This is a genomic window from Micromonospora sp. NPDC005252, assembly GCF_042872475.1.
Taxonomy (GTDB): Bacteria; Actinomycetota; Actinomycetes; order Mycobacteriales; family Micromonosporaceae; genus Micromonospora.
Map to the genome: position 1 here is coordinate 860540 of NZ_JBIAKN010000001.1, position 55735 is coordinate 916274.

Annotated in this window: 55 protein-coding genes (2 of these 55 cut by a window edge); 34 read left to right on the forward strand and 21 right to left on the reverse strand. The window is 72.9% G+C overall.

Annotated elements, in window-relative coordinates; all coding sequences use genetic code 11:
• On the reverse strand, positions 1-754 hold the 5' portion of the coding sequence (locus tag ACFYPH_RS04180) for a LysR family transcriptional regulator (protein WP_354855853.1). The gene continues 206 nt to the left of window position 1, outside the view; the window shows 754 of its 960 coding nt (coding positions 1-754); it begins with the start codon at positions 752-754; the stop codon falls past the left edge of the window.
• A gap of 52 nt (positions 755-806) precedes the next feature.
• Here ACFYPH_RS04180 and ACFYPH_RS04185 point away from each other — a divergent pair, with 52 nt between their 5' ends.
• Together ACFYPH_RS04185 and ACFYPH_RS04190 are read left to right on the forward strand one after the other, a co-directional pair.
• Positions 807-1730, forward strand: a complete 924-nt coding sequence (locus tag ACFYPH_RS04185; RefSeq protein WP_354855852.1) for a serine hydrolase — start codon at positions 807-809, stop codon at positions 1728-1730.
• Positions 1731-1884: 154 nt separating this feature from the next.
• Positions 1885-2862 carry an MBL fold metallo-hydrolase gene (locus ACFYPH_RS04190; protein ID WP_387178797.1) on the forward strand — a complete coding sequence of 326 codons (978 nt, stop codon included), beginning with the start codon at positions 1885-1887 and terminating at the stop codon, positions 2860-2862.
• Positions 2863-2894: 32 nt separating this feature from the next.
• On the opposite strand, the gene ACFYPH_RS04195 is transcribed toward ACFYPH_RS04190, so the two are convergent.
• Positions 2895-3434 carry a DUF1697 domain-containing protein gene (locus tag ACFYPH_RS04195; RefSeq protein ID WP_387178800.1) on the reverse strand — a complete coding sequence of 180 codons (540 nt, stop codon included), beginning with the start codon at positions 3432-3434 and terminating at the stop codon, positions 2895-2897.
• Between the two features lie 134 nt (positions 3435-3568).
• On the opposite strand from ACFYPH_RS04195, the gene ACFYPH_RS04200 reads away from it, so the two are divergent.
• Positions 3569-4330 carry a hypothetical protein gene (locus ACFYPH_RS04200; protein WP_387178803.1) on the forward strand — a complete coding sequence of 254 codons (762 nt, stop codon included), beginning with the start codon at positions 3569-3571 and terminating at the stop codon, positions 4328-4330.
• On the opposite strand, the gene ACFYPH_RS04205 is transcribed toward ACFYPH_RS04200, so the two are convergent.
• Genes ACFYPH_RS04205 through ACFYPH_RS04220 form a run of 4 tightly spaced genes read right to left on the reverse strand, consistent with a single transcriptional unit; the run spans position 4331 to position 7356 of the window.
• Entirely contained in the window at positions 4331-4894 is a 564-nt protein-coding gene (locus ACFYPH_RS04205) for a heme-binding protein (protein WP_354855848.1), read from the reverse strand.
• A 31-nt stretch (positions 4895-4925) separates the two neighbouring features.
• On the reverse strand, positions 4926-5663 hold the full coding sequence (locus ACFYPH_RS04210; protein ID WP_387178806.1) for a hypothetical protein: 738 nt from the start codon (positions 5661-5663) through the stop codon (positions 4926-4928).
• A gap of 2 nt (positions 5664-5665) precedes the next feature.
• Positions 5666-6463 carry an ABC transporter permease gene (locus ACFYPH_RS04215; protein WP_387178809.1) on the reverse strand — a complete coding sequence of 266 codons (798 nt, stop codon included), beginning with the start codon at positions 6461-6463 and terminating at the stop codon, positions 5666-5668.
• A complete protein-coding gene (locus tag ACFYPH_RS04220) occupies positions 6460-7356 on the reverse strand; it encodes an ATP-binding cassette domain-containing protein (protein WP_355063179.1) in 897 nt (298 codons plus the stop codon). The genes ACFYPH_RS04215 and ACFYPH_RS04220 overlap by 4 nt, the downstream gene beginning before the upstream one ends.
• Before the next feature lie 132 nt (positions 7357-7488).
• On the opposite strand from ACFYPH_RS04220, the gene ACFYPH_RS04225 reads away from it, so the two are divergent.
• The 3 genes from ACFYPH_RS04225 to ACFYPH_RS04235 all read left to right on the forward strand — a co-directional run bounded on the left by ACFYPH_RS04225 (position 7489) and on the right by ACFYPH_RS04235 (position 10079).
• Positions 7489-8760 carry a histidine kinase gene (locus ACFYPH_RS04225; RefSeq protein ID WP_354855844.1) on the forward strand — a complete coding sequence of 424 codons (1272 nt, stop codon included), beginning with the start codon at positions 7489-7491 and terminating at the stop codon, positions 8758-8760.
• Positions 8739-9461 carry a response regulator gene (locus tag ACFYPH_RS04230; RefSeq protein WP_387179360.1) on the forward strand — a complete coding sequence of 241 codons (723 nt, stop codon included), beginning with the start codon at positions 8739-8741 and terminating at the stop codon, positions 9459-9461. Before ACFYPH_RS04225 ends, ACFYPH_RS04230 begins: the two co-directional genes overlap by 22 nt.
• A 126-nt stretch (positions 9462-9587) precedes the next feature.
• Complete coding sequence (locus tag ACFYPH_RS04235; RefSeq protein WP_354855842.1) at positions 9588-10079, forward strand: hypothetical protein; 492 nt, start codon at positions 9588-9590, stop codon at positions 10077-10079.
• 100 nt (positions 10080-10179) lie between these two features.
• Here ACFYPH_RS04235 and ACFYPH_RS04240 read toward each other — a convergent pair whose 3' ends face one another.
• Positions 10180-10968, reverse strand: a complete 789-nt coding sequence (locus ACFYPH_RS04240) for a D-Ala-D-Ala carboxypeptidase family metallohydrolase (RefSeq protein ID WP_387178813.1) — start codon at positions 10966-10968, stop codon at positions 10180-10182.
• A gap of 305 nt (positions 10969-11273) precedes the next feature.
• Between ACFYPH_RS04240 and ACFYPH_RS04245 the strand changes: the two genes are divergently transcribed.
• Both ACFYPH_RS04245 and ACFYPH_RS04250 read left to right on the forward strand, forming a co-directional pair.
• A complete protein-coding gene (locus tag ACFYPH_RS04245; RefSeq protein WP_354855840.1) occupies positions 11274-11912 on the forward strand; it encodes a DUF6642 family protein in 639 nt (212 codons plus the stop codon).
• A gap of 80 nt (positions 11913-11992) precedes the next feature.
• Entirely contained in the window at positions 11993-12457 is a 465-nt protein-coding gene (locus ACFYPH_RS04250) for a PPOX class F420-dependent oxidoreductase (protein WP_354855839.1), read from the forward strand.
• Between the two features lie 224 nt (positions 12458-12681).
• On the opposite strand, the gene ACFYPH_RS04255 is transcribed toward ACFYPH_RS04250, so the two are convergent.
• Positions 12682-13323, reverse strand: coding sequence for an NAD(P)-dependent oxidoreductase (locus tag ACFYPH_RS04255; RefSeq protein ID WP_387178817.1), 642 nt, complete (start codon positions 13321-13323; stop codon positions 12682-12684).
• Between the two features lie 134 nt (positions 13324-13457).
• Here ACFYPH_RS04255 and ACFYPH_RS04260 point away from each other — a divergent pair, with 134 nt between their 5' ends.
• Positions 13458-14504, forward strand: coding sequence for a hypothetical protein (locus tag ACFYPH_RS04260; protein ID WP_354855837.1), 1047 nt, complete (start codon positions 13458-13460; stop codon positions 14502-14504).
• Between the two features lie 40 nt (positions 14505-14544).
• On the opposite strand, the gene ACFYPH_RS04265 is transcribed toward ACFYPH_RS04260, so the two are convergent.
• Positions 14545-15777, reverse strand: coding sequence for a serine hydrolase domain-containing protein (locus ACFYPH_RS04265; protein WP_387178820.1), 1233 nt, complete (start codon positions 15775-15777; stop codon positions 14545-14547).
• Between the two features lie 94 nt (positions 15778-15871).
• Between ACFYPH_RS04265 and ACFYPH_RS04270 the strand changes: the two genes are divergently transcribed.
• The 3 genes from ACFYPH_RS04270 (at position 15872) to ACFYPH_RS04280 (ending at position 18049) form a co-directional block, all read left to right on the forward strand.
• Positions 15872-16465, forward strand: a complete 594-nt coding sequence (locus ACFYPH_RS04270; RefSeq protein ID WP_354855835.1) for a pentapeptide repeat-containing protein — start codon at positions 15872-15874, stop codon at positions 16463-16465.
• A 189-nt stretch (positions 16466-16654) separates the two neighbouring features.
• Entirely contained in the window at positions 16655-17620 is a 966-nt protein-coding gene (locus ACFYPH_RS04275; protein ID WP_387178823.1) for a hypothetical protein, read from the forward strand.
• Between the two features lie 99 nt (positions 17621-17719).
• Positions 17720-18049 (forward strand): hypothetical protein, encoded by a 330-nt coding sequence (locus tag ACFYPH_RS04280; protein ID WP_387178826.1) that lies wholly within the window; start codon positions 17720-17722, stop codon positions 18047-18049.
• Between the two features lie 35 nt (positions 18050-18084).
• Here the strand turns inward: ACFYPH_RS04280 and dacB are convergent, their stop codons facing one another.
• Complete coding sequence (gene dacB / locus ACFYPH_RS04285) at positions 18085-19668, reverse strand: D-alanyl-D-alanine carboxypeptidase/D-alanyl-D-alanine-endopeptidase (protein WP_387178829.1); 1584 nt, start codon at positions 19666-19668, stop codon at positions 18085-18087.
• A gap of 51 nt (positions 19669-19719) precedes the next feature.
• Complete coding sequence (locus ACFYPH_RS04290) at positions 19720-20451, reverse strand: aquaporin (protein ID WP_354855831.1); 732 nt, start codon at positions 20449-20451, stop codon at positions 19720-19722.
• A 109-nt stretch (positions 20452-20560) separates the two neighbouring features.
• Between ACFYPH_RS04290 and ACFYPH_RS04295 the strand changes: the two genes are divergently transcribed.
• Together ACFYPH_RS04295 and ACFYPH_RS04300 are read left to right on the forward strand one after the other, a co-directional pair.
• Positions 20561-21634, forward strand: coding sequence for an NAD(P)-binding domain-containing protein (locus ACFYPH_RS04295; RefSeq protein ID WP_387178833.1), 1074 nt, complete (start codon positions 20561-20563; stop codon positions 21632-21634).
• A 195-nt stretch (positions 21635-21829) separates the two neighbouring features.
• A complete protein-coding gene (locus tag ACFYPH_RS04300) occupies positions 21830-22111 on the forward strand; it encodes an adhesin (RefSeq protein ID WP_354855829.1) in 282 nt (93 codons plus the stop codon).
• 39 nt (positions 22112-22150) lie between these two features.
• On the opposite strand, the gene ACFYPH_RS04305 is transcribed toward ACFYPH_RS04300, so the two are convergent.
• Positions 22151-23221 carry a hypothetical protein gene (locus ACFYPH_RS04305; RefSeq protein WP_354855828.1) on the reverse strand — a complete coding sequence of 357 codons (1071 nt, stop codon included), beginning with the start codon at positions 23219-23221 and terminating at the stop codon, positions 22151-22153.
• A gap of 91 nt (positions 23222-23312) precedes the next feature.
• Here ACFYPH_RS04305 and ACFYPH_RS04310 point away from each other — a divergent pair, with 91 nt between their 5' ends.
• The 4 genes from ACFYPH_RS04310 (at position 23313) to ACFYPH_RS04325 (ending at position 28303) form a co-directional block, all read left to right on the forward strand.
• A complete protein-coding gene (locus ACFYPH_RS04310; protein ID WP_387178836.1) occupies positions 23313-24206 on the forward strand; it encodes a sulfotransferase domain-containing protein in 894 nt (297 codons plus the stop codon).
• Between the two features lie 242 nt (positions 24207-24448).
• Positions 24449-24841 carry a cupin domain-containing protein gene (locus tag ACFYPH_RS04315; protein ID WP_354855826.1) on the forward strand — a complete coding sequence of 131 codons (393 nt, stop codon included), beginning with the start codon at positions 24449-24451 and terminating at the stop codon, positions 24839-24841.
• A 42-nt stretch (positions 24842-24883) separates the two neighbouring features.
• Positions 24884-26680, forward strand: coding sequence for a glycoside hydrolase family 15 protein (locus tag ACFYPH_RS04320; protein ID WP_355063197.1), 1797 nt, complete (start codon positions 24884-24886; stop codon positions 26678-26680).
• Positions 26681-26926: 246 nt separating this feature from the next.
• Complete coding sequence (locus ACFYPH_RS04325) at positions 26927-28303, forward strand: pectate lyase (RefSeq protein ID WP_355063199.1); 1377 nt, start codon at positions 26927-26929, stop codon at positions 28301-28303.
• 39 nt (positions 28304-28342) lie between these two features.
• Here ACFYPH_RS04325 and ACFYPH_RS04330 read toward each other — a convergent pair whose 3' ends face one another.
• Both ACFYPH_RS04330 and ACFYPH_RS04335 read right to left on the reverse strand, forming a co-directional pair.
• Positions 28343-29533: a threonine synthase gene (locus tag ACFYPH_RS04330; RefSeq protein ID WP_355063201.1), complete on the reverse strand. Its 1191-nt coding sequence runs from the start codon at positions 29531-29533 to the stop codon at positions 28343-28345.
• A 14-nt stretch (positions 29534-29547) separates the two neighbouring features.
• Positions 29548-30597, reverse strand: coding sequence for a DNA polymerase ligase N-terminal domain-containing protein (locus tag ACFYPH_RS04335; protein ID WP_387178842.1), 1050 nt, complete (start codon positions 30595-30597; stop codon positions 29548-29550).
• Between the two features lie 94 nt (positions 30598-30691).
• Between ACFYPH_RS04335 and ACFYPH_RS04340 the strand changes: the two genes are divergently transcribed.
• The 3 genes from ACFYPH_RS04340 (at position 30692) to ACFYPH_RS04350 (ending at position 32720) form a co-directional block, all read left to right on the forward strand.
• Complete coding sequence (locus tag ACFYPH_RS04340; protein WP_387178845.1) at positions 30692-31477, forward strand: aldo/keto reductase; 786 nt, start codon at positions 30692-30694, stop codon at positions 31475-31477.
• A gap of 125 nt (positions 31478-31602) precedes the next feature.
• Complete coding sequence (locus tag ACFYPH_RS04345; RefSeq protein ID WP_354863251.1) at positions 31603-31755, forward strand: hypothetical protein; 153 nt, start codon at positions 31603-31605, stop codon at positions 31753-31755.
• Positions 31755-32720 (forward strand): N-acetylmuramoyl-L-alanine amidase, encoded by a 966-nt coding sequence (locus tag ACFYPH_RS04350; RefSeq protein WP_387178848.1) that lies wholly within the window; start codon positions 31755-31757, stop codon positions 32718-32720. The genes ACFYPH_RS04345 and ACFYPH_RS04350 overlap by 1 nt, the downstream gene beginning before the upstream one ends.
• A gap of 165 nt (positions 32721-32885) precedes the next feature.
• Here the strand turns inward: ACFYPH_RS04350 and ACFYPH_RS04355 are convergent, their stop codons facing one another.
• Positions 32886-34028: a cellulose binding domain-containing protein gene (locus ACFYPH_RS04355; protein ID WP_354855122.1), complete on the reverse strand. Its 1143-nt coding sequence runs from the start codon at positions 34026-34028 to the stop codon at positions 32886-32888.
• A 300-nt stretch (positions 34029-34328) separates the two neighbouring features.
• On the opposite strand from ACFYPH_RS04355, the gene ACFYPH_RS04360 reads away from it, so the two are divergent.
• Positions 34329-35435: an FAD-dependent monooxygenase gene (locus tag ACFYPH_RS04360; protein WP_354855123.1), complete on the forward strand. Its 1107-nt coding sequence runs from the start codon at positions 34329-34331 to the stop codon at positions 35433-35435.
• Between the two features lie 130 nt (positions 35436-35565).
• Positions 35566-37323, forward strand: coding sequence for a cytochrome c oxidase subunit I (gene ctaD / locus ACFYPH_RS04365; protein WP_354855124.1), 1758 nt, complete (start codon positions 35566-35568; stop codon positions 37321-37323).
• 409 nt (positions 37324-37732) lie between these two features.
• Here the strand turns inward: ctaD and ACFYPH_RS04370 are convergent, their stop codons facing one another.
• The 4 genes from ACFYPH_RS04370 to ACFYPH_RS04385 are packed head-to-tail and all read right to left on the reverse strand — an operon-like array spanning position 37733 to position 43615.
• Positions 37733-38980 (reverse strand): MFS transporter, encoded by a 1248-nt coding sequence (locus tag ACFYPH_RS04370; RefSeq protein WP_354855125.1) that lies wholly within the window; start codon positions 38978-38980, stop codon positions 37733-37735.
• 40 nt (positions 38981-39020) lie between these two features.
• Entirely contained in the window at positions 39021-39602 is a 582-nt protein-coding gene (locus ACFYPH_RS04375; protein WP_354855126.1) for a nicotinamidase, read from the reverse strand.
• A gap of 31 nt (positions 39603-39633) precedes the next feature.
• On the reverse strand, positions 39634-40920 hold the full coding sequence (locus ACFYPH_RS04380) for a nicotinate phosphoribosyltransferase (protein WP_387178854.1): 1287 nt from the start codon (positions 40918-40920) through the stop codon (positions 39634-39636).
• A gap of 16 nt (positions 40921-40936) precedes the next feature.
• Positions 40937-43615, reverse strand: coding sequence for a LuxR C-terminal-related transcriptional regulator (locus ACFYPH_RS04385; protein ID WP_355066917.1), 2679 nt, complete (start codon positions 43613-43615; stop codon positions 40937-40939).
• A 238-nt stretch (positions 43616-43853) separates the two neighbouring features.
• On the opposite strand from ACFYPH_RS04385, the gene ACFYPH_RS04390 reads away from it, so the two are divergent.
• From ACFYPH_RS04390 to rdgB, 11 genes are all read left to right on the forward strand, one after another.
• The gene (locus ACFYPH_RS04390) at positions 43854-45362 is read left to right on the forward strand and encodes a hypothetical protein (RefSeq protein ID WP_387178858.1); all 1509 of its coding nucleotides are present in this window, start codon (positions 43854-43856) and stop codon (positions 45360-45362) included.
• A gap of 148 nt (positions 45363-45510) precedes the next feature.
• A complete protein-coding gene (gene clpS, locus ACFYPH_RS04395; RefSeq protein WP_234581506.1) occupies positions 45511-45801 on the forward strand; it encodes an ATP-dependent Clp protease adapter ClpS in 291 nt (96 codons plus the stop codon).
• A 2-nt stretch (positions 45802-45803) separates the two neighbouring features.
• The gene (locus tag ACFYPH_RS04400) at positions 45804-46304 is read left to right on the forward strand and encodes a DUF2017 domain-containing protein (protein ID WP_354855215.1); all 501 of its coding nucleotides are present in this window, start codon (positions 45804-45806) and stop codon (positions 46302-46304) included.
• A 46-nt stretch (positions 46305-46350) separates the two neighbouring features.
• Positions 46351-46839 (forward strand): M67 family metallopeptidase, encoded by a 489-nt coding sequence (locus ACFYPH_RS04405; protein WP_354855130.1) that lies wholly within the window; start codon positions 46351-46353, stop codon positions 46837-46839.
• A gap of 66 nt (positions 46840-46905) precedes the next feature.
• A complete protein-coding gene (locus tag ACFYPH_RS04410) occupies positions 46906-47277 on the forward strand; it encodes a MoaD family protein (RefSeq protein ID WP_387178862.1) in 372 nt (123 codons plus the stop codon).
• 11 nt (positions 47278-47288) lie between these two features.
• Positions 47289-48254, forward strand: coding sequence for a cysteine synthase (locus tag ACFYPH_RS04415; protein ID WP_354855132.1), 966 nt, complete (start codon positions 47289-47291; stop codon positions 48252-48254).
• A gap of 225 nt (positions 48255-48479) precedes the next feature.
• Positions 48480-49223 (forward strand): MBL fold metallo-hydrolase, encoded by a 744-nt coding sequence (locus ACFYPH_RS04420; RefSeq protein WP_354855133.1) that lies wholly within the window; start codon positions 48480-48482, stop codon positions 49221-49223.
• An 89-nt stretch (positions 49224-49312) separates the two neighbouring features.
• A complete protein-coding gene (locus ACFYPH_RS04425) occupies positions 49313-50458 on the forward strand; it encodes a glycosyltransferase family 4 protein (protein WP_387178866.1) in 1146 nt (381 codons plus the stop codon).
• On the forward strand, positions 50455-51624 hold the full coding sequence (locus ACFYPH_RS04430; protein ID WP_387178869.1) for a glycosyltransferase: 1170 nt from the start codon (positions 50455-50457) through the stop codon (positions 51622-51624). Before ACFYPH_RS04425 ends, ACFYPH_RS04430 begins: the two co-directional genes overlap by 4 nt.
• 10 nt (positions 51625-51634) lie before the next feature.
• Positions 51635-52360: a ribonuclease PH gene (gene rph / locus ACFYPH_RS04435; protein WP_363940576.1), complete on the forward strand. Its 726-nt coding sequence runs from the start codon at positions 51635-51637 to the stop codon at positions 52358-52360.
• A gap of 52 nt (positions 52361-52412) precedes the next feature.
• Entirely contained in the window at positions 52413-53030 is a 618-nt protein-coding gene (gene rdgB / locus ACFYPH_RS04440) for an RdgB/HAM1 family non-canonical purine NTP pyrophosphatase (RefSeq protein ID WP_387178872.1), read from the forward strand.
• A gap of 62 nt (positions 53031-53092) precedes the next feature.
• Here rdgB and hutH read toward each other — a convergent pair whose 3' ends face one another.
• A complete protein-coding gene (gene hutH / locus ACFYPH_RS04445) occupies positions 53093-54631 on the reverse strand; it encodes a histidine ammonia-lyase (protein WP_387178875.1) in 1539 nt (512 codons plus the stop codon).
• Positions 54628-55735 carry the 3' portion of an imidazolonepropionase gene (gene hutI / locus ACFYPH_RS04450; protein WP_387178878.1) on the reverse strand. It continues 77 nt past the right edge of the window, so the window shows 1108 of its 1185 coding nt (coding positions 78-1185); its start codon lies beyond the right edge, outside the window — the gene reads right to left on this strand; it ends in the stop codon at positions 54628-54630. Before hutI ends, hutH begins: the two co-directional genes overlap by 4 nt.

Consider the following 55735-nt stretch of genomic DNA (forward strand, 5'->3'; position numbering starts at 1 on the left):
GTTCCCGGCGAGCCAGCGTCGCCGGCTCCACGGCCACCCCACCGCCGGCCAGCACCAGCCCGAACAGGAATTCCGGGTTGCGCGCCGGCCGCACCCGCTCCGGCCGCCACCCGTGCCGCCGGCACACCGTGAGCAGGTGGTCGTGCCAGCCCGGCGCGGTGGCCCGGGGCGCGGCCACCAGGTCAAGGCCGGCCAGCGCCGCGAGCGGCACCTCCCGGCCTCGGGCCAGCGGCGAGGTCCGCGGCAGCAACACCCCCAGGGGTACGTCCACCGGGGCGCCGAAGCGCAGCCCGTCCGCCTCGACCGGATGGTGCACGAGCCCCACGTCCAACCGCCGCTCGGTGAGCATCCGCACCTGCTCGGCGGTGGTCAGCTCGTGCAGCTCCACGTCCAGGCCGGGCGCCCGGCCGGTGAGCTGGTCCAGCAGCGCGCGCAGCGTCACCGCCGGGGTCTCCGGCGGCACACCCGCACGCAGGATGCCCAGTTCGCCCGCGCGGACCTGCCCCATGAGGTTGCGCAGCCGGCCCTCGCCGGCGAGCAGTTCCTCCGCCTCGGCGAGCAGCAGACCGCCGGCGGTGGTGAGCCGCACCTGGCGGCGGGAGCGGTCGAACAGCTCGACCGCGAGTTCCCGTTCCAGCCGCTGGATCGACTGACTCAACGGCGGCTGGGCCATCCCGAGCAGATCCGCCGCCCGCCCGAAGTGCAGCTCGTGGGCGACCACCACGAAGTGCCGCAGGTGCCGGAGCAGGTCCACGGCCCGGACCCTACGCCAGCGGCGGAGCACCGCCACTGGATACCGTGCCCGGGTGGACGTCAGGGAGCGGATCGAGGCCATCTTCGCGGGCGTCGGGGTGACCGCCAGCCTGCACGCCGTGGACCTGGACGCCGTGGACCTGGACGCCGTGGACGCGGTCGACCCGGACGCGGTGGACCGGCAGGTCGGGGTGCGGGCCGACGAGCAGGTGGTGATCGCGTCGATCTTCAAGATCCTGCTGGTGCTGGAGTTCGCCCGGCAGGTCGACGCCGGCCAGCTCGACCCCACCGAACGGGTCCTGGTCACCGCCGCCGACCGGCTCGGCGGGTGGGGGCTGGCCGGCTGCGTCGACGACGCCGAGGTGTCGCTGCGCGACCTCGCGTACTTCGCCATGTCGGTCAGCGACAACACGGCCGCCGACCTGCTGCTGCGCCGGGTCGGCCCGGACCTGCTGCCGATGCTCGCCGCCGAGCTGGGCCTCACCCGCACCCGCGTTCTCGGCGGTCCTCGGGAGCTGGTCGAGATGATGCTCGCCGACGTGGGGGCGCGGACCGAGGCGGAGTTCGCCCGGATCTTCCCGACGCTGCCGGCGGAGCGGGTCCAGGCGATGCGGGTCTTCGACCCCGCGCACACCACCAGCAGCACCGCCCGGGAGATCACCCGGCTGCTCACCCTGATCTGGCGGGACGAGGCCGGGCCGCCGGCGGCCTGCGCGATGGTCCGCGGCTGGATGGCCCGGCAGCTCTTCTGGACCCGGCTGGCCGCCGGCTTCCCGCCCGGCGTCCGGGTCTCCGGCAAGACCGGCACCCTGCCCGGCCTGCACCTGGAGGCCGGCGTCGCCGAATATCCCGACGGCGGCCGGTACGCCATCGCCGTCTTCGCCCGCGCCGACGAGCTGACCCCGCGCCGGATCGACGTGGACCTGGCGATGGGAACGGCCGCCCGCACGGCGGTCGAGGCGTTGCGCGGCGACTGAGTTTTCCGGGCGTCCGAGCGCCGAAGGGCAGTCGTTGAGCAGGCACGATATGCCATGCCATATGGGAGCTGACAGCGTTCGATCTTGGACCGGGACGCGGTGGCGCTGGTTGGCTCGTGCCGACCGATCACCCGAGCACGGGGAGTAGATCCGCATGTCCAACCTCGACCGCCGTCGCTTCCTGCGGGACGCCGCAGCCACCACCGCCCTGGTCTCGGCCGGCGGCCTCGCCGCCACCTCGACCACCCCGGCCCAGGCCGCGCCGCCGGCCGCCGCGCCGACGCCCGAACGCCGCCGCACCGGCGCGGTCAGCTTCCGCTGGTGGGGTACGGCCGGCTGGCGCATCGACATCGCCGACCGGACCGTCCTGGTCGACCCGTTCCTCAGCCGGATCGACACCGGGCTGTTCACCGGCGCGTTCACGACGGACACCCCGTTGACCGTGCGCGCCGACGTGATCGACCCGCGCGTCGAGAAGGCCACGAGCGTCCTGGTCACGCACACCCACTGGGACCACTTCATGGACGTCCCGTACATCGCGGCGCGTACCGGCGCGCGGGTGTTCGGCACGCTCACCGCGTACCACCTGGGGTTGGCCTCCGGGGTGCCGTCGACGCAGCTCAGCGCCGTGAAGGGCGGGGAGGTGCTCGACTTCGGCGACCACAGCGTCGAGGTGGTCGGCTCGCTGCACAGCCGCAACGCGTCGTACTCCGTGGCCTTCCCCGGAGTGCGGGTGAGCCAGCCGGCGCGGCCGGCGACCATCGCCGACCTCCCGGAGGGCGACACGCTGGGCTACCTGCTGCGGGTCGAGCGCGGCCCGTCGGTCTACTTCACCGGAGCCAGCGACGTCGCCGAGCGCAACCTGACCGGCCTGGCGCCGGACGTGGCGATGGTGGCCATGCAGAGCGCCACCACCACCGGCGACTACCTGCCCCGGCTGCTGGCCGGTCTCGACTACCCGAAGGTCGTGGTGCCGGTGCACTGGGACAACTTCGAGACGCCGTTGCGGAACCCGCCGGTCGTCGCGCCGGCCGACCGCGACCGGCTCGACGACATGATCGCGGCGGTGCGTCGGATCTCGCCGCGCAGCCGGGTGCTGGTGCCCGAGTACGAGACCGCGTACCACTTCTGACCGGTTCCGGGCGGGCGTCCGCGCCCGCCCGGTCAGCCGGCGGCCAGCTCCGCCAGGGCGCGCACCGACTTCCAGTTGCGGGTGGTGGCCACCACGCCGAGCTTCTTCTCCAGGTAGGCGTTGGTGAACTTCGTCCGGCCGTAGCCACCGTCGGGGAAGTGCAGGAAGACCTCCCGGCCGGTCACCGTGAACGACACGTTCTCACCGCCGGGCACGGCGAGCGCGTCCACCGTGGCCTTCGCCGGAGGGGTCGCCAGGAAGGCCACCAGCAGGAGCTTCGGATCGTCCTCGACCTCGGCGTACGGGTTGCCACCCGCCACCGCCGCCAACTCCCGGCCGCTGCGGACCAGCACCGGCACGGTCAGCCCCAGCTCGTCGGCGAGCGCCCGCTCGATGCCGGCGGCCAGCTTCTCCGCGTCGCGCACGGTGCTGCTGAAGGCCACGTTGCCGCTCTGCAGGTACGTCGCGACGTCCTCGTGCCCGAGGTCGGTGACGATCCGGCGCAGGTCGGCCATGGCGAGGCGGGTGGTGCCGACGTTGACTCCGCGCAGCAGCGCGACGTACCGGGTCATGGCTCCTCCTGGGTGCACGGCCGACCGGCTCAGCGTAGGTCGGGCGGCCACGGTCCGCCGGGAGCCACCAGGCCCGTTTCGTGTACGACAAGCGGCGCCCCCCGCTAGGCCGCTCTGGCCGCTACCGTCGATGGATGCGATTCGCGCGCCCGGTCGGGCTGCTCCTGAGTGCCGCCGCCGTGCTGCTCTGGGCGGTCGGCATGACGGTGTGGCAACCGTTGACCGAGCCGATCGGCCCGTGGTCGGAGCGGCTGCCGGGCAACAACGCCTACTGGGCACGGGATCTGCGGTTCGTGGCGATCGTCGCGATCGTGCTCGGGCTGCTGCTGGCCGGCCGGGGGCAGCTCCGGTGGAGCGCTCCGGCGGTCGTGCTCGGCGGGCTCTGGATCGCGGCCGACGTGGCGATCGACCGGGCCGACCCGGGCGGCACGGGGTCGACCATCCTGCTCGCCGTCTACGGTGCGGCGGTGCTCGGGGTGCTGGCGGCCGTCCTCTCGTGGCGGGACCGCGGCCGGCCCCCCACCACCGACCGGCGGGTGTTGACCGGCACGGCCTGCGTGGCAGGGGTGCTGGCGGTGGTGGCCGCCGGCATCGAGTCTCCGACCGACCGGGAGCCGGAGCTGACGCCGGCGGCCTTCGCCACCGGCGTACTCCTGGTCGCCCTGACCGTCGTCGTCGCCCTGGCGGCGGCACCGGCCCGCACCCGGGGGCGCTGCCTGCTGGCCGTCGGGCTCGGCGCGGTCGCCGTCGGCGGTGTCGCGCTGGGCCGGACGGTCCCGCCCGGCCCGCGCATCCTGCCGATGATCGCGCTCGGCGGGGTGCTGCTCACCGGCGTCACCCTGCTGGCGTGGGACTGGCCGGGCGGTCGGCCGGTGTGGCGGCGGCACGCGCGCTAGCTACTCCACGACCGGCAGCACGACCTCGTTGCGGCGCAGGAACCACGGCTTCCACGGTGGGTCGAAGCGCACGTACCGGATCGCGCCGGTCGGTTGCAGCCCGGCCGCGGTCACCGACCGGCCGAGCATGGTGGCCCGCTGACTGAACGCCTGCTCCGTCCACCGCCCGGAGAACCGCATCGCCGCCGCCAGGCGTGCCGGAACCTCGCGGATGCGCACCCGGGTGTCCACCGGCTCGGGCAGGGTGGCAGTGGTGAAGGTGGCCGGCATGACGAACTGGATCAGGTACGCGCCCGGCCGCTCACCCTCGATCTGGACCACCGGCACGGTCATGGCGATCTTCTCCGAGTCGCTGGCCGCCGACATCACCGGCCCGGCCGAGCCGATCGGGTGCCGGGCCCGGTTGGCGCCCCCGATGTAGGCGGCCAGCGGCCGGAACGCCTCGATCGGGGCCCGGGTGAACGACGCCTGGATCTGCACCTCGGCCACCAGGTGAGCCGGGTAGCGGCGCAGCTCGAAGCCGGGGTGTCGGGACACCACCCGGTACGGCTGCTGCTCGGTCATCGCGCGCTCCCAGGATCTCCTGGGACAGACGCTACCGCCCCTCCCGCTCCCGCTCGGCCGAAGTCGGTTGTCCCGCACCGGCGACGACGACCCGCCAGTACTGGCGTTTGCCCTCGTCGCGCAGCACCACCCCGAGCCGGCCCAGCTCCCGCCGCAGCTCCCGGGCGTCGTCGCGGCGGTCCCGCTCGATGGCGCGCTCCCGGGCACGCAGCAGCGCGTCCGCGCCGGCGGGCAGACCGGGCAGGTCGGGCACCCACAGCCGGTACGCCAACCGGTGGGGATCGTCGTCCGCCCAGGCCCAGCCGTGCGCGCGGAACGCGGCGGCGAGCCGGGCGGCGGGCAGGTCCGTCGACTCCCGGACCAGTTCCGCCCCGTCGGGGTCGAGCAGCACCAGGTGCTTGTCGGCGACGAAGACGACCCGGGTGTCGGCGCGTGCGACGGTCCGGTTCTGGTCGGCGCGGCGCAGCCGGACCTGCGCCGCGTCGACGCTGACGATCAGCCGTTCGGCGGTGCCGATCCCGGCGAGGACCAGGCCGGCCAGGGCGCCCACGGCGATCGTGCCGGCAGTGGCCTGCGGCTCGGGCAGCCGGTCCAGCCACTCGACGAGGTCGCTGAACGGCACCCAGGGCAGCCGGGCGAGCCAGCCTGTCGTCGCCGCGAGGAGCCATCCGGCCCCCGCGCCGAGCAGCGGGAAACCACCCCACAGGACCGCCAGCTCCAGCGGCCCGCCGCTGACCGTGGTGCGCGGACGGTAGCCGGCCAGGTCCATGGTCAGGACACCTCGCGGCGGAGCGTCCGGACCATGCCGACGGCCAGTGGCAGGACCATCCAGACCAGCAGGGACACCGACATCCGCCCCCACTGCTCACCGGTGAGCGCGTCGCTGCTGAACAGCGGTTCCATCGTCTTGTTGGTGTCCAGCCAGCCGGATGGGCCGCGCAGGGGCCGGACCATCTCGCCGAGCACCGCCCACAGGGTGGGCAGCAGCAGATACCCCACGATCGCCAGCGGTGGATTGAGCAGCAACAGACCGAAGGCCGCACCCATCAGCACGCTGGCGACCTGGAGGATCGCCGCGTTCAGCAGCAGCGACCAGTCGAACTGCCAGGTGCCCGCGCCGCCGGTGGCGGACGCCACGAGCGTGCCGACGGCGGCGACGGCCAGGCTGGCCAGCACCGAGGCGAGCGCGGTGAGCAGCACGGCGATCAGCTTCGCCCCGATCACCCGCTCACGGCGGGGCACCAGGGCGTACGTCGTGAGGGCGGTGCGTTGCGACCACTCGCTGGTGATCGACAGGATGCCCAGCACCGGCAGCAGCACCGACACCGGCAGCAGCGAGGGGACGAAGAAATCGAGGAAGGTCTGGTCGGCGTCCTTGGCGTAGATCAACTGGAGCGTGACGATCACGGCGGTGACCAGGCCGATGGTGATCAGCAGCCAACGGCCGGCCCGGGTGTCGACGAGCTTGCGCAGCTCCACGGCGGTGAGCCGGAGCAGCGACGGACGGCGTACCGCCGGGTGCTGCCGGGGCGCGACGGCGCCGGCGGCGGGTGCGGTGGTGGTGGTCATCGGACGGCCTCCTTGGTGGACTCGCCGGCGGTGAGGGTGAGGAACAGCTGTTCGAGGCCACCGCTGCCGGCGGGGCGCAGCTCGGCCAGGGCGACGCCCGCGTCGGCGGCGGCCTGGCCGACCGTCTCGGCGTCGGCCTGCACGAGCAGCCCGTCGGTGCCGTCGGTGGCGCTCAGACCCGCCGCGCCCAGTGCCCGGCGCAGTGCCGCGCCGTCGCGGGCCCGCACGAGCGTGCCGCCGCCGGCGAGCAGTTCGTTCTTGTCGCCCTGGGCCACGATCCGGCCGCCCCCGATCACCACCAGCCGGTCCGCGACCGCCTCCACCTCGCGCAGCAGGTGGGAGGAGAGCAGCACGGTGCCGCCCCGGTCGGCGAAGTCGCGCAGCAGGCCGCGCATCCAGAAGATCCCCTCCGGGTCCAGGCCGTTGGCCGGCTCGTCGAGGATCAACACCCGGGGGTCGCCGAGCAGCGCGTGCGCCAGCCCGAGCCGCTGGCGCATGCCCAACGAGTACGCCCGTACCCGACGCTTCGCGGCCACCGCGTTCAACCCGACCAGGTCGAGCTTCGCGGCGACCTCGCGCCCGTCCAAACCCATGGTGTACGCGGACAGCGTCAACGCCTCGCGGCCGGTGCGCCCGGCGTGCTGGGCGGAGGCGTCCAGCAGCACCCCGACCTCCCGCCCCGGGTTGGGCAGGTCGCGGTAGGGGCGCCCGGAGACGGTGGCCCGGCCGGCCGTCGGCGCGGTGAGCCCGCAGATCATCCGCATGGTGGTCGACTTGCCGGCGCCGTTGGGGCCGAGGAAGCCCGTGACCGTGCCCGGCTCGCACTGGAACGACACGTCGTCCACCGCCGGGTGTGGCCCGTATCGCTTGGTGAGGTTCTCCACGGTGATCATGCCGACGAGCGTGCCCGCGCCACCCGGCCATCCGCTGCGGCCGCCGGTCGGTGCCGTACCGACCTTGGTCGACGCTCCGGTCGATACTTTGGTAGCTGGCTGCCGGTGCCCGTTGCTGCCTAGCATGGGCGCGTGACCAGCCTCGCCGTCCCGGAACACCCCTGGCTGCTGCCGGGGGAGCTGGTCGTGCCGGGCGAACGTGACCGGGCACACCCGCGCCGCACCACGCGCGACTGGGTCGTGGACGGCCTCGCGTTCCTGGCCGGGCTGCTCTGGGTGCTGTTCACCACCGTGGACGCCCTGTCGCCCGCCCCGGAGACGGCGATTCCGCTGCCGCACGACTGGATGGTCGGCGTGGACGCGCTGCTCGGGCTGGCCTGCTGCGGGCTGCTCTGGGTGCGGCGACGGTGGCCGCTCGGGTTGGCGGTGGCCACCCTGCCGCTGAGCGCGTTCTCGCTGGCCGCGGCCGTCCCGCTGCTGATTTTCTACTTCACCGTCGTGGTGCACCGCCGCACCGCCGTCGCGATCGCGCTCACCGGTGCCGGCCTCGTCACCAACCTGGTCTTCAGTTGGACGCGCCCGGACCCGAGCTGGCCGTACTGGGCCACCGTGGCGTGGGGTGCGGTGATCACGATCGCCGTGCTGGCCTGGGGGATGTTCGTCCGGGCCCGGCGACAGTTGATCGTGTCGCTGCGGGAGCGGGCCGAGCGGGCCGAGGCCGAGCAGCAGTTGCGGGTCGCCCAGGCCCGGCACCTCGAACGCACCCGCATCGCCCGGGAGATGCACGACGTGCTGGCCCACCGGATCTCGCTGCTGAGCCTGCACGCGGGCGCGTTGGAGTTCCGCCCCGACGCGCCGGCCGACGAGGTCGCCCGGGCCGCCGGGGTGATCCGGGGCAGCGCCCACGCCGCCCTGCAGGACCTGCGGGAGGTCATCGGTGTGCTCCGCGCCGACGGCGGCAACGTCGGCGACGCCCCCGAGCCGCCGCAGCCCACCCTCGCCGACCTGCCCGCCCTGATCGCGGAGTCGCGCGCGGCCGGGATGCGGGTGAACGTCACCGACACCGTCGTCGCGTCGGCGGCCGTGCCGGCGGCGCTGGGGCGGGCCGCGTACCGGATCGTGCAGGAGGGCCTGACCAACGCCCGCAAGCACGCGGCCGGCGCGGCCGTCACAGTGGACGTGGCCGGTGGCCCGGGCGCCGGGCTGACCGTGGCGATCTCCAACCGGTGGCCGCTGGGTACGCCGGCCGGGGCCGAACCGCCGGGTGCTGGCGGTCTGCCGGGCGCCGGCACCGGGCTGGTCGGCATCACCGAGCGGGTCACCCTGGCCGGAGGCCGGTTGGCGCACGGGCGGGACGAGGCTGGCGACTTCCGGTTGGCCGCCTGGCTGCCGTGGCCGGCGTGACCGGGCCGGCCGGCGGGGCCGGGGAGGCCACCGCGCCGGTGCGGGTGCTGATCGTGGACGACGACGCGCTGGTCCGGGCGGGGCTCTCGATGATCCTCGGCGGCCTGCCGGACCTGCGGGTGGTGGGCGAGGCGGCCGACGGCGGCGAGGTTCCGGAGGCGATCGCCGCGTACGCCCCGGACGTGGTCCTGATGGACATCCGGATGCCCCGGGTCGACGGGCTCACCGCCACCGAGGCGCTCCGCGCGCGACCGAACCCGCCGGAGGTGCTGGTGCTGACCACCTTCGACGCCGACGAGCAGGTGCTGCGGGCGCTGCGCGCCGGCGCGGCCGGTTTCCTGCTCAAGGACACCCCTCCAGCGGACATCGTGCACGCGGTACGCCGGGTGGCCGCGGGGGAGGCGACGCTCTCCCCGACGGTGACCCGCACGCTGATCGACCACGTGACCGCCGCCGCCCCGGGTCTGGCCGGACCGGATCCGCGTCGCGAGCGGGCGCTGCGGCTGCTCGGCGGGCTCAGCGAGCGGGAGCGTCAGGTGGCGGTCGCGCTGGGGCGGGGCCGCACCAACGCGGAGATCGCGGGGGAGTTGTTCATGAGCGTGGCGACGGTGAAGGCGTACGTCTCCCGGCTGCTGGCCCGGCTGGATCTCAACAACCGGGTCCAGGTGGCCCTGCTCGTGCACGACGCCGACCTCGTCTGAGCGCCCGTTAGGGGGACGATTAGGGGGCCGGGGGTTGAACTTTCATCCGATGCCGGCCGTACCACTGCCCGAGGATGTCGGTGCGGTGAATCCGCCGTACCGCTGCCGAGCTGCGGGAGGCCTGCCGTGCGTGTTGGTGAGCAGTCGACGGATCCCATCGACCAGGTGCTGGGTGAGGTGCCACTGCCGGCGCCACTGACACCCGAGGATGTCCGGCTCGCGGTCCGGGCGGTGGTCGTGCACACCGCCGAGGAGTGGCCGACCGGGCCGCTGTGTCGCAACGACGGCGCCTCCTACCCGTGCCGACTGCACCGGTGGGGGCGTCGGGTTCTGGAGACACACGGGCTCAACGAGCGGCAGATCGAGGCGTTGATCCAGCACGGCAACCCGTTCGTGCACGTGCCCTTCCCGTTCACCGCGACCGGGCCGTCGTCCGCGCGTCCCACCGGCGCCCGGCCGGCGGCGACCGCCGGCTATCCGGCGCCGGCTCCCGGCCGCGCTGGGCTGCCGGCGCGACACCAGGCCGCGCGGGTCACCCCTGCGGGGGTACGACCTGCCTCTGCCGGCCGGCCGGTGACTCCCCCCGTCACCGCGCCGCGCTGGCCCCGGGCTAGCTGAACGGCGTTACCCCCGCCCGCCCTGTCCGGGGCGACACGACGTCGGCCCGACGCGGAGATTCCCCACCCGCGCCGGGCCGACGTCACACCGGCCGGCTCGTTCAGTCGTTACCGGCGCCGACGCCGCAGTCCGGCGCGGACCAGCTCGTCGTGTTCGAGCTGCGGTCGCTGTTGTTCTCGCGCCGCGAGTCGACGTGCACGTGGTCGTCGTGGTCGGGGTAGCCCGGTCCGTAGATCCCGCTGAAGCCGTTGTCACGGGCGCTCTTGGCCACGCGGCAGAGCGAGGACGTCCGCGAGGTGACGTCGGCGGCGTTGCCGTACAGGTGCTGGCTGTCCGACGCGCCACCGACCTGGTTGTTGCAGGCGCGGCTGCGGAATCCGCTCGACACGTTCAGCGGCTTGTCGCCGAGGCTCTTGCGCAACGCCTCCAATTTCCACATGGTGCGCAGCGCGTTCTGCTTCGTCTGGTCCGCCGACAGCGGACCGCCGCTCCACCCGCTGCCGCCGCAGCCGTTGTCCAACTCGTTGTAGGTGAAGTGCGCGGGTGTGCAGTCGTCGTCCTGGAGCTGGTACAGCTTGGCGTAGGTCTGCGGCCCCGCGATGCCGTCGGCGCGTAGCCCGTACGCCTGCTGGAACCGCTTGACCGCGGCGGCGGTCTTCGGTCCGTAGCGACCGTCGTTCTCCACGATGTCCCGGTAGCCGGCCCAGCCGGCGACCCGGATCTGCAGCTGACGGACGTCGTCGCCGGAGCGCCCCTGGTACAGGTTGCGGTTCCACGTGTAGCAGCCGTCCGCGTACGCTGCCGGCGCGGCGACCACCGACGCGATCGCTGCCCCGGGCATTGCCAGGGCGAAAGCGACAGCAACTCGCTTCAAGGTGTTTACGCGCACAGAAGTCCTCCCGATAGGAGAGCGAATGGGGTTGCTTCGGGACATCGACCGGGACGTCCCGTGATTTCCACCTTCGCACTGATCCGTGCGCTAGGCGGCAATTAACGGGAATTGTCCTCACGATTCGTTGTTTCTGGGCACTGGCTGTGAATTCGACTGATTTGCGAAACAGCCATTTCCCCCTGATCGACCCGGTGGCGCAAGAACCACACCGAACGTCGCATTCGGCCACACCCAGGGTGATGTTCCTCGCCCGTCGGGGGCCGGTAACGTCAGCCCCGGGCGACGGACTGGCGGAGGTGCACGTGGCACGCGGTGGCGTCTTCTGTGTCGAGGGTCAGTGGCACCGCGACCTCAACGAACGCGGTTCCGTGCTGCCCACCCTCGAACTGCTGGAGCGGCTGGGCAAGATCCGCTTCATCCACAAGGACGCGGCCACCCGCGACGAGCTGTTCTACTTCCTGGACCGCTGGCTGCTCAAGCAGTACGCCGACCACCGCGTCGGCTTCTTCGCCATGCACGGCGAGCCGAGCCGGCTCTGCCTCACCGACTGGCAGTCGGTGGAGCTGAACGAGGTGGCCGAGTTGATGGCCGGCCGCTGCGAGGGACGCCGGCTCTATTTCGGCAGCTGTTCGGTCCTACGCGCGTCGGACGCGGTGTTGCGCGAGTTCCTGGAGGTCACCGGGGCCGCCCTGATCTGCGGTTTCACCCGGGACGTCGACTGGGTCGAATCGGCCGCCTTCGAAACCGTCCTGCTCGACGTGCTGGCGAACGGGCAGCGGCACAATGCCGCCGAACTGCGGATGGGCTCCGCGCACTGGGCGCCGCTGGCGTCGTACCTCGGCTTTCGGGTGATCTATGCCAACGGCCGGGCCTGGCGCCCGGCCGGTCGGCCCCGCGTGCCCACCCAGGCGGTGCCCCGCGCCGCCGCCGGCCCCCGCTGATCCGCCGCGGCCGACCTGCCGACCTGCCGCCCGGCCGACCTGCCGCCGCTGGTCGGTGGCCACCCTGGTAGGAACGAGTGATGGCGCCCAGCATCGCGAAGAACACCCGGGTCGACCGGGACACCCTGCTCGACTTCCTCCGGCCTCGGCACCGTGTCGTGCTGATGACCACCCGGGCCGACGGCCGCCCGCAGTCCTCCCCAGTCTCCGCCGGCATCGACGGCCAGGGCCGGCTCGTCGTGTCCACCTACCCCGAGCGGGCGAAGGTGACCAACATCCGTCGTGACCCCCGGGTCTCGGCCTGTGTGCTGTCCGACGACTGGAACGGCCCCTGGGTGCAGCTCGACGGCACCGCTGAGGTGCTTGACCTGCCCGAGGCGCTGGAGCCGTTGGTCGAGTACTTCCGCAGCATCTCCGGCGAGCACCCGGACTGGGACGACTACCGGGCGGCCATGGTGCGCCAGGGCAAGTCGCTGATCCGGGTCACCATCGACGCCTGGGGCCCCATCGCCACCGGCGGCTTCCCGGCCCGCCTCGCCGACTGACCGCGCCTACTCAGTATGCGGCGGTGGCCGCCACCCCAGGCCCGGCGGCGCTCGAACCCCTGAGCGCGCCCGCACCCGCCGGATGGGTTGGCGTGCTGTAGAGCTGCCCCGAATATGGGGCGGGCGATGGCGGCGGCGCGTCCGTCGTGCCCCATATCTGGGGCAGCTCTACAGGGGGCGAGGGGAGGTCGGTTCGGCGGCTCGACAGTCGGTTGCGGCAATCGTCAGTACGCGGCGGTGAACCGCGCGTTGACGTACCGGGGCTGCTCGATCTCGTCGACGATCGCGACCGCCAGGTCCTCGTAGGTGAGCACCGACCGGCCCTGGTCGTCGGTGACCGGCTGGTCGGTGCCGGTGCGGTAATGCCCGGTGCGCTGGCCGGGGTGGAACTCCAGCGGCGGCGGTGAGACGTAGGTCCAGCTCACCCCGTCGGCGGCGGTGCGGTAGTAGTCCAGGGCGTCGGCCTGGCCCAGCGCCGCGTCCCGATACTGCTCCGGGAAGTCCGGCTCGTCGAGGATGCGGGTGCCACGGGGCGTGAGCAGGGTGGACCCGCCGCCCAGGTGGATGATCCGCGGTGCGGCCGGCATCGACCGCAGGGTGGTCACCAGGTTCTCGGCGGCGCTGCGCCACAGCCCGCGCTCGCCGCCGCCGATCGCCACCACCAGCGCGTCCGCCTCCGGGGCCAGATCCCGGACACTGCGCTCGCTGGTGGCGTCGCCGGTGACCGTCCGCACCCCCGCCGGCAGGTACGAGGTGGCCTCCGGGCGGCGGACCGCGGCGATCACCCGGTGCCCACGGTCGGCCGCCTCGGCGGTGACCCGCGACCCGGCGGTGCCGCCCGCGCCAAACACGACGATGGTGCTCACCAGCCCAGGCTAGGGCCGACTCGCCCCGGCGATGCCGTAATGACGAACCCCGCGGGGCGTTCGGGGGAACGTCGGACTGGCGTGGATCGACTACGGTGAGCCGAGCAAGATCCATTGACCTGAACGGGGAATCCATGAAGCACCTCTCCGCCCGTCGCCGGCTGCTCGCCTGGACAATGCCTGCCGCCCTGGCGCTCGCCGTCGTCCCCGCCCTGCCGGCTCAGGCCGCACCGATCAGCACGCCGACCACCGCTGTCACCGGCCCGGTCGACAAGGACCTCAACGGTGACGGCGTACCGGACCTGGTGACCGCCGGCGGCACCACGACGGGCCTCGACTCCGGCGTCTGGGCGGCGCGGGGCCGGATCAACGCGACCACCGGCGTCGGCACCGGCCGGGTGAAGGTCCCGGCGGTGAACATCGGCATCTACGGCAACGGCGTCACCGGCAACGAATCGCCGGCCGACTTCGACGGCGCCCAGATGATCACCGGCAGGTTCTTCGGCACCGCGAACCAGGACTTTCTGGCCTACTACCCGGGTGGCGACAACGCCGGTGGCGGCGTCATCATCAAGGGTGTCGGCGACGGCACGATGGCCAAGCCCTACAACGCCTCGGTCAGTCTCGCGCGCGAATTCCTGGCCGACGACTACGGCAACGCCCCGATCCAGCTCGTCAACGGGTACGTGGCGGACGGCGTCGGCGACGACATCCCCGACCTGCTCGGGATCGTCGGCGACACGACGAACGGCTACCGACTGGCCTACTACCCGAGCGTCTGGGCGGCGGGCCTCTACTTCAGGGTGGCGTTGAACACCACCACCCCGACCGGCGGCAGCGACTGGCAGAACTGGACCCTGGCCAGCACCGAGTTGGCTTCGGGCGTGGCCCTGGTGCTGCGCAACGCCACCACCGGCGACCTGTACCTGTGGCAGGGCGTGACGATGACCGACAACGGCGACGGGACCGGCGCGCTCGCCTACACCCAGTACCGGCTCGCCTCGGGCTGGAACACCGGTGCCGCGATCAGCAGCCTCGTCGCCGCCGACCTGAACGCCGACGGCGTGGTTGATCTGTGGGCGGTGTCCCCGGACGGCAGTGTGCGGGCGTACCTGATCTCGAACCTCTCCGCCACCCGGCCGGCGAAGATCCGCGCGATCCAGGCGCAGCAGCTCGGCTGAGCCGCGGTGCGGGCCCGCCGTGTCGACGGGCCCGCACCGGTCAGTCGACCAGGGCGGCGTAGACGAGCTGGCGCAGCTGGGAGCGCAGCGGGTACGTGCTCGACGGCATGAGCTGGGTGAACAGCAGCGCGGTGATCTCCTCGGCTGGGTCCACCCAGAACGCCGTGCTGGCGACCCCGCCCCAGTAGTACTCGCCGACGCTGCTCGGCACCCGGCTCGGGATCGGGTCCTCGACGACCGCGAAGCCGAGGCCGAAGCCGATCCCGTCGAGGGTGGTCTCGGCGAAGCCGCCGGTGGACAGGGTGCCCAGATCCTGCCCGCCGGGCAGGTGGTTGCGGGTCATGAAACGCACCGTGCGCGGCCCGAGCAGGCGTACGCCGTCCAGCTCGCCGCCGCGCAGCAGCATCTGCGTGAACCGGTGGTAGTCGGCGGCGCTGGAGATCAGGCCACCGCCACCGGAGAGCAGGCCGGGCTTGTGGTGAGCGAGCGTGCCGAGCCGGTCGTAGCGGACCGCCCGCCCGCTACGCGGATCCGGGGCGTAGAGCGCCGCCAGCCGCTCGGCCTCGTCGCCCTCGACCCACCAGCGGGTGTCCGTCATGCCCAGCGGGCCGAAGATCCGATCGGCGAAGAAGGCGTCCAGGCTCTGCCCGGAGACCACCTCGACCAGCCGGCCGAGCACGTCCGTGGCGACCGAGTAGCCCCACGCCGTGCCGGGCTGGAAGAGCAGAGGCAGCTCGCCGAAGGCCGCGCAGGCGGTGGCCAGGTCGACGTCCGCCGGCGGGTACAGGTCGTAGCCGGCCGCCCGGTAGAGCCCGTCGACCACCGAGGTCTGCATGAAGCCGTACGTCAGGCCGGCGGTGTGGGTGAGCAGGTGCCAGACCCGGATCGGCTCGGTCGCCGGCACGGTGTACGGCTTGAGCGCCGAGCCCTTCGAGTAGACCCGCAGGTCGGCGAACTCGGGCAGCCAGCGGCTGATCTCGTCGGTCAGCTCGAAGCGGCCCTCCTCCCACAGCATCATGGCGGCGACCGAGGTGACGGGCTTGGTCATCGAGTAGATCCGCCAGAGCGTGTCGGCTTCGACCGGGGCGCCCGACTCCCGATCTCGCAGGCCGTACGTCGAGGAGTGCGCCACCTCGCCGCGCCGGGTGACCACCACCTGCCAGCCGGCCAGCCGGCCGTCGTCGACGTACCCGCCGAAGTGCTCGTCGATCCGCGCCAGCCGCGCCGGGTCGAAGCCGATCTGATCGGGGTCCTTGCTCCGCGCCACGTTCACGTCGCCGAACCTACTCGCCGGTACGCCCCCGCCGGAAGGGGCCGCCCCCACCGGGCCGTCCCGAGGCGTCGGTGGGCGGCACTAGCCTGGCCGGATGCCGGAGTTGACCGAGGACATGACCTTCCGCCACGAGGACTGGTACGCCGAGGAGCTGACCGACCGCCAGTTCGTGGCGTGCGAGTTCTTCGACGTGGACCTGACCGAGGCGGTCACCCGTGGTGCGGTCTTCACCGGCTGCACGTTCGGCAACGTGCAGTTCAACGCGTCCCGGCATCTCGACTCGGCGTTCACCCGCTGTGTGTTCCGACGCTGCAACTTCTTCGAGGCCGAGTTCACCGGCTGCAAGCTGGTCGGGAGCAGCTTCGTCCAGTGCGAGCTTCGTCCGTTGCGGGTCGACGGCGGCGACTGGTCGTTCGTCGCGCTGCCCGGCGCGGACCTGCGCGCCGCCTGGCTGAGCGGCGTGCGGATGCGCGAGGCCGACCTCACCGGGGCCAACCTGACCGGCGCCACGGTGACCGGCGTCGACCTCTCCGGGGCGCAGCTGCACAACTGCCGCCTCGGCGGCGCCGACCTGCGGCGCAGCGACCTCACCGCGCTGGATCCGACGTCGGTCGAACGGGCCGGCGCCATCGTGGACGCCGAGCAGGCCCTCGTCATCGCGCAGGCGCTCGGCTTCCGGATCGGCTGACGCGGGGTCGCTCCCGGTCGATCGATCGCGGGATCGCCGGCTGTCCCATACCGTCCCGATCCGGACTGGACACGCCAGCCTGTCCCGATTTAGCGTGTCGACCACGCCCGTGCAAACGTGAAGCGACCCACAGTGGACGGTCGATCCCGTCGCGTGCGGTGGTGGCCGGGCGGCGGACTGGAGGGGTCGGTGGCGGACGAGGACCGTACGCGGGCGGATTCGCGGGCCGGGGACGAGTCGACCGGCCGACCGCCGTCGCACCGGCCGCGGAGCGTCGCCCTCGGGCTGAACCACCGGGCGCTGCGCCGGCTCGCCCGCGCCCGACAGCGGCGGCTCTGGGCGCTGGAAGGGCTTGGCGCACTGGTCTGCCTCGTGCTGCTCGTCGCGTACGTCGGCACGCGGTCCGGCCCGGAGTCGGACGACGGTCCGGTCGGTGGCTCGGGTGGCGTGCCCGCCGGAGCCACCCGACCGTCCGCCCTTCCGGCCGCCGACGGGCACGCCACCGATGCCGGGCCGGCGCAGCCCGGTCTGCGCCCCCGGGAGCGGCCGCCCTCGCCCGAGCCGCCACCGTCGACGAGCGCGCCCGCCCCGCCGCCGAAGAAGCCGGGGGCGTCGCCGCTGTCGGTGAGCCGCGCCGAGGTGCCCGCCGAGGTCGACCTCACCGCCGTGGGCACCCGTGACTGGATGCACTGGGGGCTGCGCGGCGGCAACTCGACCGTTCGCAAGCGCGCCGGCTCCGGGGAGATCGTCGACGGTGGTGGGAAGGGCACCCGGGTCGGCTGGGACGGCAATCAGGAGGTCGTCCGCTGGTCCGACGGCGCACCCGAGCGGTCCGATCGCGGCAGTTCCAACGGCGTCTACACCTGTGGCGTGGGCAACGGGTTCACGCTGACGGTCGCCGGCAGCGGGGCGCCGCGCACCGTTCAGCTCTACGCCGGGATCTGGATGGCACAGGGTCGGCTGGACGCCCGGCTGTCCACCGGGGGGCCGGTCAGCACCGTACGCCTGGAGGATCCGTACACCAGCCAGAGCGCCCAGTTCACCATCCGCTTCGAGCTGCCGAAGAACGCCCGGTTGGTGCTGACCTGGACCGTCGAGAAGGTCTTCACCGAGCACTGCGGCAACGTCGGCCTCCAGGCCGTCGCGCTGCGCTGAACCGTCCACGTGGCGGGACAGTTTGTCCGTCGCCCTCGGTCGACAGCGACGTAACTTTCTGCTGTCCCCGTCTCACCTTCCACTGTGGAGGCAGCGCAGATGAGCAGCAGTACCGCCCACCGGTTCCGTCCCGCCGTCTTCTCCGGCGCCGATGAGCTGCCCGGCGAGGTGCTCCGCGACATTCCCCTGCCGCCGTACGTGACGGGCGAGGACGCCCAGTTCGCGGTGCGCGCGGTGGTGGTGCACGCGCCCCGGCGCTGGTCCGGCGGGGTGGTCTGCCGCAACGACGCCAGCCCGCACCCGTGCCGGCTGCACCGTTGGGGCACCCGGGTGCTGGCGCTGCGTGGATTGCGGGCCGCCGAGATCGCCGCGCTCATCGAGCGCGGCGACCCCGCGGCGGTGCCCCCCACACCGAACCGCCCGGCCTGACCCCGCAGTCAGGCCGGGCGGTTCCCGGCCCTCGGTCAGCAGGTGATCGGCTTGACCCAGGAGCACTCCACGCCCTCCGGCGTACGCGGCGTCTCCGGCACCGCGGGCGGCGCGACCCGTGCCGCGCTCGCGCCGTCGTCCCGATGGCCGGCCAGCGCCACGGCGATCTGGTCCTCCAGCGGCTTGACCGACGCCGTCAGGTAGTTGTTCAGCAGGATGGAGAACGCCAGCAGGTGGCCGTCCGCGCTGGTGACGTAGCCGGACAGCCCGGAGACGCCGGTGAGGCTGCCGGTCTTGGCGTGCACGTTGCCTGCCGCCGGGGTGCCGGCCATGCGGCTGCGCAGCGTGCCGCCGACGAACCGTTCCGGCTGCCCGGCGATGGGCAGCGCCGCGTACCAGGTGGGAAACCAGGGCTCGGCCCGGACGGCGGCCAGGAGGTCGACGAACTCCGCCGCCGGCACCAGATTGCGCCGGGACAGCCCTGAGCCGTCGCGCTGGCGCAGCGTTCCGGTGTCCATCCCGGTGTCGGCGACGTACTCGCTGATCGCGGTGAGGCCGGCGGACCAGGTGCCGGCCCCGGAGAGCACCCGGCCGATCTCCTTGGTCAGGACCTCGGCGTGCCCGTTGTTGGAGAGCTTGAGGAACGGCGTCATCAGCTCACCGAGGCTCATCGAGTCGTGTCGGGCCACCGGGTGGGCCGTCTCCGGGGTGGCCTGGCCGAGCACCGTCCGGCCGAGCACCCGTACGCCGTGCCGGTGCAGCGCCGCCCGGAAGACGTCGGCCGCGTAGCCGGTGGGCTCCCAGACGGTCACCCAGTCGCTGGCGGGCGCGTCGCCGACGGCGATCTGACCGGTCACCACGATCGTGTTGCCGCCGTGTTCGCGTTCGATGGAGATCGAGGTCTCGCCCTCGCTGACGGTCTCGGCGCGGTTGTCGATGCGGACGTAGCCGGTGGGAGGCGTGGTGCTGACCAGCGGCCTGGCGCCGGCCCGGTCGGCCGGCGCGGCGTGCACGATCACGGTGCCCGCGTCGTAGTCGGTGTCCGGCGCGACGGTCAGCGCGGAGACCTGCGCCGCGTAGTAGTAGGGCTCGTCGTCCCAGGTCCAGTCGGGGCCCAGCCGGGTGCTGTCGTAGCGGGTGTCGTCGGCGATCAGGTTGCCGGTCACGACCCGGACGCCGTCGGCGGCGACCTGCGCGGCCAGGGCGTCGTAGTCGGCCGCGAGCATTGTCGGATCACCGCCGCCGCGCAGGTACAGGTTGCCGGAGAGCAGACCGGCGCGGCGCTTGCCGGTGGTGTGGACGTCGGTGCTGAAGTGGTGCCCGGGGCCGAGCAGCTCCAGGGCGGCGGTCGAGGTCAGCAACTTGGTGTTGGAGGCCGGGACCAACCGCCGGTCGCCGTTGCGGTCGTAGAGCGTCTGCCCGGTGCTGGTGTCGACGACGACCACTGACGTCTGTGCGCCGGCCAGCCGACTGTCGGCGAGGATCGTGTCGATGGTGGCGCGCAGTCGGGTCGTCGCGGGGGTGGGCGACTCGGCGGTGGCGCCGGACGCGCCGACGGTGGCCGCGGTGACGGCCAGCGCGAGCAGCGCGACAGCGCGCGGAAAGAGACGACGATGCATGCGCCGATGCTGTCACGAAGATAATCGCCAGAGAAGGGCCTCGGCCGAAGGTTATTGCCGCTCGCGTTTACCCGGTCGACCGACCGACCTGTCGTGCCCGCCCCAGTAGTGCCGCTGCGCGCCCATCACCAGCGGCGCCACCAGCGCGGCGAGCGCCCCGCCGAGCAGCGGGAAGACGATGAACACCCAGAGCTGGCGCAGCGCGGTGCCGCCCTCGAAGACGGCCGGACCGAAGGCGCGGGCCGGGTTGACCGCGGCGCCGGTCAGCGTCACGCCGACCAGCTGGGTCGCCGCCAGGGCCAGGCCGATGGCCAGCCCCGCGACGCCCGGGTTCTCGCTGCGGCTCGTCACGACCAGGATGACCAGCACGAAGAGGAAGGTCAGCACGATCTCCAGCACGGCCGCGCCGCCCCGGTTGATGTGCGCGCCGTACCCGTTCGAGCCGAGCGCCCCGGTCTGGTCCGCCACGTCACCCCAGCGGGTCAGCGCCCAGAGCAGGAAGCCGGCCACTGTCGCGCCGGCGAACTGGGCGATCCAGTAGGCCACCGCGCCGATCACCGAGATCTTGCCGGACAGCAGCACGCCGAGCGTCACCGCCGGGTTGACGTGACTGCCGGAGAGCGGGCCGATCGTGTAGACGAGGGCCAGCATGACGAACCCGAAGGCCAGCGCGACGACCACCACGCCGCCCTGGACCCGGGCGGCGACGGCCGCGCCCACGCCGAAGAAGACCAGCAGCAGGGTGCCGAGGAACTCGGCAGCGGCGCGACGGGCATCATCCATTCACTCAGCGTATGGATAATTCGGGCGAACCGATGGGGGAATCGGCGCTGTGAGCAGGGCGACGACCCGCAGTGGGCACAGCGCAGCCGGACATCGCGTTACACAACGCGTGAACACCCACTCCGTCGACGTCGTGGTGATCGGGGCCGGTCAGGCGGGCCTGAGCGCCGCTCACCACCTGCGCCGCACCGGTTTCGCTCCCGGCGACGGCTTCGTCGTCCTCGATGGTGACGACGGCCCGGGTGGGGCCTGGCGGCACCGCTGGCCGACCCTGCGCCTGGAGCGTGTGCACGGCTTCCACGACCTGCCCGGGATGCCCTTCCCTCCCGCCGACCCCCAGCGCCCTGCCGCCGAAGCGGTCAGCGCCTACTTCGCCGCGTACGAGCGGGCCTTCGACCTGCCGGTCCGCCGGCCGGTGCGGGTCCGTGCCGTGCGTTCCCGCCCGGACGGCCGACTCGACGTCGACGCCGGCCCCGACAGGTGGACCGCGCGAGCCCTGATCAACGCGACCGGCACGTGGACCAGGCCCTTCTGGCCGTACTACCCGGGTCGCTCGTCGTTCGGCGGGCGACAGCTGCACACCGCCGACTACCAGGGGCCGGCGGAGTTCACCGGCCGCCGGGTGGTGGTGGTCGGAGGCGGCACCTCCGCGGTGCAGCTCCTCGCGGAGATCTCGACCGTCGCGGCCAGCACGACCTGGGTGACCCGCCGGCCACCGCAGTTCAGCGACGGCGAGTTCGGCCCGGAGCTGGGCCGGGCCGCCGTGGCCCGGGTGGACGCGGCGGTACGCGCCGGACGCCCGCCGGGCAGCGTCGTGGGTGTGACCGGGCTGCCGGTCACCCCCGAGATCCGCCGGCTGCGCGAGCGTGGTGTGCTCGATCGGCTACCCGTCTTCGACCGCATCACACCCGACGGGGTGGCCTGGGCCGACGGGCGTTTCGTCCCCGCCGACATCATCCTGTGGTGCACCGGTTTCCGCGCCGCGCTGGACCACCTGGCACCGCTCGGGCTGCGCGCTGCGGGCGGCGGAATCGTCATGGACGGCACCCGCGTGGTCGCCGACGACCGGGTCCACCTGATCGGCTACGGCCCCTCGGCGAGCACCATCGGCGCCAACCGGGCGGGCCGCGCGGCAGTCAACGAGATCCGCTCGTTGCTCGCCCCCGCCCCCGTGCTCGACTGATCCGGCTCTATTTGACGGATCGCCCGGCAGCGGGCACCGTGGGCAGGGACGGGGCCCGTCAGCTGCCCCGATTCGATGCGACGGCGATGACCGTCCGTCCCTCCCGTCGCCTCCCACGCGTGCTCGTACGCGGGCCAACTGTCCGGTCTGCGCGACAACCGACCGCGAGCCGAGAATCCACGAGGAGTTCCGCCAATGCTCACCATGACCGACAACGCCGTGCTCGTCATCCGTGACCTCGCCAACCAGCAGGACGTGGCCGAGGACGGTGGTGTGCGGATCGCCGCCGACGCAGACGCCGGATCGCTCACCGTGGAACTGGTGCCCGAGCCGGAGCAGGGCGACCACGTCGTCGACAACCAGGGCGCCCGGATCTTCCTCGATCCGGACGCCGCCGAGCTGCTCGGCGACGCCTCGGTGGACGCCACCGTCGACGACGAGGGAATCATCCAGTTCGGTTTCACCGAGCGGCAGTAGCAGGTAAACCGGGCTGCGGTAGCACGTTCACGGCGGTTCTCACCGCAGCGATCGCCCTCGCTGCGGCGGGCCCGGCCGAGGGTTCCGCCCGGGCCCTGCGGCGTCGTCCGGTCGCACCAACGTGGCGAGCACGTGCGCCAGGTGGTGCGACGTGCTCCACGCCGTCCAGTTGGCGATCGACCCGGCGCCGGCGCCCCGACGGGCGCGGCGCAGCAACTCGTGGTCGCCCCAGGAGAACGCCGCCCCGGCGCTCGACCAGTGCGGCGCCGCCACCAGCGTGCGGCACAGGTCGGCGAAGCGGTCGTCGCCCCGGCCGCCACGGCGCGACCAGCGGTAGACCCACCAGCCGTCGTCGGCGGTGTACCGCACGGTGGGCGTCCGGTCGCCGGGGTCGCCGGGGTCGGAGCGCGCCGGACCGACGCCGTAGTCGCCGTAGTCCACCCCGACGTCGGCCAGCCGCTGCCAGAGCTGCCAGTCCCAGCGCTCCAGCCGGACCGGCTCGTCGGTGGGCAGCCGGGACAGCGTCGGCGGCATACCGCCGGCTGCCACCGTCGCCGAGCGCCAGGCGTGGCGGCGGGCCCAGTCCAGCAGCCGGCGTACCCGCGGCTCGGCCACCCGCACGTCCGCCGGGCAGCAGACGTCGCCCGCGTCCACCAGCAGGTCGCACTCTTCCGGCGCGAGGCCGGTGAGCCGCCAGATCCGCTCGACGGCGGTCGTGTCCGCGTCCGGGCCCGCCCGGTCCTGCGCGGCGCGCAGCCGGACCAGCGCCCGCCGCGCGTACGCCCGGGCCGCCGTGCCGTGCGCGACCAGCCGGCGGTCACTCTCCGCGAGCCCGATGACCGGCATCAGCGGTACGCCCCACCGGGCCAGCTCCGTGTCGGCCGAGTCGGGCAGGGCGGTGACGTCGACGGCCGGCAGCAGGCCGGACGGCAGGCGGCGCAGCGCGTCAGTGGTGGAGCGGTCGACGGCGCTGACCTCCAGGATCGGGGCGAGCAGCGGGGCGACCGCGGGGTCGAGGTGGTTCAACGCTTCCAGCTCACCACGTCGGCGGCTGGCGAGGATGGGGCGGTAGACCGGTTCCGCCGCCCGGCCCCCGTGGGCGGGCACCATACTTCAATCTAGTCAGGCATTCGCATGCGTCCACACGGTCCGGGCCGAAAATCTGCTGCCTGGCTGTCGCTTCGGCGACTAAGCTCGCCCGATGTCCGCGTCACCCCACCGTTACCGCTCCGTGGACGAGGACAGCGCCCGCTGGGTCGGGTTCCCGTTCCGCGACGGCGACATCGTGATCAGCACCCGGTCCAAGAGCGGCACCACCTGGATGCAGATGATCTGCGCGCTGCTGGTGCTCGGCACCGCGGAGCTGCCGGCGCCGCTGCCCGAGCTGTCGCCCTGGCTGGACTGGCTGGGCGAGCCGCGCGACGCGGTGTACCAGCGGCTGGCCTCCCAACCGCACCGCCGGTTCATCAAGACGCACACCCCGCTGGACGGGGTGCCGCTCAACCCTCGGGCGCACTACGTGGTGGTGGCGCGGCATCCGCTGGACATGGCGGTGTCCCTCTATCACCAGTCCGCCAACCTGAACCGGGTCCGGATGGCCGAGCTGACCGGCCAGCCCGTGCCGGCGGGACCGCCCCAGGCCCGTCCGTCGGTGCGGCAGTGGTTGCCGAGCTGGGTCGACCACGAGGTGGACCCGCGCGCCGAGCTGGACTCGCTGCCCGGGGTTCTCTGGCACCTGAGCGACGCCTGGGCCCGCCGACACGAGCCGAACGTCGAGCTGGTGCACTACGACGACCTCCAGGCCGACCTGGGTGCCCAGATGCGCCGGCTGGCCGACCGGTGGGGGGTCCCGGTGTCCGCCGAGCGCTGGCCGGCGCTGGTCGAGGCGGCCACGTTCGGCCGGATGCGGGAACGTGCCGACCAGCTCGCCCCGGACCTGCTGGGCGTGCTGCGGGACCGCCGGGCGTTCTTCCGTCAGGGTGGCTCGGGGCAGGGGCGCAGCCTGCTGGACGCGGCCGGTCTGGCCCGCTACGAGGAACGGGCGAGGGCCCTGGCCCCGCCCGACCTGCTCGCCTGGCTGCACCGCGACGCCTGAGGGTGCGCAGACGAGCGCGCGGCGCCGCCTCGACCGTGGTCGGAACGTCGCCGCGCTCTGGCCGTCTCCCACCACCGCAGCCGTTCGGCGGTACGCCAGCGGGGACCTGGCTCGACCGGCCGCTCGCGCCGGTCAGCGTTGTCGATCCCCGGTCGGGGCGGATCCAAACCTGCCGACCGTGGGGAATTCCACCATCTGCCAGTCCCGGCGTGACGCGCGACCGAACGGGGTATGAGCGGGCCATGGAGCATTTCACGATCGCGACCGTCGCCGAGAAGAGCCCGGACTTCCGGCGGGTGCTGTGGACCGGCGAGCACACCCAGCTGGTGATCATGACCATTCCGCCGGGCGGGGAGATCGGCGAGGAGGTGCACGAGGGGATCGACCAGATCCTGACCTTCGTCAGCGGGACGGGCGAGGCCCGGGTCGCCGGTGCGAAGCGGGAGGTCGTCGCGGGCGACCTGGTCGTCGTGCCGTCCGGGACGAAGCACAACTTCGTCAACACCGGCCCGAACCCGCTGGTGCTCTACACCGTCTACGGCCCTCCGGAGCACGCCGACCAGGCCGTGCACCACACCAAGGAGGAGGCCGACAAGGCCGAGGCAGCCGGCGAGGACGAGCCTCCGACGTCGTGACGGCGGCGGCCTGAACCGGGCCGATCCGGGTACGCGCGGCGGGTGACGCAGCCGGCGATCTCCGACTACGGGTTCCTCTCGGACTCCCGTTCCGGCGCGCTGGTGGGGATCGACGGCTCGATCGACTGGTGGTGCCCGCACCGGTTCGACGGCGCCTCGGTCTTCGGGCGGCTGCTCGACCCGCGCGCCGGGCACTTCCGGTTGGCGCCGGTCGGCGCCGGTGGCCCCGGCTTTCGGGTGGAGCGCTCGTACCGGCCGGACACGCTTGTGTTGCGCAGGGTGCACCACACGCCGCAGGGCAGCGTGGCGGTCACCGACGCGCTCGCCGCCGAGACCGGCGCGCGCGCCCACGATGTGGGGATGAACTCGCCAGCCGTGCTCATCCGGGTGGTCGAGGGCCTGTCCGGGCGGGTCCGGATGGAGCTGGACTTCGCGCCCCGTCCGGAGTATGGGCTGCTCACCCCGTACCTGCACGAGCAGCCGGGCGGCGGGGTGCGGGCCGACGCCGGCCCGGTGGTGCTGGTGCTGCGCGCCGGCGACCTGCCGCTGCGGGCGGGCCGGGACCGGGTCACCGAGGAGTTCGAGGTCTCCGCCGGTCAGGTGATCGGGATGGACGTGGCCTTCGGAGAGGCGTACGGAGCCCCGCCGCCCCGGATGGACCCGCTGGTCGCCCTCGCCGAGACGACGCGGGCGTGGGAGGCGTACCGGGAGACGCACCGGTACGACGGCCGGTACCCCGAGCTGGTCCGGCACAGCGCGACAGTGCTGACCGGTCTGACGTACGCCCGCAGCGGCGCGGTGGCCGCGGCGCTGACCAGCTCGTTGCCGGAGCAGATCGGCGGCGACCGCAACTACGACTACCGCTACTCCTGGTTGCGGGACTTCTCACTGACCATGCGCGCGCTCTGGGTGGCGGCCTGCCCGGACGAGGCGTCGCGGTTGTTCGCCTGGGCGGCCCGGTCGATCGGCCGGTTCGGCGACGAACCGGTTCCGGTCCTCTTCGGGTTGGAGGGCGAACGTGACCTCTCCGAGCACCACTGCGACCACCTGCGCGGATACCGCGACAGCCGCCCGGTGCGGGTCGGCAACGACGCCTGGCGGCAGCGGCAGCTCGACGTACCGGGTGAGGTGCTGTCGGCGGTGTGGAGGCTGCGCGACTACCTCGGCGCCCCATTCGAGGAGGAGCTGCGGGAGATGGTGCTCGGGCTGACCGAGCAGGTGGCCGCGACGTGGCACCTGCCGGACCGGGGGATGTGGGAGACCCGGGACGAGGAGCGGCACTACCTCTCCTCCAAGGTCTCCTGCTGGCTGGCCATGGATCGGGCAGTGGGGCTCGCCGACCGGCTCGGTGAACGGGCCGACCCACGGCGCTGGGCCGGCGTCCGGGACGAGATCCGCGCGGCGGTGCTGCGCGAGGGCTGGAACGACCGGATCGGGGCGTTCACCGGTGCGTTCGGGTCGCCGGAGCTGGACGCCTCGGTGCTCACTCTGCCGATGGCGTACTTCCTGCCGGCGACCGATCCCCGGATGCGGTCGACCATCACGATTGTGGAGCGGGAGCTGGGCACCGACGACGGGCTGCTCCGGCGGTGGACGACCGACCCGGCCGGGTTCCTGCTGTGCTCGTTCTGGCTGGTGGAGTGCCTGGTGATGGCGGGTGAGACGCGTCGGGCCGAGGAGCTGTTCGAGCGCGTGGTGGGTCACGCGAACGACGTGGGTCTGTTCAGCGAGCAGATCGACCTGACCACAGGTGCGCAGCTCGGCAACACGCCGCAGGCGCTGTCCCACATCGGGCTCATCAACGCGGCCTGGCGGCTGACCGAGCCGAACAGCTTCTGATCGGCCCGCCGGAATCCTGCAACAGACCTGCAAGCGCCAGCCATTGACGCTGATGCGTGCGCAGTCCTAGCCTCGAAGAGACGGGAAAGCCCTTTCCCACGGCTTTCATCCCGCTTCACCCCGCTGTCGGAGCCGGGCATCCGACGGGGCACACCGATCCCCGCTTTCGAGGCAGCGCGCCGTGCCGGCACGTCCCCGCGCGGCCAGATCCAGGGATCGCCACCACACGCGTCAAGGAGGACAACCGTGCACAAGAGACGACACCCCGGCCGACGACCACTGGTGCTGGCGGTGGGCGCCGGCGTGACGGCGGCGGCGCTCACCGTCGGCATGACCTCGGCCTTCGCGGCCACCATCTTCACCGACACCTTCAACGACGGCGACGCCTCCGGCTGGTCCAAGTCCGGCGGCACCTGGGCGGTCGACGGCTCGGGCGTGCTCAACCAGTCGAACGCCGGCAGCGAGCTGGCCCGGCAGTTCGCCGGTCAGACCAGCTGGACCGACTACTCCGTACAGGCCCGCGTCCGGCCGGCGAGCTTCGGCTCGTCCAGCGCCCTGGTCGGCCTGGCCGCCCGGTCCACCAGCAGCACCAAGATGTACCGACTGGCCCTGCTCGGCTCCGGCCGGGCCGAGTTGCAGGCCGTCAACGGCAGCAGCATCACCGCGATCGGCTCCGCGTCGCTCGGCGTCGCCGCCGGCACCTGGTACACCCTGCGCATCGAGGCGAGCGGCAGCACCATCCGCGGCTTCGTCAACGGCACCCAGATCGCCTCCGGCAGCAACAGCCTGGCCAGCGCGGGCCGGATCGGCCTGGTCACCGCGTACGCCAGCGGTGGCTTCGACGACGTGGTGGTCGACTCGTCCGGCGGCGGCACCCCGACCACGCCACCGGCGACCACCGCACCGCCGAGCACGCCGCCGCCCACCACGTCGGGCCCGACCACCCCACCGCCCGCGGGTTGGCCGACGCCCACCAGCAGCCAGAAGGTGGACGCGACGATCGGAGTCACCGGCACCTTCGACGGCGGGCTCAAGCGCTACTACGGCATCGGCGACGGCGGGCAGAGCGAGAGCCAGGACCCGATGTTCGAGCTGGCCGCCGGCGCCACCCTGCGTAACGTGATCATCGGTGCGCCGGCCGGCGACGGCGTGCACTGCGAGGGCGACTGCACCCTCGTCAACGTCTGGTGGGAGGACGTGGGCGAGGACGCCGCGACCTTCCGCGGCGGCAGCACGTACACCGTCGACGGCGGTGGCGCCCGGTCCGCCAGCGACAAGGTCTTCCAGCACAACGGCCCGGGCACCGTCTACATCAAGAACTTCCGGGTGGAGAACGCCGGGAAGCTCTACCGGGCCTGCGGCAACTGCTCCACGTCGTACCAGCGGCACGTCGTGATCGACAACGTGGTCGTCCGGGACACCGACGCGATCGCCGGCATCAACACCAACTGGGGCGACACCGCCCGGTTCAGCCGGATCACCATCGTCGGCGACACGGACCGGGAGACCTCGATCTGCGTCAAGTACAAGGGCGTACCCAAGGGCAGCGAGCCGACCAAGATCGGCGAGGGCGCCGACGGCGTCAACTGCTTCTACACGCCGTCCGACATCACCTACCAGTAGGCCCGGCCGCCGGCACCCCACCCTCGGTGGGGTGCCGGCTCAGGCCAGCACGGGTACGCCGGAGACGTCGACCGTCTCCGGATACTTCAGCCCCGCGCCGGTGTTGAGCACCACCACCCGTTCCCCGGCGCGGATCCAGCCACCGGCGCGTAGCTGCCGCGCCGCGGTCAGGCAGGCCGCTCCCTCCGGGCAGAGCAGCAAACCCTCGCGGGCGGCGAAGTCCCGCAGGTCGGCCAGGATCTCCGCGTCGTCGACGGCGACCGCGGTGCCGGCGGACGCCCGCAGCGCGGCCAGGATCAGCTCGTCACCCAACGGGGACGGCACGGTGATGCCGAACGCCACCGTGTGCGCGTCCTCCCACGGCTGGGCCCGGGACTCACCGGCGGCGAAGGCCCGCACGATCGGCGCGCAGCCGGTCGACTGCACCGCCACCAGCCGGGGCAGCTTGTCGCCGACCCAGCCCAGCTCGCGCATCTCGTGCAGCGCCTTGTGGATGCCGATCAGGCCGACCCCGCCACCCGTCGGATAGATGATCACGTCGGGCACCTGCCAGCCGAGCTGCTCGACGATCTCGTACCCCATCGTCTTCTTGCCCTCCAGGCGGTAGGGCTCGCGCAGCGTGCCGGCGTCGAAGATCGCCCCGTCGGACTCGGCGATCAACTCGGCCACCCGGCGGCCCGCGTCGCTGATCAGCCCGTCCACCAGACGCAGATCGGCTCCGGCGGCCACGCACTCGCGCCGGCAGATGGTCGGCGCCGCCAGCGGCATCACGATGGTGGCGCCCATCCCGGCACGTGCCGCGTACGTCGCCCACGCCGAACCGGCGTTGCCGTTGGTGGGCATCGCGATCCGCTCGACGCCCAACTCGCGAGCCCGACTCACGCCGACCGCGGCGCCGCGCGCCTTGAACGAGCCGGTCGGGATCAACCCCTCGTCCTTGACCATCAGGTCCGCGATGCCGATCTCGGCACCGTACGACGGGGCACGCAGCAGCGGCGTCCAGCCCTCACCGAGCGTGGTGACGTGCCGGGGATCGGCGACGGGCAGCAGCTCCCGGTACCGCCAGAGGTCGGCCGGGCGCAGCGGGAAGCGTTCCGGGGTGACCGCCTTCGCCACCGCCGGCAGGTCGTAGCGGGCCAGCAGCGGCGAGCCGCACTCGCAGAGGTTCTGCAGCTTGTCGGCGGCGTACTCCAGGCCGCAGCGTGGGCAGTCCAGATGGGTCAGGTACACGTCGCTCCTCGCCGTCAGGCCGCGTCGATGCTCAGCCACCGTCGGCTGCGCCGGCCCGGCTCGTACGCCGAGTCCAGCCGCTTGGCGACCACACCCGGCAGCCCCTGCTCCCGCCCGGTGCGCAGGGCCTCGTCGCCGGCACCGGGAAACCACGGCGGAGTCTGCCAGTGCGTACCGGTCAACGCCAGCCCATCGAGCAGTTCCCGGCGTTGCGCGTACGGGACGTTGACGCTGCTCACGCCCTCCAGCCACAGCAGGTCGACGAGCAGGAACTGGGCGCCGGCCGGGACCCGGCCACCGCTGGCCGGGCGGGCGGGACGCACCCGGCCCGAGCCGTCGATGCGGACGAGCACGCCGTCGAGCACCGCCTCGGTGGGCGCCAGCGCCTCGGCCATCGCGCGCAGCCACGGGTAACCGCCGGTGATCTCCTCGTCGGTCTCGGAGAGCAGCCGCAACCGCCCGCCGGAGACGTACGCCATCGCACGGACTCCGTCCCAGCGCAACTCGTATCCCCATTCGGCGCGGTCGCGGGGCAGCCGGGCGGCGGGCGTGGCGTGCATCGGGCGGACCAGCTCGGGCATCGGCGTCCAACCCGGCGGCGCGGGATCGGTGCGGCGGATCATCCAGTCCCGGCCGCCGGTGGCGAACAGCGCGTAGCGGCCGGCGGTGCGGTCACCGGAGAGGGTCACGATGACCTCGTCGTCGCGCCACTTCTCGCAGCGGTACGTGCCCCGGTCGTGGATGACCATCCGGCCGCCCCCGTACTCGCCGGCGGGGATCTCGCCGGAGAAGTCGAGGTACTCCATCGGGTGGTCCTCGGTGTGCACGGCGAGGTGGTTGCGGCCCGGATCGCGGGGCAGACCGCGCGGCACGGCCCAGGACGCGAGCACCCCCTCGTGCTCCAGTCGCAGGTCCCAGTGCAGGCTGCGGGCGTGGTGCTGCTGGATGACGAAGCGGCCCGCGCCCTCGTCGGGCCCGGTCGCCGTGGGGGCGCGTTCCGGCACCGGCTCGGGCGTACGGGCCGCGTCGCGCCGGCGCCGGTACTCCTGGAGCCGGTCCGTCACACCCGCATTCTCCGGCAAACCGGGCCAATGCGCTGGTCGCCGGAGTGTCCGGTTCGCTCGGCGTCCGGGGGCGCGGCGGGGTAGAACGGACCTCATGGACCTCAGCGACCAGCCCACCGCCCTGCTCCCGGGTGACGTGCGGATCCCCCTGCTCGGCTTCGGCACCTGGCAGGCCACCGGCCAGGCGGGCTACGACGCCGTGCTGGCCGCGCTCGACACCGGCTACCGGCACCTCGACACCGCGACCATGTACGGCAACGAGCGGGAGGTCGGCCGAGCGGTCCAGGAGAGCGGGCTGCGTCGCGAGGACATCTTCATCACCACCAAGCTCCCGCCCGACCGGACGGGCCGGGAGCGCGAGACGTTGGAGGCCAGCCTGGAGGCGCTCGGCGTCGACCAGGTGGACCTCTGGTTGATCCACTGGCCGCCGTCCGCCAGTGCCAGCATCCCGATGTGGCGGGAGTTGCTGGCCGCCCGGAACGAGAACCTGACCCGTGCCGTCGGGGTCAGCAACTACAGCACGGGCGACATCGACGAGTTGATCCAGTCGACGGAGGAGAACCCGGCGGTCAACCAGATCCGGTGGAGCCCCGCGCTGTACGACCGGCAGCGGCACGCCGAGCACCGGGACCGGGGCGTGGTGCTGGAGGGGTACAGCCCCTTCAAGAACAGCGATCTCAGCGATCCGGTGCTGACCAGGATCGCCGCGGCGCACGGCGTCTCCCCGGCTCAGGTGGTGCTGCGCTGGCACATCGACCACGAGATCGTGGTGATCCCGAAGTCGGTGACCCCGGAGCGGATCAGCGCCAACTTCGACGTCTTCCACTTCTCGTTGACGGCGGAGGAGATGCGCGACATCGACGCGCTCGGCGACGCCTGAATCGGCGGATTCCTTCAAGACGCGGCCCGGCCGTGAAGGGTATCGACATCGACGCTCATGACGGTATAGCGTGCCGTCATCACGCTCGTCGATGCGTGTGAACCCGTCGCCGCTGGAGGACCGCCATGGCCCGATCCCCGTCCGTCCGTCTGCGCCGTCGTGGGGTGCTCGGCATCCCCGCGCTGGTGGCCGCCGCCCTCACCGTCGTGGTCCGGCCCGCCCCGGCGAGCGCCGCGCCGAAGGCCGAGTGCCTGGCCGACCTGCTCCGGGACTCCTGATGGCCACGATCGGGTGGCTCGTGGACGTGCTGCGCGGCGCCGGGGTCCAGGTCGTCGTCGAGGGGGACTGGCTCAACCGGATGCGGCCCGGCTCCTTCGACCCGATCGGGGTGCTCTGGCACCACACCGCCTCGACCTCCAGCGCCAGCAACCCGCACCCCGCGCTCGGCATCTGCATCAACGGCCGCTCCGACCTGGCCGGCCCGCTCTGTCAGGCGCTCGTCGACTACAACGGCGTCTTCCACGTCATCTCCGCCGGCCGCTGCAACCACGCCGGGGTCAGCGGTGGCAGTGGACCCATCCCCGCCGGTGACGGCAACACCCTGATGATCGGGTGGGAGATCGACTACAACGGCGTCGACCAGGAGATGACCGCCGCGCAGTACAGCGCGTCGATCGCCGCGACCGCCGCCGTGCTCACCCGCCTCGGCCGGGACAGCAGCTACGCCCGCGGGCACCGGGAGACCAGCACAACCGGCAAGATCGACCCGTCCTTCATCGACCTGAACGTGATGCGCGCCGACGTCGCCGCGAGGATGGCCGGCGGCGGAACGGCGTGGTCCTCCACGGTGGACAACACGACCTCCGGTCGGTTCACCGCCAGCGCCAACTGGGGTGTGTCGACGTTCTCCAGCCAGCGGTACGGCGCCGACTACCGCTACGCCGATCCGGTCGCGGCCAGCGATCCGGCCTGGTACAGGTTCAACGTGCCGGCGACCGGCACTTACCGGGTCGAGGCCTGGTGGCCGACGAACAGCGGCTACAACAGCGCCACCCCGTACATCGTCGCCACCACCACCGGCAACCAGACGGTGTACGTGGACCAGCGCGCGACCGGCGGGCAGTGGCGCGTCCTCGGCACGTTCACCCTGCCGGCGGGCGACGCCAACCGGGTGGCGGTGAGCCGCTGGAGCAACGCGGCGGGCCTGGTCATCGCCGACGCCGTACGCCTCACCCGGGTCTGACCCTCGACGGCGCTGCCCCGGCTTGACGCGCCCGTCCCGGCTTGATCGACTCGACCTCCCGGAAGTCGGGGTGTCCCACGTGCGAGGATGCCCCGACTTCAAGGAACCCGAGTGGATCTACTGCGTGGTGGGGGCGCGACCGCATGGTCGCGCCCCCACGACAGTTCAGGCGCGGGAGCAGCTGGTGCCGTTGAGCGAGAAGCTGGTCGGGGACGAATACGACCCGCTCAGCGTGCCCTGGTAGCCGAAGCTGGCCGTGCCGCCGGGCGCGATCGACCCGTTGTGGCTCACGTTCCGGGCGGTCACCGCGGATCCGCTCTGGCTCACCGTGGCGTTCCAGGCGTTGGTGACCGTCTGCCCGCCGGGCAGGTTGTAGGTAAGCGTCCAGCCGTTGATCGCGCTGGACCCGGTGTTGGTGATCTGCACGTCGGCGGTGAAGCCGTTGTTCCACGAGTTCGCCGTGTACTTCACCGCGCAGCCCGAGCTGCCGCCCGGCGGGGGCGTGGTCGGTGGCCGGGTGGTCGGCGGCGGGTTGGTGGGCGGGGTGCCGCCGCCGTTGACGTTGGCCGAGAACGAGGTCACCGCGAGACCGACGCCCCCCTGCCACGGCTCGAAGCCGGCCTGGATGCTGGTCAGGTACCAGGAGTTGGTGATCGCGCCCCGGTTGCGGGTGTCGTTGATGAAGTCCAGCACGCTGAAGTTCAGGCTGGAGACCGCCGACGACGCGACGTAGGAGATGACGTTGTTGGAGCCGTTGCTGCCGCGCCACACCTCCCAGGTCCGGCCGGCCAGGTTGGTCGTGCCGACCACCGAGCCGATGGGCTGGATCGGGCCCTGACGGTTGAGCCAGATCATGATCTCCATCTGGTTCACCCCGTCCCGCTTGGGCGACGGGTCCAGCCAGATGTCGTACGCCGCGTCGTAGGTGGCGCCGCTGACGTACCGGTAGGAGATGCTGCTGGTGGCGCTGCTGATCTGGCTCACCTGGATCGGCAGGTTCGTGCCGGGGGAGCAGTTGGTGTAGTGACAACCCAAGAAGATCGACGGGTACGCCGTGGGCGCCCCGTTGGTGGGGCTGCTGCCGTTCTGCGTGGTGATCTCGAAGCCGTTGCTGGTGACGTTGATGCACTGCTGGGCGGAGGTGCCCCAGCGGTTGTTCTGCACGACGTAGCGACCCTGGATCACGGTCGAGCCGTACTGTTCGCAGATCTGCGTGTCGGCGGAGGCGCTGCCGCTGAGGGCCACGGCGACGAGCGAGCTGGCGACCAGCAGCCCGGCGGCGGCCAGGACCCGAAGTTGACGTTTCATGACGCTCCTTGACTCGGCGCGTGCCGGGCGCCGGCTGTGGTGGGGTGGTGCGGGAGCGCTCCCACGCTCAACGACACATTTACATGCTTGAAACCGAGGCGCAACCGCCCGCGTCAAACTGGTGAATTGTGAGGATCGCCATCCTGCCGCCGAACGGGCGTCCAAGGGCGGCCAGCTAAGCGGCGCGGACGGCCGAGGAGCCGCTCGGGCGGGCCGATCGGGCTCTGGTGTGCGCCGATCGCTCCGAGTAGCGTGTTGCCTCCGACGCGTGCCGTTCCCCCTCCGGAGGCGTACACCACCATGCGTAGCTCCCCCCTGCGCATTCTCATCGTCGGCGCGGGCATCGCCGGCCTGGCCGTGGCTCGGGCCCTGCGCCTGGCGGGTTTCCGGCCGGACGTCACCGACAAGCTGCCGCCGGGGGAGTCGACCGAGACCGGCCTGTACCTGCCCGGCAACGCCGCCCGCGCGCTGCACCGGCTGGACCTGCACGACCCGGTCCGACCGCTCGGGCAGGTGATCCACCGGCAGCGCTTCTTCGACGCCGCTGGGCTGCCCCTCTGCGAGGTGGACCTCGACGCCCTCTGGGCCGGCGTCGGCGAGTGCCGGGCGCTGCCCCGGGCGGACCTGCACCGGGTGCTGCTCAGCGGCGCCGGCGGCGCCGTCCGACACGGCGCCGAGGTCCGCACCCTCGATCTGCTTCCGCGCGCCGTCGGGGTCACCTTCACCGACGGCACCAGCACCGAGTACGACCTGGTCATCGGCGCCGACGGGCCGCGTTCCTCGGTCCGGGCCCTGGCCGCGCTCGGCGGGCCGCCCCGCCCGGCCGGGCACGTCGTCTACCGGGCCGTCCTGCGTGACGGCCCGCCCGTCACCGACTGGACCGCCCTGCTCGGGCAGCGCTCCGGCCTGCTGCTGGTGCCGATCGGGGAGGGGCGGCTGCACTGCTACGCCGACGAGGCGGGCACCGAGCCGCCCGCCGACCCGCTGGCCCGGCTGCGCGAACTCTTCGCCGACTACCGGGGCCCGGTGCCCGAGGTGCTGGCGATGCTCGACCGGGTGCACGCCGGGATCACCGACGAGGTCGAGCTGGGCCGCTGGTACCGGGGCCGGGTGCTGCTGGTCGGCGACGCCGCGCACGCCACCGCGCCGACCCTGTCCCAGGGTGCCGCGATGGCCCTGGAGGACGCCGTGGTGCTGGCCGAGTCGCTGCGCGCCGCCGGCAGCGTGGAGGCGGCGCTGGTGGCGTACGAGAGTCGTCGTCGCCCGCGTACCCGCTGGGTGGCCGACCGGACCCGGGACCGCAACCGGACCAGGGACGTGCCGCCGGCGCTGCGCGACCCGCTGTTGCGCGGACGTGGCGGACGGATCTTCGGGGAGCATTACCGGTTGCTGGTCGGCCCGCTGTAGGCCCGTAGTAGATCGTGTCACGCCACCCCACGCGGCGCTGCGACCTGCCGGGGACTATCCTCCTTGCGGATGACGGCCCGCCGATAAACAGCGTGTGCCGAGCGGGACAACCGAGAACCGGAGGCCACTCGTGACCACCGTCGCACCCAAGCCGGTCGTGACCCGGCCCTGGCCGGTCCGGGAGCCGGTCAAGGGGTCGGCCATCGCGCGGCTGCTGCGTACCACGGACGCGAAGCAGATCGGGATCATGTACATGGTCACCGCGTTCGTGTTCTTCATGGTCGGCGGCCTGATGGCCCTGATCATGCGGGCTGAGCTGGCCCGACCCGGGCTGCAGTTCCTGTCGCCCGAGCAGTACAACCAGCTCTTCACGATGCACGGCACGATCATGCTGCTGTTCTTCGCGACGCCGATCGTGTTCGCCTTCGCGAACTACATCGTGCCGATCCAGATCGGCGCGCCCGACGTTTCCTTCCCCCGCCTGAACAGCTTCGCCTACTGGCTGTACCTGTTCGGCGGCACGATGGCGACCGCCGGTTTCATCACCCCGGGCGGCGCCGCCGACTTCGGCTGGTTCGCGTACGCGCCGCTGAGCAGCGTCGAGCACTCGCCCGGCGTCGGCGCCAACATGTGGATCATGGGTCTGGCCATCTCCGGCCTGGGCACCATCCTCGGCGCGGTGAACATGATCACCACGGTGCTCACCCTGCGTGCGCCCGGCATGACCATGTTCCGGATGCCGATCTTCACCTGGAACATCCTGGTCACCAGCCTCCTGGTGATCCTGGTCTTCCCGCTGCTGGCCGCCGCGCTGTTCGCGCTCGCCGCGGACCGCATCCTCGGCGCCCACGTGTACGACCCGGCGACCGGTGGGCCGATGCTCTGGCAGCATCTGTTCTGGTTCTTCGGGCATCCCGAGGTCTACATCGTGGCGCTGCCGTTCTTCGGCATCATCAGCGAGATCATCCCGGTCTTCTCCCGCAAGCCGATCTTCGGCTACAAGGGTCTGGTCGCCGCGACCGTCGCGATCGCCGCGCTCTCGATGAGCGTCTGGGCGCACCACATGTTCGCCACCGGCCAGGTGCTGCTGCCGTTCTTCAGCTTCCTGAGCTACCTGATCGCGGTGCCGACCGGCATGAAGTTCTTCAACTGGATCGGCACCATGTGGCGGGGCCAGATCAGCTTCGAGACGCCGATGCTGTGGGCGGTCGGCTTCCTGGTCACCTTCCTCTTCGGCGGTCTCACCGGTGTGCTGCTGGCCAGCCCGCCGCTCGACTTCCACGTGTCGGACTCGTACTTCGTGGTGGCGCACTTCCACTACGTGCTCTTCGGCACCATCGTGTTCGCCGTCTTCGCCGGCATCTACTTCTGGTTCCCGAAGATGTTCGGCCGGATGCTCGACGAGCGCCTGGGCAAGGTGCACTTCTGGCTCACCATGATCGGCTTCCACACCACCTTCCTGGTGCAGCACTGGCTCGGCGCCGAGGGCATGCCCCGCCGGTACGCCGACTACCTGCCCGGCGACGGTTTCACCACGCTGAACACGATCTCCACGGTCGGCGCGTTCATCACCGGTATCTCCACGCTGCCGTTCATCTACAACTGCTGGAAGTCGTACAAGACCGGTCCAGTGGTCGAGGTGAACGACCCCTGGGGTCACGGCAACTCGCTGGAGTGGGCGACCAGCAGCCCGCCGCCGCTGCGCAACTTCGACCGGATGCCCCGGATCCGCTCCGAGCGGCCGGCGTTCGACGCGAAGTTCCCGGAGCTGGCCGCCGGTCAGAGCCTGGCCGGCCCGCCGGAGGGTGGCTCCAAGCCGCTCACCAGCGAGTCGGACGGCGGTGCTCGCTACAGCGAGGACATCGCCAGCGACATCGACCGGCACTGACGCTCAACCCGCTCGACCGTACGAAGGGCGCCGCCCCCGGGACCACCGGGAGCGGCGCCCTTCGCCATGTCCCGCCCTGGCTGGCCCAGCCCCGGTCCGACCCGGCTCTGACGGTCCGCCCTACCGTGCTGCGCGCTCGGCGCTGATGGCCCCGCTCGGCGATGGCCTGCTCTGGCCGGGCTCAACCCCCGCCGTTCTACTCCCCGCCCTCCTTTGCGCGGCCGGCGTCGCACCGCTCGGCCGGCTTCCGGAGGTGACCGTACTGACGAGCGATATACCTGTGAGACATATTTATGCCTCACAGGTATATCCGTGTGTGTATGCATGCCGTCAACCGACGTCCGAGGGGTCCTGCCACCGGCACCATCGCCCGCCGCGACTGGCCGTCGCCCGAGGTAGCCAGCGGCAGTCAGCGGGCGGCGGGGGCGAGATCGGCCTCGACCGGCGGCGGGGTGGCCGCGTCGGCGTGGCGACGGCGGCGCAGCTCGCCGGGGAGCACGATCAGGGTGACCAGCGCGCCGAGCGCTCCGGTCACCACGAAGCCCCAGAGCGGCGCGCTGCCGTCGATCACCGCGCCGGCGAGCGGTGCGCCGACCGCGATGCCGACGGTGACCGCCGAACCGTGCAGGCCCATCGCCTCGCCGCGTACCTCGGCCGGGGCCAGACGGCTGACGGCGTCGGAGGAGGCCGCGATGGTCGGCGCGCACAGCGCGCCGGCCGGGATCAGCGCCAGGCAGAGCAGCCACCAGTGCGCGCCGCCCAACCCGACCGGGATGGTGCAGAGCGCGAGTGCGGCGGTGAGGGCCAGCGGGGAGAGCGAGCGGTGCACCGCCCCGTAGGCGAAGCCGCCGGCCAGGGAGGCGATCGCCCAGCCAGCCAGCACGACGCCGGTCCAGCCGACCTCGCCGCTGGCCCGCAGGACGGCGACCACCGCGACGTCGGTGCCGCCGAGCACCAGGGTGGCGGCGGCGCTGAGCGCCAGCACGGCGAGCAGTCGGGGCGTCAGCCACTCCCGCCGAGGCACCTGGCGCCGTGGGCCGGCGGGTTCGGCGGCGCCGCGGATCGGCGGGTTCACCAGCCACAGGGCGATCCCGGCGGCGACGATGCCGCCGCCGACGAGGTACATGGTGGTCTGCGCCGAGATCGCGGTGACCAGGGCCACCGCCAGCGCCGGGCCGATCATGAAGGACAGCTCGACGGACATGGAGTCCAACGCGTACGCCGGCCGTCGTTGATCTTCCGGGACCAGCGCGGCGATCGACTGGCGGACCACCGAGAAGATGGGCAGGGCCAAGGAGCCGGCCACGAAGGCGGCCGGCAGCAGCACGGGGTACGGCAGCGTGGGCGCGGTGGACCAGAAGATCGCCTCGGCGATGGCGGTGAGCACCAGAACCGGACGCAGACCACGCCGGTCGACCAGTCGGCCGAGCAGCGGCCCACCGATCGCAGCGCCCACGGTGATGGCGGCGCCCACCAGGCCGGCCGCGCCGTAGCCCCGGTCGAGGTCGAGCACGACGTGGAAGGTCAGCGTGACCCCGGTCGCGGTGAGCGGGATGCGGGCGAGGACGGCGACCAGCAGCAGCGACCGCAGGCCGGGCAGTGCGAGGGCTGCGCGGTAAGGCTTCATGTTCACGTTGGTCCGTACCTCCGGCGACATCCTCGACGGAGGGTGGACCATTGGCCAATAAATTACCGCCTCATGCGGCCCTGATCACAGGCTCGCCGTGCAGGATCACGCCGGCGCCGTCCATCGCCCGCAGCGCCACGTCGGTCGTCTCCGGAGCGACCGCGGCGGTCAACTCCAGCAGGACGGTGGTGGCGAAGCCCTCCCGGGCGGCGTCGAGCGCGGTGGCGCGGACGCAGTGGTCGGTGGCGATGCCGACCACGTCGACCCGGTCCACGTCGTGCCGACGCAGCCAGTCGGCCAGGCACTCGCCGTCGTCGGCGTGCCCCTCGAATCCGGAGTACGCCGCCGCGTGCTCGCCCTTGTGAAAGATCGCCTCGACCCGACCGGTCTCCAGCTCGGGGTGGAACTCAGAGCCGCTGGTGCCGACCACGCAGTGCCGGGGCCACGACTCGACGAAGTCCGGCGGATCGCCGAAGTGCGCGCCCGGGTCGATGTGATAGTCCTTCGTCGCGACCACGTGCCGCCACCGGTCCGGCTCGGCGGCGAGCAGCCGGGAGATCCCGGCGGCCACCCCGGCGCCACCCGGGACGGCCAGCGAGCCGCCCTCACAGAAGTCGTTCTGCACGTCCACGATGATCAGCGCGTCGGCCATCGGGGGTCCCTTCGAGGTCGGATCGGCGGGCTCAGGCGGCGGGTACGACAGTGACCGGCACGGCCGGGTCGCCGGCCGAGAGCTTCAGCCCCTCCCACGGGATGGAGATGAGGCACTCGCGCAGGTGCTCCCGGGACTCGTCGAGGGTGGGCAGACCCGCGGGTTCGCCGTCGATCACGTACGAGCGCTGGAGCATCCGGTCGTTGGCCTGCCGGTCGGGCACACCCTGGGGGACGATGATCTCCTCCGTGGCGGTGCCGGTCGGCTTGTGCCGGCGGACCGCGACCTTGCGCCCACCGATGGTCGCCTTGTGCTCGGAGCGCTTCACCACCGGGCGGCCCTCGACCTCGACGAGCTTGTAGACCAGCCCCGCCGTGGGCGCCCCGGAGCCGGTGACCACTGCCGTCCCCGCGCCGTACATGTCGACCGGCTCGGCGGCCAGCGCCGCGATCGAGTACTCGTCCAGGTCGCCCGAGACAATGATCTTCGTCTCGGTGGCGCCCAGTGAGTCCAGCAGTTCCCGGGACTGCTGCGCGATCACCGCGAGGTCACCCGAGTCGATCCGGATCGCCCGCAGCTCCGGCCCGGCCACCGCGATCGCGTTGCGGATGCCCTGGCTGATGTCGTACGTGTCGACCAGCAGCGTGGTGTCCTTGCCCAGCGTGGCCACCTGCGAGGCGAACGCGGCCCGCTCGTCGTCGTGCAGCAGGGTGAACGCGTGTGCCGCCGTGCCCGCCGTCGGGATGCCGTAGCGCTCGCCGGCAGCGAGGTTGGAGGTGAACCGGAAACCGGCCAGGTACGCGGCCCGCGCCGCCGCCACCGCCGCCTCCTCGTGTGCCCGGCGCGATCCCATCTCGATCAGCGCCCGGCCCCGGGCGGCGGTGACCATCCGCGCCGCGGCGGCGGCCACCGCGCAGTCGTGGTTGAGCACGGAGAGCGCCAGCGTCTCCAGCACCACGCACTCGGCGAAGCCGCCGGAGACGGTCAGGATCGGCGAACCGGGGAAGAACAGCTCACCCTCGGCGTACCCGTCGATGTCGCCGGTGAAGCGGTAGTCGGTGAGCCAGGCCGCCGCCGCCTCGTCGACCACTCCGGTGCGGCGCAGGAAGTCGACCTCCGCCGGGTCGAACCGGAAGTCGCGGATCAGCTCGATCAGCCGCGCGGTGCCGGCGACGACGCCGTAGCGCCGGCCGCTGGGCAGCCGACGGCTGAACACCTCGAAGACACAGCGGCGGTCGGCGGTGCCGTCCTTGAGTGCCGCACTGACCATGGTCAGCTCGTAGTGGTCGGTCAGCAGCGCGGGGCGGAGGGTGCTCACCGCCCCAGCCTAAGGTTCAGCCCGCGCCGCCGCCCTCGTGGCCCGGGATCGACCGCAGCGCGGCCCACAGCTCGGACCGGCCGGTCACTCCGAGCTTGGCGTAGATCCGCTGCAGGTGGTTCTCCACGGTGCGGGCGGAGAGGTAGAGCCGCTCGGCGATGGCCTTGCTGGTCGCACCGTGCGCGGCGAGGCGGGCCACCTGCCACTCGCGTTCGGTCAGCACCGGCGCCCCGGCCCGCAGCGCCGGCGTGCGGATCAGGTCGCAGCGGCTGAGCAGCCCCGCCAGACGCTCGCGGGCCTCGCCGGCCGCCACCGAGTGCTGCTGGCGCAGCCGGTGCAGAGCCTGTGCGGTGGCCTCGGCGGCGTACACCGTCAGCTCCAGCGCGGCGTAGTCGTCGGCGACCGCGAGCAGATCCGCGGCGGAGTCGGTCACCGCGGCCCGGGCGTGCCGGGCCAGCAGCGGTGGGAGCACGCCGTCCACCTGCTCGGACAGCTCGGCGAGGCGCTGCGCCACGGTGCGCCGCCCACCGTCGGAGCAGGTGGGCCCGACGGGCGCGCCGGCCTGCTCCAACCGGACCAGGTCGTGCAGAACGTGCACCTCGTGCCCGGCGAAACCGTCCGCGCGCAGCCGGTCGGCCAGGTCGTTGAGCTGCTTCACGGCGCCCGGCAGGTCACCCGACGCGGCGAGCACCGCACCCCGGGCCTGCTCCAGCCACGGGTAGAGCACCGCCATGCCCGGCGCGTGGGTGCGGTCGGCCTCGGCCATCGCCTCGGCGGCCTGCGCCGCGTCTCCGCGCAGCGCCGCCGCCTGGGCCCGCTCGGCCTGGGCCAGACCGGCGTAGACCCGGCTGGTCGCCAGCACCGCGCAGGCGCCCAACGACGTCCGCATCGCCGAGTCGCTCTGCCCGCGCAGCCGCGCGGCGTACGCCTGGAGAATGGCCAGGTATCCGGTGCCGAGCCGGAAGTCACCGGCACCGGCCAGGTCGGCGAACTCGTCGGCCACGATCGCGTCGATCCCGACGAGGTCGCCGGTGAGCATGAGCCGGGTGCCGCGGGCCAGCTCCAGGGCCAGTTGCAGGTACGGCATGTCGGTGCGCCAACTGGCCGCGGCGGAGTGCACCTGCGCGATGGCCGCGCCGCTGCGCGACAGCTGACCCTGGGCGGCCTGGACGTACGCGATGGTGCTGCGGGCCAGTTCACGGGCGGCGATGCCGGCGGCGGGCCGATCGAGCACGGTCTGGCTGAGCCGTACGGCGGTGACCGTGTCGAGCCGGTGCAGCCGCATGATTGCCTCGAAGGCGTGCACCCGGGCGCGGTCGGCCGAGTCGCCGAGCTCCTCGACCCGGCTCGCGATCTCCTCCACCGTGGACTCTTGACTGAGCCCCCAGTAGCTGACCATGCCGCGGACGGTCAGCCACCGGCAGAGCCGCCGCTCGTCCCCGGCCTCCGGGGTCACCGCGTCGAGAACGGTGATCGCCTCGTCCGGTCGGTCGGCGAACATCAGAATCGTGGCCAGCAGCTCCGCCGCGTCCGAGCCGCCGTCGGCGTTCAGCGCGGCCCGGGCCAGCCGGGTCGCCAGCGGTACGTCGTAGCGGGTGAACGCCTGCATCGCGGCGTCCACGAGCAGGGCGGCGTCCTGTGCGGTGCCCGAGTCGAGCCGCCAGACCGCCACCCGCAGCAGGTCGTCGCGGCGGCGCTTGCCGACCTGTTCCAGCAGCTCGGCGAGGTGCGCCTGGAGGCGTCGGGTGCGGCTGACCGGGCACCGGCGACGCATCACCTCGCCGTAGAGCGGGTGGGCCAGGCGTACGTTGGTCCGCCGGTCGTGCTGGACGACGGTGATCAGGCCGCGTTCCTCGGCGTACTCCACATCGGACTGCTCGGCGGCCTGGTTGAGCAGGTGAAGGCCGAGTGGCTCGCCGAAGGCGACCAGCTCGACGACCGTGCGAACGCCGTCGGTGAGCTGCCCGACGCGGGTGTCGATCAGCTCGGTGAGGCTGGGTGCCAGCTCCAGCCGCCCGGTCCACTTCCAGATCCCGTAGGTGCGCTTCAACTCCTCGCTGCCGCTGGCGGCGTGCACCAGCTCGCGCAGCAGCAGCGGGTTGCCGGCCGACAGCCGGCCGAGCCGGTCGGCGGAGCCGGCGTCGACCGGGCCGCCCAGGATCGCCGCCAGCAGGCCGGCGGTCTCCGACGGTGGCATGGGGGTCAGCTCGACGTGCTCGACCAGGTCGTCGGTCCAGAGTGCGCGGATCGGCAGCGGGATCTGTTCGCCGTCGCGCAGGGTGCCCACGACTGTGGCGTTGTCGGCGCGGGCGACCAGATGCACCAGCGCCGCGGAGGGCGGGTCGAGCAGGTGCGCGTCGTCGATGGCGAGCACGATCCGGCGGCCGGCGGCCTGCTGTTGCAGAACGCCCAGCGCCCAGCGGAGTATGCCGGCGGGGGAGAGGCCCTGGGGCTGCTCCGCCGGGAGGACCTGCACCAGCCCGCCGAAGGGCAGCGCCGCCGTGGTGGCGCTGGCCGCGATGGACCAGATCGCGTACCGGTCGGTGGGCAGGGTGTTGACGCCCTCGCGTAGCAGCCGGCTCTTGCCGATGCCCGCGCTGCCGCTGAAGAAGAGCCCTCGGCCGGCCTCGCCGGTCACCGCCGCCAGCAGGCGGTTGAGCTCATCGGTTCGGCCGACGAACTTCCATCGACTCATCCGCGCAGCATATCCATCGAATTCCGTCCGCGCCCGCACCGTCACGCACCGAAGTTGAGTAGTCGCACAATTACCGGTGAGTATCCGAACTGTTCCGCCTGGTCGGCCGGCCGAACGTACTCTTCCGGCATCCGGGTAGTGTCACCGGAATTCCACGCGACCGGCGCGCCGGTCGCCTGCCCCGGGAGGCCACCCGATGCAGCAGGGCCCTCTCCCTTCGCTCGACTCGCCCGGTGACATGGCCAGCTCAGCCGACCTGCCGAGCTGCAGCCCGCTGCCCACCGACCTCGGCGTGCCCCGTCCCCGGGCGGACGAGCCGCTCGGCGTGGTCGCCGTCGGCCCGGCCGGCGCCGACCGGCGTGCGGTCCTCGCCAGCCTCGTCGGGCTCGACCCGGTGATGCTCACCGTGCCGGCGGGCAGTTGGCTGCTGGTCCGGCACGCCCAGGTGCCCACGCGGGCGGCCTTCGTCCCCGGCTACCGCCAGCCGCACTCGTACGGCGCGGACCGGGACGCCGCCGGCCCGGCGTTGGCCCGCCCACCCCGGCGGGTCGAGCTGAGCGTGCCCGAGCCCCTGCTGCGCCACTTCACCCTGGTCGACACACCGGACACGGGCGCGCTCGGCGTGGCCGGCGTCCGGGTGCTGCGCGAGGCCGTCGGCCGGGCCGGCGCGCTGCTCTTCGTGATCGCGGCCGACCAGGCGTTCACGGCCCAGGAGCTGAATCTGCTCGCCGACGTGGCCGCTGCCCCGGTGGAGGTCGTCTTCGCGGTGACCCCGGGTGCGGCCGGTTGGGCGCCGCCGGCCGACGGCGGGGTGCTGACGGAGGACGCGGGGGCGTCCGTCTCGCCGCCCGACGGCCGGCCGGATGAGGTGGACCCGGTGGCGGTGATCGTCGAGGCGCACCGGGCGGCGCTGCTGGCCGCGGTCCCCTCCCTGGCCGGCGCGCGGTGGTTCCCGGTCGACGGCGCCGATTCCGCCGCCGACCTGCGCCGGGCGCTGGTGGGCTGGTCGGCGAACGAGGGGTTGCAGCGGGCCAGCGCCGATCCGCCCGTGCTGCCGGGGCAGCACGACCGGGTGGCGGTGTCCGCCGACCCGGGGGACTGGTCCGAGCGGCTCGACCGACAGGTCCGGTCCTGCTCCCAGCGGATCCGCCAGCACCTGGCACTGGAGTTGGCGAACGTCCATCTCCGGGCCGTCCAGGAGATCGTCTTCGGGGTCGGCTGCGCCGGCCTGCCGGACCTGCTCGACCGGGAGATGGCGGCGTTGTCGCTGCTGGCCACCGCGCAGTGCGACCACGCGGTGCGGGGCATCGTGGCCGACACCGCCGCCCAGGTGCTCGGCGCGACACCGACCGAGGGCGTCCGCCGCCGGATCGCCACCGCCGTCCAGTACGGCCTGGCCGACCACCGCTCCGGGCGCGACCTGGACCGGGTCCTGCTGATCACGAGTACGGCGGGTGTGGCCGGGCTGACCGGCGCGGAGGCGATCGACGCGCTCGCCGGCTATCCGACGGCGACCCGTGACGAGGTGCTTCCGCCGGTCGCGGTGGCGCTCTCCGGCGGGTGCTGGCAGCAGTGGCGTACCCCGGGCAACGATGACCACAGCGCCGCGCGCGCCTGGTCCCAGCGGGCGTTGCGGGAGGTCGAGTTGGAGCTTTCCCGGGAGATCTCCCGACGGTTCGAGGTGATCCGCCTCTCGCTGGGCGTGGTGCTCTCCGATGCAGTCGACCACGGCATCCTGCTCGCCTGACGGCGTGGCCATCTCCCGGCTCGGGCCCGCCCCGCGCCTCGCGTCCGACGGGGTGCGGGCCGGCTCCGGGGTGGCCACGGCGGGTGATCCTGGTTCGCCCGGCGTTCCGGTTCCTCGGTTCCGGGAAACCGGTGGCACGATGGGGGGCATGGCGGCTCCACAGGTTGCACCGGTCGAGACGCCGGCCACTGACGAGGTGCCGGCGCCCGACCGGCAATGGGTGACGATCGTGTGGGACGACCCGGTCAACCTGATGACGTACGTGACCTGGGTCTTCCAGAAGCTGTTCGGCTACAGCCGGGAGAGGGCGGAGCAGCTCATGCTGGACGTGCACCACAAGGGCCGCGCCGTGGTCTCCACGGGCGCCCGGGAGCGGATGGAGCACGACGCGTCGCAGTTGCACGCGTACGGGCTGTGGGCGACGGTGGACCGCTCGTGAGCATGTTCCGGCGGCAGGCCGGCCGCTATGTCGCCACCTTCGCCGTGGACGAAGTGCGGGTGCTGCGAAAGGTCGCCTCCGAGGTGGTCGGTCTGCTCACCGACGGTTTCGACCACACGGACCCGGTCGTGGGCCGGCTGTTCCCGGCGGTCTACCCGAAGGATGCGAGCGGCACCGCCGAGTTCCGCCGCTACACCGAGGGTGATCTGAAGACTGCCAAGATCGACCAGGCCGGGGCCATTCTGGCCGCGCTGCCCGACGAGGCCGGCGGCGAGGTGCGGTTGGACGCCGAGGCGGCGGAGGCGTGGCTGCGGGCGCTCAACGACGCGCGGCTGGCGATGGGCGTCCGGCTGGAGATCAAGGACGGCACTGACCTGGGTGAGGAGTTGGACGACGCGGTGACCGAGGATCCCGGCTCCAGCCGGGTGTTCCAACTGTCGGTCTACGCGTACCTCGGGTATCTACAGGAGTCGCTGCTCAACGCCTTGATCGACGAGGCGTGACCGGCACCACTTCAGGGCCTGCCCGGTAGGCGTTAGGCTGGTGCACGTGCTGAGCATCGACCGGTCGATCATCGACGCGATCGTCGCCCACGCGCGCCGGGACCACCCCGACGAGGCGTGCGGCGTCGTCGCCGGTGCCGTCGGCAGCGACACCCCGACCCGGCACATCCCGATGGACAATGCCGCCCGGTCGATGACCTTCTACGAGTTCGACTCGATGGAGCATCTGCGGGTGTGGCGGGAGATGGACGACCGGGACGAGGAGCCCGTGGTCATCTACCACTCGCACACCGCCACCGAGGCGTACCCGTCCCGCACCGATGTCTCCTTCGCCGGCGAGCCGGGCGCGCACTACCTGCTCGTCTCGACCCGTGAGCCCGACTCGGAGGAGATCCGGTCGTTCCGGATCGTCGACGGCGTGGTGACCGAGGAGCCGGTCCAGATCGTGGAGGCCGGGGTCGACCCGCACGCCGTGCAGTCCTACATGTTCGGGCAGAGCCCGGCGACGGTCGACTACGAGTGTTCCGGCCGCTGACCCGTCAGCGTTCGCACCCGTTCCGTCCCGTCACCGTTGGCACACCCGTTTGAGGAGCACGACATCATGGCCATCGAGGTTCGCATCCCCACCATCCTGCGCAGTTACACCGGCGGCGCCAAGGTCGTCGAGGGCGCCGGCGACACGCTGGGCGACCTGCTCACCGACCTGGACTCCCGGCACGCCGGGCTGCGTGGCCGCCTGATCACCGAGGCCGGCGCGCTGCACCGTTTCGTGAACGTCTACGTCAACGACGAGGACGTCCGCTTCCTCGGTGCGCTCGACGCGAAGCTCTCCGACGGCGACAGCGTCACCATCCTGCCGGCCGTGGCCGGCGGCGCGTTCGGCTTCGCCGCGGCAGCGGCGATCAGCTCGCACAGCGCCGCGGCAGCGGCGATCAGCTCGCACCGCGCGGCGACCGCCGTCGCCGCGCGCTGAGGGCGGCCGCCATGGCGCGGTACGACAGCCTGCTCGACGCCTGTGGGGGCACGCCGCTCGTTGGTCTGCCCCGGCTCTCGCCGACGGTGCCCGACGGCGCGCCGCCGGTGCGGCTCTGGGCGAAGCTGGAGGACCGGAACCCGACGGGCAGCATCAAGGACCGCGCGGCGCTGTTCATGGTCCGCGCGGCGGAGGAGGCCGGCCGACTCCGGGCGGGTGACACCATCCTGGAGCCGACCAGCGGCAACACCGGCATCTCGCTGGCGATGGTGGCCAAGCTGCGCGGGTACCGGCTGGTCTGCGTGATGCCCGAGAACGTCTCCACCGAGCGGGTCCAGCTGCTCCGCATGTACGGGGCGGAGATCATCTTCTCGGAGGCGGCGGGCGGGTCCAACCAGGCCGTCGCGACGGCCAAGCAGATCGCCGCCGAGCACCCGGACTGGGTGATGCTCTACCAGTACGGCAACGAGGCCAACGCGCGGGCGCACTACGAGACGACCGGTCCGGAGCTGCTGCACGACCTGCCCACCATCACGCACTTCGTGGCCGGGTTGGGCACCACCGGCACCCTGATGGGCACCGGGCGCTACCTGCGCGAGAAGGTCGAGGGCATCCAGGTCGTGGCGGCCGAGCCGCGCTACGGCGAGCTGGTCTACGGCCTGCGCAACATCGACGAGGGGTACGTGCCGGAGCTGTACGACGCCTCGGTGCTGTCCCGGCGCTTCTCGGTCGGCACCCGGGACGCGGTGCTGCGGACCCGTCAGCTCGTCGAGGTGGAGGGCATCTTCGCCGGGTTCTCCACCGGCGCGATCCTGCACGCCGCGCTGGCGGTGGCGCACGAGGCGGTCCGCGACGGCCGGCGTGCCGATGTGGCGTTCGTGGTCTGCGACGGCGGCTGGAAGTATCTGTCCACCGGCGCGTACGGCGGCACCCTCGCGGATGCCGAGGACGCGCTGGAGGGGCAGCTCTGGGCCTGACCGCAGGGGTTTTGCGCGAACGGGCCATCGGCGTACGCGTCGGTGGCCCGTTCGTCGCCCGCGCCGCTGTGAGCGGGTGTCACGTTCGTGACAACTTCCAACGGATGATTCTTGTCCTCGGGCACCCCAGCGTAGGCTGCGCAGCGTGGCGTACGCGTCGGTAGAGATCATGGCCGGGACGACCGCCGGCATGGATGCTACTGACAGTGACAGTGAGACGACCCGATGCGACTGACTGTCCTGGGGTGTGCCGGTAGCTTTCCCGGCCCCGAGTCGCCGTGCTCCGCCTATCTCGTCGAGGCGGACGGCTTCCGCCTCCTGGTCGACTTCGGCTCGGGGTCGCTGTCCAGCCTCCAGCGCTACGTAGGGCTGCACGCCCCCGACGCGATCCTGCTGACCCACCTGCACTGTGACCACATCCTCGACGCCGTGTCGTACGTGGTGGTCCGCCGGTACGCCCCGGACGGCCCCTACCCGCCGTTGCCGGTGTACGCGCCCTCGGGCGCACCGGACCGGCTCAGCGCCGCGTACGGCGACGACGGCACGGTGGAGGACGTCTACCAGTTCTACGCGTTGCAGCCGGGCACCTTCCCGATCGGGCCGTTCACCGTCACCGTCGACCGGGTCAACCATCCCGTCGAGACGTACGGCGTGCGGTTGGAGCACGGCGGTCGGTCGCTGTGCTACTCGTCGGACACCGCGCCCTGCGACGCGTTGCTGCGCCTGGCGCAGAATGCCGACGTGTTCCTGTGCGAGGCCAGTTACCTCGACGGCGTGGACAATCCTCCGGACCTGCACCTGACCGGCCGGGAGGCGGGCGAGACGGCGACCAAGGCGGTGGTGGGCCGGCTGCTGCTCACCCACCTGGTCGCGGCGTGGGGCAGCGAGGCGCACACGTTGGAGTCGGCTGCCGCCGCGTACACCGGGCCGCTCGAGGTGGTCCGGGCCGGCGCCAGCTACGACATCTGACCGCCGCGCGGCGGTGTTGTGCCGAACTGTTCGCCGGCCGGTCAGCGGCCGGTCGCCTGGGGCACCCGTGGCACCAGCACGGTGTGGGCATGCGGATCGCCATCGTGACCGAGTCGTTCCCGCCGGACGTGAACGGCGTCGCGCACTCCGTGGTGCGCACGGCGGAGCACCTGCTGGCCCGGGGCCACGAACCGGTCGTCATCGCGCCCGCACCACCCGGGGCGGCGCGGCGGGACATCGAGGGGCTGCCCTACCCGGTGGTGCGTATCCCGAGCGTGCCGTTGCCCCGTTACCAGGGCTTCCGGCTGGGCGTGCCGACCACCAACCGGCTGGCGGGGGCGTTGCTGTCGGCCGCGCCCGACGTGGTGCACCTGGCCAGCCCGTTCATCCTCGGCGCCCGGGCGGCCACCCTCGCCAGCCGGTACGGGCTGCCCATGGTGGCGGTCTACCAGACCGACGTGGCGGCCTACGCCAGGGCGTACCGGGTGAGTTGGGGTGAGGCCGCCGCGTGGCGGCGGCTTCGGGAGATCCACAATCTGGCGCAGCGGACCCTCGCGCCGTCGACCCGGGCGGCGGCCGACCTGATCGCCAACGGGGTGCAGCGGATCTGGTTGTGGGGCCGGGGCGTGGACGCCGTCCGGTTCGACCCGGCCAAGCGGTGCGCGGACCTGCGGCACCGGCTGGCCCCCGGCGGGGAGCTGCTGGTCGGCTACGTCGGCCGGCTGGCCCCGGAGAAGCGGGTGGAGCTGCTGGCGGCGACGTCCCGGCTGCCGGGCGTGCGGGTCGTGGTGGCCGGCGACGGCCCCGCCCGCCGCCAGCTGGCCCGGGCGCTGCCGGGGGTGAACTTCCTCGGGGTGCAGCACGGCGAGGACCTGGCCCGGCTCTACGCCAGCCTGGACGTGTTCGTGCACACCGGGCCGCACGAGACGTTCGGCCAGACCCTCCAGGAGGCGCTGGCCTCCGGGGTGCCGGTGGTCGCGCCGGCCAGTGGCGGGCCTGTCGATCTGGTCGACTCGGGAACGACCGGGCTGCTGGTCCCGCCGGACGACGGGGACGCCCTCGCCGCCGCGGTGGCCGAGCTGGCCGGGGACGCCGACCGGCGGCGGGCGTACGGGGTGGCCGCCCGGGCCGCGGTCCGCCGGCGCAGTTGGGCGGCCGTCGGCGACGAGCTGGTCGGGCACTACCGCGCGGTACGCGCCCAGGCCGCCACCGTGGGCCTGCCGGCCGCGTCGTGACGGGGACGGCCGGCGGGCTGCGGATCGTCCGGCTCGCGAACTTCGTGACCGCGCGCTCCGGTGGCCTGCGCACCGCGCTGCGACACCTCGGCGAGGGCTACCGCGCGGCGGGGCACGATCCGGTGCTTGTGGTGCCCGGTCGACGCGACGCCCACGAGTGGCACCCGTGGGGTCGGGTGGTGACCCTGCCCGGCGTGGAGCTGCCCGGCACCGGCGGCTACCGGCTGCTGGCCGGCCGGCAGCGGCTGGCCCGGGTGCTCGCCGAGCTGGCGCCGGACCGGCTGGAGGTGTCCGACCGGTCGTCGCTGCGTTGGACGGGCGGCTGGGCGAAGGCGCACGGGGTGCCGTCGGTGATGGTCTCGCACGAGTCGCTGACCGGGCTGCTCGGCCAGTGGGGTGTGCCGGACGTGCTGCGGCGGCCGATCGCCGACCGGCTCAATCGAGCCACCAGCCGGGCGTACGACCGGATCGTGTGCACGACCCGGTGGGCGGCCGAGGAGTTCGACCGCATCGGCGCCGACAACGTGGATCTCGTGCCGCTCGGGGTGGACCTGGACACCTTCGGACCGGACCGGGCCGACCCGGGGATGCGTGAGCGCTACGCCGATTCGACCGAACTGCTGCTCGTACACTGCGCCCGGTTGTCTCCGGAGAAGCGGCCGGAGCTGGCGGTCGAAACCCTCGTCGAGCTGCGCCGCTCGGGCGTGCCGGCGGTGCTGGTGCTGGCCGGGGACGGGCCGTTGCGCGCGTCGCTGGCCCGCCGGGCCGCCGGCCTGCCGGTCACGTTCACCGGTCACCTGCCCGACCGCGCGACGGTGGCCGCGCTGCTCGCCAGCGCGGACGTGGTGCTGGCGCCCGGCCCGGTGGAGACCTTCGGCCTCGCCGGGTTGGAGGCGCTGGCCTGCGGCACCCCGGTGGTGGTGAACGCCGCGAGCGCGTTGCCCGAGGTGGTCGGCTCGGCCGGGCTGGCCGCGTACGGCTCCGGGGCGTCGATGGCCGAGGCCGTGACCCGGCTCGTGGCCCGGCCGGAGGCGGCGCGGCGGCGGGCCGCCCGCGCTCGGGCCCAGGAGTTCGGCTGGCCGGCGGCGGTCGCCGGATTCCTGCGGGTGCACGACGCGCACGCTGCTCGGGACACCCCGGGGGAGGCGGATCGCCGCACCGCATAGGGTGCAGGGCATGGCGCGACCTGACGGGCGAGGGCCCTCTCAACTCCGACCGGTGACCCTGACCCGGGGCTGGAGCACCCATCCGGAGGGCTCGGTGCTCGTCGAGTTCGGCGGCACCCGGGTGCTCTGCACGGCGAGCGTCACCGAGGGCGTGCCCCGCTGGCGCAAGGGCTCCGGGCTCGGCTGGGTGACCGCCGAGTACGCGATGCTGCCCCGGGCCACCAACACCCGCTCGGACCGGGAGAGCGTCAAGGGCCGCGTCGGTGGCCGTACCCACGAGATCTCCCGCCTGATCGGGCGCAGCCTGCGCGCGAGCATCGACCTCAAGGCGCTCGGCGAGAACTCGATCGTGCTCGACTGCGACGTGCTCCAGGCCGACGGCGGCACGCGCACGGCTGCGATCACCGGCGCGTACGTGGCGCTGCACGACGCGGTGGGCTGGCTGGCCGCCCGCAAGGCGTTGGCCGGCAAGCCGGAGAAGGTGATGCACCGGTCGGTGGCGGCGGTCAGCGTCGGGATCGTCGCCGGCGAGGCGCGACTGGACCTCTGCTACGAGGAGGACGTGGCCGCCGAGGTGGACATGAACGTGGTGTGCACCGGCGCGGGCGACTTCGTCGAGGTGCAGGGCACCGGCGAGGCGGGCGTGTTCGCCCGCGACCAGCTCGACAGCCTGCTCGACCTGGCCGTGGCCGGGTGCGCGGATCTGGCCGAAGCCCAGCGGAAGGCACTCTCGTGAGCGCGAGGAGTGAGCTTGCGAGCCCCGCAGTCGCGAACGAAGGTGGTTCCGCATGAACAAGGTCCTGCTGGCCACCCGTAACCGTAAGAAGCTGGTGGAGCTTCAGCGGATCCTGGACGGCGCGCTCGGCGCGCACCGGATCGCCCTGCTCGGCCTCGACGACGTCGACGAGTACCCGGAGCTGCCGGAGACCGGCCTCACCTTCGGCGAGAACGCGCTGATCAAGGCGCGGGAGGGCTGCCGGCGTACGGGGCTGCCGACGATCGCCGACGACTCCGGGCTCGCCGTGGACGCGCTGAACGGGATGCCGGGCGTGTTCAGCGCCCGCTGGTCCGGTCGGCACGGCGACGACGGGGCCAACCTCCGCCTGGTGCTCGACCAGATCGCCGACGTGCCGGACGAGCACCGGGCCGGGTCCTTCGTCTGCACGGTGGCGCTGGTGCTGCCCGGCGGCAAGGAGCACCTGGTCGACGGCCGGCAGTCCGGTCGGGTGCTGCGCGCGCCGCGCGGCGACGGCGGGTTCGGCTACGACCCGATCTTCCTTGGCGACGGGCAGGACCGGACCAACGCCGAGCTGACCCCGCAGGAGAAGGACGCGGTCAGCCACCGGGGCAAGGCGCTGCGGGAGCTGGCCAAGCTCGTCGCGAAGGTGCTGCCGCCCGCCGCCTGACGGTCGCGGAGGTGCTGCCGCCCGCCGCCTGACCCGCGGCGGACGACAGCGACCCGCGAAGGTCAGCCCAGTGGGCCGACCTCCCGTTCGATGGCGGCGCGTAGCTCCGGCCCGGCCAGCACCGCGCGGGCGGCCTCCAGCACCGGGGCGAGGAACACGTCCGGGCCGGGTTCGCCAGCCGCCGTGCCCAGGGCGACCACGGCGGCCCGGCCGGCCGGCGACGGCACCAGCGGCGCGCGCAGTTGCAACCCGCGTACGCCGGCCAGCAACTCCACCGCGAGCAGACTGGTGAGGTTGTCCAACACGGTCCGCAGCTTCTTGGCCGCCGCCCAGCCCATCGAGACGTGGTCCTCCTGCATGCCGCTGGTGGGCAGCGAGTCCACCGAGGCGGGGGCGGCGAGCCGACGGTTCTCCGCGACGATCCCGGCCGCCGTGTACTGGGCGATCATCAGGCCGGAGTTGACCCCGGCGTCGGGAGAGAGGAACGCGGGCAGTTCCCGGGAGCGGGTGACGTCCAGCAGCCGGTCCACCCGCCGCTCGGCGATCGCGCCCACCTCGGCAGCGGCGATGGCGAGGAAGTCGGCGGCGAAGCCCAGCGGCGCGCCATGGAAGTTTCCGGTGGATTCGACCCGGCCGTCGGGCAGCACCACCGGGTTGTCCACGACCGACACCAGTTCCCGGGCCGCGACCGTGCGGACGAAGTCCAGGGTGTCCCGGGCCGCGCCGGCCACCTGCGGCGCGCAGCGCATCGAGTACGCGTCCTGCACGGCGTGCGCCAGGTCGTCGCGATGCGAGTCCATGACGCGGGAGTCCTGCAACAGCCGGTGGATGTTCGCCGCCGACGCCGCCTGGCCGGGATGCGGACGGATGGCGTGCAGCTCGGGCAGGAACGGCCGCTCCGAGCCGAGCATCGCCTCGATGGCCAGCGCGGCGGTCACGTCCGCCATGGCGAACAGGTGCGCCGCGTCGTGGATGGCCAGCAGCAGCATGCCGAGCATGCCGTCGGTGCCGTTGATCAGCGCCAGCCCCTCCTTGGCGGCCAGCTCGATCGGCTTGAGCCCGGCGGCGGTCAACGCGTCGGCGGCGTCCTGCCGCTCGCCGGCCGGGCCGAGCACCCAGCCCTCACCGAGCAGCACCAACGCGCAGTGCGCCAACGGCGCGAGGTCGCCGGAGGCGCCCAGCGAACCATGCTCCGGCACCCACGGGGTGATGTCGTGGTTGAGCAGGTCGACGAGCGCCTCGGCGACCTGCGGGCGGACCCCGGAGCGGCCCAGGGCGAGCGAGCGGACCCGCAGCAGCATCATGGCCCGCACCACTTCGCGCGGCATCGGGGCGCCCACCCCGGCGGCGTGCGAGCGAATCAGCGCGTGTTGCAGCTCGGCCCGCCGCTCCGGCGCGACGAACGTGTTGGCGAGCGCGCCGAACCCGGTCGACACGCCGTACACGGGCCGCCCGGCGGCCTCGATGCCGTCCACGATCGCGCGGCTGGTCGCCATCGCGTCGCGGGTGGCCGGGTCGAGGGTCACCGTCGCGGTGCCGCGCGCGACCGCGAGGACGTCGTCGGCGGTGATACCGGTGGGTTGAATGATCACGGTCGTCACTGTGGAACTCCGTTGCGTATTACCTGGTGGATCAGGGGGACACCGGGCCGGTAGGCCAGGTGCAGGTACGACGGCGCGTCCAGGACGACCAGGTCGGCCCGTGCGCCGGGGGTGAGCACGCCGACGTCGTCGCGGCGCAGGGCCCGTGCGCCGCCGGCGGTCGCCGCCCACAGCGCCTCCGCCGGGGTCATCCGCATCTCCCGGACGGCGAGGGCGATGCAGAACGGCATCGACGAGGTGTACGACGAGCCGGGGTTGCAGTCCGTCGCCAGGGCCACGGTGACTCCGGCGTCGAGCAGCCGGCGGGCGTCCGGGTACGGCGAGCGGGTGGAGAATTCGGCACCGGGCAGCAGGGTGGCGACCGTGCGGGTGCCCGACCCGTCGCTGTGGGCCGTGCCGGCGAGCGCGTCGATGTCGGCGTCGGACAGGTGGGTGCAGTGGTCCACGCTTGCCGCGTCCAGCTCCACCCCGAGCTGCACACCCGGGCCGGGGCCGAGCTGGTTGGCGTGCAGCCGTACGCCCAGCCCGGCGGCCTGCCCGCAGGCGAGGATGGCGCGGGCGTGGTCCACGTCGAAGGCACCCCGCTCGCAGAAGACGTCGATCCACTTCGCGTGCGGCGCGGCGGCGGCCAGCATCGGCCCGCAGACCAGTCCGACGTAGTCGTCGGGGCGGTCGGCGTACTCGGCGGGCACCACGTGGGCACCCAGGAAGGTGGCGTCCTCGGTGAACTCGGCGGCGATCCGCAGCGAACGGGCCTCGTCGGCGACGGTCAGCCCGTACCCACTCTTGATCTCGATGGTCGTGGTGCCCTGGCGCAGCGCCTCCCCGCGCAGCCGGCGCACGGTGGCCCGCAGCTCGTCGTCGCTGGCGGCCCGGGTCGCGCCGACAGTGGTCCGGATGCCACCGCCGGTGTAGGGCTCGCCGGCCATCCGGGCGGCGAACTCGGCGGCCCGGTCCCCGGCGAAGACCAGGTGCGCGTGGCTGTCCACGAAGCCGGGCAGTACGGCGGCGCCAGCGGCGTCGATCCGCCGGTCGGCGGCCGGCGCGTACGCGGCCGGCCCGACCCAGGCCACCCGGCCCTCCTCGATCAGCACGGCCGCCTCG

Coding starts and splice junctions, on each gene's coding strand:
- ACFYPH_RS04190 (WP_387178797.1), top strand. CDS start 1,885: ATGTCCAACCTCGACCGCCGTCGCTTCCTGCGGGACGCCGCAGCCACC.
- ACFYPH_RS04195 (WP_387178800.1), bottom strand. CDS start 3,434: ATGACCCGGTACGTCGCGCTGCTGCGCGGAGTCAACGTCGGCACCACC.
- ACFYPH_RS04200 (WP_387178803.1), top strand. CDS start 3,569: ATGCGATTCGCGCGCCCGGTCGGGCTGCTCCTGAGTGCCGCCGCCGTG.
- ACFYPH_RS04205 (WP_354855848.1), bottom strand. CDS start 4,894: ATGACCGAGCAGCAGCCGTACCGGGTGGTGTCCCGACACCCCGGCTTC.
- ACFYPH_RS04210 (WP_387178806.1), bottom strand. CDS start 5,663: ATGGACCTGGCCGGCTACCGTCCGCGCACCACGGTCAGCGGCGGGCCG.
- ACFYPH_RS04215 (WP_387178809.1), bottom strand. CDS start 6,463: ATGACCACCACCACCGCACCCGCCGCCGGCGCCGTCGCGCCCCGGCAG.
- ACFYPH_RS04220 (WP_355063179.1), bottom strand. CDS start 7,356: ATGATCACCGTGGAGAACCTCACCAAGCGATACGGGCCACACCCGGCG.
- ACFYPH_RS04250 (WP_354855839.1), top strand. CDS start 11,993: ATGGCGCCCAGCATCGCGAAGAACACCCGGGTCGACCGGGACACCCTG.
- ACFYPH_RS04260 (WP_354855837.1), top strand. CDS start 13,458: ATGAAGCACCTCTCCGCCCGTCGCCGGCTGCTCGCCTGGACAATGCCT.
- ACFYPH_RS04270 (WP_354855835.1), top strand. CDS start 15,872: ATGCCGGAGTTGACCGAGGACATGACCTTCCGCCACGAGGACTGGTAC.
- ACFYPH_RS04280 (WP_387178826.1), top strand. CDS start 17,720: ATGAGCAGCAGTACCGCCCACCGGTTCCGTCCCGCCGTCTTCTCCGGC.
- dacB (WP_387178829.1), bottom strand. CDS start 19,668: ATGCATCGTCGTCTCTTTCCGCGCGCTGTCGCGCTGCTCGCGCTGGCC.
- ACFYPH_RS04290 (WP_354855831.1), bottom strand. CDS start 20,451: ATGGATGATGCCCGTCGCGCCGCTGCCGAGTTCCTCGGCACCCTGCTG.
- ACFYPH_RS04300 (WP_354855829.1), top strand. CDS start 21,830: ATGCTCACCATGACCGACAACGCCGTGCTCGTCATCCGTGACCTCGCC.
- ACFYPH_RS04305 (WP_354855828.1), bottom strand. CDS start 23,221: ATGGTGCCCGCCCACGGGGGCCGGGCGGCGGAACCGGTCTACCGCCCC.
- ACFYPH_RS04310 (WP_387178836.1), top strand. CDS start 23,313: ATGTCCGCGTCACCCCACCGTTACCGCTCCGTGGACGAGGACAGCGCC.
- ACFYPH_RS04315 (WP_354855826.1), top strand. CDS start 24,449: ATGGAGCATTTCACGATCGCGACCGTCGCCGAGAAGAGCCCGGACTTC.
- ACFYPH_RS04340 (WP_387178845.1), top strand. CDS start 30,692: ATGGACCTCAGCGACCAGCCCACCGCCCTGCTCCCGGGTGACGTGCGG.
- ACFYPH_RS04345 (WP_354863251.1), top strand. CDS start 31,603: ATGGCCCGATCCCCGTCCGTCCGTCTGCGCCGTCGTGGGGTGCTCGGC.
- ACFYPH_RS04350 (WP_387178848.1), top strand. CDS start 31,755: ATGGCCACGATCGGGTGGCTCGTGGACGTGCTGCGCGGCGCCGGGGTC.
- ACFYPH_RS04355 (WP_354855122.1), bottom strand. CDS start 34,028: ATGAAACGTCAACTTCGGGTCCTGGCCGCCGCCGGGCTGCTGGTCGCC.
- ACFYPH_RS04360 (WP_354855123.1), top strand. CDS start 34,329: ATGCGTAGCTCCCCCCTGCGCATTCTCATCGTCGGCGCGGGCATCGCC.
- ACFYPH_RS04370 (WP_354855125.1), bottom strand. CDS start 38,980: ATGTCGCCGGAGGTACGGACCAACGTGAACATGAAGCCTTACCGCGCA.
- ACFYPH_RS04375 (WP_354855126.1), bottom strand. CDS start 39,602: ATGGCCGACGCGCTGATCATCGTGGACGTGCAGAACGACTTCTGTGAG.
- ACFYPH_RS04385 (WP_355066917.1), bottom strand. CDS start 43,615: ATGAGTCGATGGAAGTTCGTCGGCCGAACCGATGAGCTCAACCGCCTG.
- ACFYPH_RS04390 (WP_387178858.1), top strand. CDS start 43,854: ATGGCCAGCTCAGCCGACCTGCCGAGCTGCAGCCCGCTGCCCACCGAC.
- clpS (WP_234581506.1), top strand. CDS start 45,511: ATGGCGGCTCCACAGGTTGCACCGGTCGAGACGCCGGCCACTGACGAG.
- ACFYPH_RS04400 (WP_354855215.1), top strand. CDS start 45,804: ATGTTCCGGCGGCAGGCCGGCCGCTATGTCGCCACCTTCGCCGTGGAC.
- ACFYPH_RS04410 (WP_387178862.1), top strand. CDS start 46,906: ATGGCCATCGAGGTTCGCATCCCCACCATCCTGCGCAGTTACACCGGC.
- ACFYPH_RS04415 (WP_354855132.1), top strand. CDS start 47,289: ATGGCGCGGTACGACAGCCTGCTCGACGCCTGTGGGGGCACGCCGCTC.
- ACFYPH_RS04420 (WP_354855133.1), top strand. CDS start 48,480: ATGCGACTGACTGTCCTGGGGTGTGCCGGTAGCTTTCCCGGCCCCGAG.
- ACFYPH_RS04425 (WP_387178866.1), top strand. CDS start 49,313: ATGCGGATCGCCATCGTGACCGAGTCGTTCCCGCCGGACGTGAACGGC.
- rph (WP_363940576.1), top strand. CDS start 51,635: ATGGCGCGACCTGACGGGCGAGGGCCCTCTCAACTCCGACCGGTGACC.
- rdgB (WP_387178872.1), top strand. CDS start 52,413: ATGAACAAGGTCCTGCTGGCCACCCGTAACCGTAAGAAGCTGGTGGAG.